54 protein-coding genes (2 of these 54 cut by a window edge) are annotated in these 56,021 nt (G+C 64.6%); 32 read left to right on the forward strand and 22 right to left on the reverse strand.

All coding sequences use genetic code 11. The features are described 5' to 3' along the window. From K2O51_RS06225 to K2O51_RS06240, 4 genes are all read left to right on the forward strand, one after another. Positions 1-56, forward strand: partial view of a maleate cis-trans isomerase family protein gene (locus K2O51_RS06225; RefSeq protein ID WP_280640414.1) — the end only. The gene continues 703 nt to the left of window position 1, outside the view; the window shows 56 of its 759 coding nt (coding positions 704-759); its start codon lies off the left edge, out of view; the stop codon is at positions 54-56. A gap of 10 nt (positions 57-66) precedes the next feature. Next, entirely contained in the window at positions 67-1,200 is a 1,134-nt protein-coding gene (locus K2O51_RS06230) for an FAD-dependent monooxygenase (protein WP_220630641.1), read from the forward strand. Between the two features lie 82 nt (positions 1,201-1,282). Beyond that, positions 1,283-2,689, forward strand: coding sequence for an MFS transporter (locus K2O51_RS06235; protein ID WP_220630642.1), 1,407 nt, complete (start codon positions 1,283-1,285; stop codon positions 2,687-2,689). A 206-nt stretch (positions 2,690-2,895) separates the two neighbouring features. After that, positions 2,896-3,753, forward strand: a complete 858-nt coding sequence (locus K2O51_RS06240; protein WP_220629951.1) for a GntR family transcriptional regulator — start codon at positions 2,896-2,898, stop codon at positions 3,751-3,753. A gap of 276 nt (positions 3,754-4,029) precedes the next feature. Here K2O51_RS06240 and K2O51_RS06245 read toward each other — a convergent pair whose 3' ends face one another. Beyond that, positions 4,030-4,311, reverse strand: coding sequence for a DUF6130 family protein (locus K2O51_RS06245; RefSeq protein WP_245001774.1), 282 nt, complete (start codon positions 4,309-4,311; stop codon positions 4,030-4,032). 231 nt (positions 4,312-4,542) lie between these two features. Here K2O51_RS06245 and K2O51_RS06250 point away from each other — a divergent pair, with 231 nt between their 5' ends. Both K2O51_RS06250 and K2O51_RS06255 read left to right on the forward strand, forming a co-directional pair. Further along, positions 4,543-5,550 (forward strand): alpha/beta fold hydrolase, encoded by a 1,008-nt coding sequence (locus tag K2O51_RS06250; RefSeq protein WP_220629952.1) that lies wholly within the window; start codon positions 4,543-4,545, stop codon positions 5,548-5,550. A 237-nt stretch (positions 5,551-5,787) separates the two neighbouring features. Continuing rightward, positions 5,788-6,876, forward strand: a complete 1,089-nt coding sequence (locus K2O51_RS06255) for a helix-turn-helix transcriptional regulator (protein ID WP_220629953.1) — start codon at positions 5,788-5,790, stop codon at positions 6,874-6,876. Here the strand turns inward: K2O51_RS06255 and K2O51_RS06260 are convergent. After that, complete coding sequence (locus K2O51_RS06260; RefSeq protein WP_011301584.1) at positions 6,861-7,691, reverse strand: avidin/streptavidin family protein; 831 nt, start codon at positions 7,689-7,691, stop codon at positions 6,861-6,863. The genes K2O51_RS06255 and K2O51_RS06260 overlap by 16 nt on opposite strands. 229 nt (positions 7,692-7,920) lie before the next feature. Between K2O51_RS06260 and K2O51_RS06265 the strand changes: the two genes are divergently transcribed. The 7 genes from K2O51_RS06265 (at position 7,921) to K2O51_RS06295 (ending at position 18,551) form a co-directional block, all read left to right on the forward strand. Further along, positions 7,921-10,596 (forward strand): winged helix-turn-helix domain-containing protein, encoded by a 2,676-nt coding sequence (locus K2O51_RS06265; protein ID WP_220629954.1) that lies wholly within the window; start codon positions 7,921-7,923, stop codon positions 10,594-10,596. Between the two features lie 224 nt (positions 10,597-10,820). After that, complete coding sequence (locus tag K2O51_RS06270) at positions 10,821-12,899, forward strand: hydantoinase/oxoprolinase family protein (protein WP_220629955.1); 2,079 nt, start codon at positions 10,821-10,823, stop codon at positions 12,897-12,899. A gap of 17 nt (positions 12,900-12,916) precedes the next feature. Next, entirely contained in the window at positions 12,917-14,575 is a 1,659-nt protein-coding gene (locus tag K2O51_RS06275; RefSeq protein ID WP_140951626.1) for a hydantoinase B/oxoprolinase family protein, read from the forward strand. A gap of 34 nt (positions 14,576-14,609) precedes the next feature. Then, positions 14,610-15,995, forward strand: a complete 1,386-nt coding sequence (locus K2O51_RS06280; protein WP_245001775.1) for an aminopeptidase P family protein — start codon at positions 14,610-14,612, stop codon at positions 15,993-15,995. A gap of 81 nt (positions 15,996-16,076) precedes the next feature. After that, on the forward strand, positions 16,077-16,964 hold the full coding sequence (locus K2O51_RS06285) for a hypothetical protein (protein ID WP_140951628.1): 888 nt from the start codon (positions 16,077-16,079) through the stop codon (positions 16,962-16,964). A 15-nt stretch (positions 16,965-16,979) separates the two neighbouring features. Continuing rightward, a complete protein-coding gene (locus K2O51_RS06290; protein ID WP_181184497.1) occupies positions 16,980-17,132 on the forward strand; it encodes a hypothetical protein in 153 nt (50 codons plus the stop codon). Positions 17,133-17,165: 33 nt separating this feature from the next. After that, complete coding sequence (locus K2O51_RS06295; RefSeq protein WP_011301578.1) at positions 17,166-18,551, forward strand: MFS transporter; 1,386 nt, start codon at positions 17,166-17,168, stop codon at positions 18,549-18,551. Positions 18,552-18,623: 72 nt separating this feature from the next. Here K2O51_RS06295 and K2O51_RS06300 read toward each other — a convergent pair whose 3' ends face one another. Further along, on the reverse strand, positions 18,624-19,793 hold the full coding sequence (locus tag K2O51_RS06300) for a GGDEF domain-containing protein (protein ID WP_220630665.1): 1,170 nt from the start codon (positions 19,791-19,793) through the stop codon (positions 18,624-18,626). 215 nt (positions 19,794-20,008) lie between these two features. Here K2O51_RS06300 and K2O51_RS06305 point away from each other — a divergent pair, with 215 nt between their 5' ends. Beyond that, a complete protein-coding gene (locus K2O51_RS06305; protein ID WP_220629956.1) occupies positions 20,009-20,479 on the forward strand; it encodes a carboxymuconolactone decarboxylase family protein in 471 nt (156 codons plus the stop codon). Then, complete coding sequence (locus tag K2O51_RS06310; protein WP_220629957.1) at positions 20,479-21,336, forward strand: sigma-70 family RNA polymerase sigma factor; 858 nt, start codon at positions 20,479-20,481, stop codon at positions 21,334-21,336. Before K2O51_RS06305 ends, K2O51_RS06310 begins: the two co-directional genes overlap by 1 nt. Before the next feature lie 38 nt (positions 21,337-21,374). Here the strand turns inward: K2O51_RS06310 and K2O51_RS06315 are convergent, their stop codons facing one another. The 6 genes from K2O51_RS06315 to K2O51_RS06340 all read right to left on the reverse strand — a co-directional run bounded on the left by K2O51_RS06315 (position 21,375) and on the right by K2O51_RS06340 (position 27,931). After that, complete coding sequence (locus K2O51_RS06315) at positions 21,375-22,406, reverse strand: DUF1254 domain-containing protein (RefSeq protein ID WP_245001776.1); 1,032 nt, start codon at positions 22,404-22,406, stop codon at positions 21,375-21,377. A 61-nt stretch (positions 22,407-22,467) separates the two neighbouring features. Then, the gene (locus K2O51_RS06320; protein WP_245001777.1) at positions 22,468-23,808 is read right to left on the reverse strand and encodes a DUF1214 domain-containing protein; all 1,341 of its coding nucleotides are present in this window, start codon (positions 23,806-23,808) and stop codon (positions 22,468-22,470) included. A gap of 11 nt (positions 23,809-23,819) precedes the next feature. Next, positions 23,820-24,581, reverse strand: coding sequence for an SDR family NAD(P)-dependent oxidoreductase (locus K2O51_RS06325; protein WP_220629960.1), 762 nt, complete (start codon positions 24,579-24,581; stop codon positions 23,820-23,822). 18 nt (positions 24,582-24,599) lie between these two features. Next, positions 24,600-25,355, reverse strand: a complete 756-nt coding sequence (locus tag K2O51_RS06330; RefSeq protein WP_011301571.1) for an SDR family NAD(P)-dependent oxidoreductase — start codon at positions 25,353-25,355, stop codon at positions 24,600-24,602. An 11-nt stretch (positions 25,356-25,366) separates the two neighbouring features. Then, the gene (locus K2O51_RS06335) at positions 25,367-26,302 is read right to left on the reverse strand and encodes an alpha/beta hydrolase (protein ID WP_220629961.1); all 936 of its coding nucleotides are present in this window, start codon (positions 26,300-26,302) and stop codon (positions 25,367-25,369) included. A gap of 36 nt (positions 26,303-26,338) precedes the next feature. Then, positions 26,339-27,931, reverse strand: coding sequence for a flavin-containing monooxygenase (locus tag K2O51_RS06340; protein ID WP_220629962.1), 1,593 nt, complete (start codon positions 27,929-27,931; stop codon positions 26,339-26,341). 47 nt (positions 27,932-27,978) lie between these two features. Here K2O51_RS06340 and K2O51_RS06345 point away from each other — a divergent pair, with 47 nt between their 5' ends. Next, positions 27,979-29,160 (forward strand): LysR family transcriptional regulator, encoded by a 1,182-nt coding sequence (locus K2O51_RS06345; protein WP_220629963.1) that lies wholly within the window; start codon positions 27,979-27,981, stop codon positions 29,158-29,160. Positions 29,161-29,242: 82 nt separating this feature from the next. Beyond that, on the forward strand, positions 29,243-29,986 hold the full coding sequence (locus K2O51_RS06350) for a hypothetical protein (RefSeq protein ID WP_245001778.1): 744 nt from the start codon (positions 29,243-29,245) through the stop codon (positions 29,984-29,986). Positions 29,987-30,050: 64 nt separating this feature from the next. Here K2O51_RS06350 and K2O51_RS06355 read toward each other — a convergent pair whose 3' ends face one another. Next, a complete protein-coding gene (locus K2O51_RS06355; RefSeq protein ID WP_220629964.1) occupies positions 30,051-30,599 on the reverse strand; it encodes a DUF2939 domain-containing protein in 549 nt (182 codons plus the stop codon). A gap of 96 nt (positions 30,600-30,695) precedes the next feature. Next, positions 30,696-31,046, reverse strand: coding sequence for a hypothetical protein (locus K2O51_RS06360; protein ID WP_011301565.1), 351 nt, complete (start codon positions 31,044-31,046; stop codon positions 30,696-30,698). A 246-nt stretch (positions 31,047-31,292) separates the two neighbouring features. Here K2O51_RS06360 and K2O51_RS06365 point away from each other — a divergent pair, with 246 nt between their 5' ends. The 3 genes from K2O51_RS06365 to K2O51_RS06375 all read left to right on the forward strand — a co-directional run bounded on the left by K2O51_RS06365 (position 31,293) and on the right by K2O51_RS06375 (position 32,741). Beyond that, positions 31,293-31,700: a PPC domain-containing DNA-binding protein gene (locus K2O51_RS06365; RefSeq protein ID WP_011301564.1), complete on the forward strand. Its 408-nt coding sequence runs from the start codon at positions 31,293-31,295 to the stop codon at positions 31,698-31,700. Between the two features lie 162 nt (positions 31,701-31,862). Continuing rightward, entirely contained in the window at positions 31,863-32,243 is a 381-nt protein-coding gene (locus K2O51_RS06370) for a hypothetical protein (protein ID WP_041680330.1), read from the forward strand. Positions 32,244-32,435: 192 nt separating this feature from the next. Beyond that, the gene (locus tag K2O51_RS06375) at positions 32,436-32,741 is read left to right on the forward strand and encodes a hypothetical protein (protein ID WP_084791980.1); all 306 of its coding nucleotides are present in this window, start codon (positions 32,436-32,438) and stop codon (positions 32,739-32,741) included. 190 nt (positions 32,742-32,931) lie between these two features. On the opposite strand, the gene K2O51_RS06380 is transcribed toward K2O51_RS06375, so the two are convergent. Next, positions 32,932-33,126, reverse strand: coding sequence for a hypothetical protein (locus K2O51_RS06380; RefSeq protein WP_041680329.1), 195 nt, complete (start codon positions 33,124-33,126; stop codon positions 32,932-32,934). A 428-nt stretch (positions 33,127-33,554) separates the two neighbouring features. Next, complete coding sequence (locus K2O51_RS06385; protein ID WP_011301561.1) at positions 33,555-33,806, reverse strand: hypothetical protein; 252 nt, start codon at positions 33,804-33,806, stop codon at positions 33,555-33,557. Between the two features lie 487 nt (positions 33,807-34,293). On the opposite strand from K2O51_RS06385, the gene K2O51_RS06390 reads away from it, so the two are divergent. The 3 genes from K2O51_RS06390 to K2O51_RS06400 all read left to right on the forward strand — a co-directional run bounded on the left by K2O51_RS06390 (position 34,294) and on the right by K2O51_RS06400 (position 37,808). Continuing rightward, positions 34,294-35,859 carry an MASE1 domain-containing protein gene (locus tag K2O51_RS06390; RefSeq protein ID WP_245001779.1) on the forward strand — a complete coding sequence of 522 codons (1,566 nt, stop codon included), beginning with the start codon at positions 34,294-34,296 and terminating at the stop codon, positions 35,857-35,859. A 34-nt stretch (positions 35,860-35,893) separates the two neighbouring features. After that, positions 35,894-36,511: a response regulator gene (locus K2O51_RS06395; protein WP_245001780.1), complete on the forward strand. Its 618-nt coding sequence runs from the start codon at positions 35,894-35,896 to the stop codon at positions 36,509-36,511. 262 nt (positions 36,512-36,773) lie between these two features. Then, the gene (locus K2O51_RS06400; protein WP_011301558.1) at positions 36,774-37,808 is read left to right on the forward strand and encodes an AI-2E family transporter; all 1,035 of its coding nucleotides are present in this window, start codon (positions 36,774-36,776) and stop codon (positions 37,806-37,808) included. 39 nt (positions 37,809-37,847) lie between these two features. Here K2O51_RS06400 and K2O51_RS06405 read toward each other — a convergent pair whose 3' ends face one another. Beyond that, a complete protein-coding gene (locus tag K2O51_RS06405; RefSeq protein WP_220629967.1) occupies positions 37,848-38,591 on the reverse strand; it encodes a FadR/GntR family transcriptional regulator in 744 nt (247 codons plus the stop codon). 132 nt (positions 38,592-38,723) lie between these two features. Here K2O51_RS06405 and K2O51_RS06410 point away from each other — a divergent pair, with 132 nt between their 5' ends. The 5 genes from K2O51_RS06410 (at position 38,724) to K2O51_RS06430 (ending at position 44,380) form a co-directional block, all read left to right on the forward strand. Continuing rightward, the gene (locus K2O51_RS06410; RefSeq protein ID WP_011301556.1) at positions 38,724-39,503 is read left to right on the forward strand and encodes a (Fe-S)-binding protein; all 780 of its coding nucleotides are present in this window, start codon (positions 38,724-38,726) and stop codon (positions 39,501-39,503) included. Continuing rightward, a complete protein-coding gene (locus K2O51_RS06415) occupies positions 39,500-40,207 on the forward strand; it encodes a LutC/YkgG family protein (RefSeq protein ID WP_140951763.1) in 708 nt (235 codons plus the stop codon). The genes K2O51_RS06410 and K2O51_RS06415 overlap by 4 nt, the downstream gene beginning before the upstream one ends. After that, positions 40,204-41,649, forward strand: a complete 1,446-nt coding sequence (locus K2O51_RS06420) for a LutB/LldF family L-lactate oxidation iron-sulfur protein (protein WP_140951765.1) — start codon at positions 40,204-40,206, stop codon at positions 41,647-41,649. Before K2O51_RS06415 ends, K2O51_RS06420 begins: the two co-directional genes overlap by 4 nt. A 126-nt stretch (positions 41,650-41,775) precedes the next feature. After that, positions 41,776-43,485 carry a lactate permease LctP family transporter gene (locus tag K2O51_RS06425; RefSeq protein ID WP_011301553.1) on the forward strand — a complete coding sequence of 570 codons (1,710 nt, stop codon included), beginning with the start codon at positions 41,776-41,778 and terminating at the stop codon, positions 43,483-43,485. Positions 43,486-43,609: 124 nt separating this feature from the next. Continuing rightward, positions 43,610-44,380, forward strand: coding sequence for an SDR family NAD(P)-dependent oxidoreductase (locus tag K2O51_RS06430; RefSeq protein WP_011301552.1), 771 nt, complete (start codon positions 43,610-43,612; stop codon positions 44,378-44,380). A gap of 156 nt (positions 44,381-44,536) precedes the next feature. Here K2O51_RS06430 and K2O51_RS06435 read toward each other — a convergent pair whose 3' ends face one another. After that, on the reverse strand, positions 44,537-45,436 hold the full coding sequence (locus K2O51_RS06435) for a LysR family transcriptional regulator (protein ID WP_235679846.1): 900 nt from the start codon (positions 45,434-45,436) through the stop codon (positions 44,537-44,539). A gap of 143 nt (positions 45,437-45,579) precedes the next feature. Here K2O51_RS06435 and K2O51_RS06440 point away from each other — a divergent pair, with 143 nt between their 5' ends. The 3 genes from K2O51_RS06440 to K2O51_RS06450 are packed head-to-tail and all read left to right on the forward strand — an operon-like array spanning position 45,580 to position 48,174. After that, the gene (locus K2O51_RS06440) at positions 45,580-46,125 is read left to right on the forward strand and encodes a cysteine dioxygenase family protein (RefSeq protein WP_011301550.1); all 546 of its coding nucleotides are present in this window, start codon (positions 45,580-45,582) and stop codon (positions 46,123-46,125) included. Positions 46,126-46,137: 12 nt separating this feature from the next. After that, the gene (locus K2O51_RS06445) at positions 46,138-47,142 is read left to right on the forward strand and encodes a uroporphyrinogen decarboxylase family protein (RefSeq protein WP_011301549.1); all 1,005 of its coding nucleotides are present in this window, start codon (positions 46,138-46,140) and stop codon (positions 47,140-47,142) included. 51 nt (positions 47,143-47,193) lie between these two features. Further along, on the forward strand, positions 47,194-48,174 hold the full coding sequence (locus tag K2O51_RS06450; protein WP_011301548.1) for a Bug family tripartite tricarboxylate transporter substrate binding protein: 981 nt from the start codon (positions 47,194-47,196) through the stop codon (positions 48,172-48,174). Positions 48,175-48,206: 32 nt separating this feature from the next. Here the strand turns inward: K2O51_RS06450 and K2O51_RS06455 are convergent, their stop codons facing one another. From K2O51_RS06455 to K2O51_RS06465, 3 genes are all read right to left on the reverse strand, one after another. Further along, a complete protein-coding gene (locus K2O51_RS06455; protein ID WP_011301547.1) occupies positions 48,207-49,337 on the reverse strand; it encodes a CaiB/BaiF CoA transferase family protein in 1,131 nt (376 codons plus the stop codon). Between the two features lie 20 nt (positions 49,338-49,357). Continuing rightward, a complete protein-coding gene (locus tag K2O51_RS06460; RefSeq protein ID WP_140951771.1) occupies positions 49,358-50,338 on the reverse strand; it encodes a Bug family tripartite tricarboxylate transporter substrate binding protein in 981 nt (326 codons plus the stop codon). 117 nt (positions 50,339-50,455) lie between these two features. Continuing rightward, positions 50,456-52,249, reverse strand: coding sequence for an acyl-CoA dehydrogenase family protein (locus K2O51_RS06465; protein WP_140951773.1), 1,794 nt, complete (start codon positions 52,247-52,249; stop codon positions 50,456-50,458). Between the two features lie 140 nt (positions 52,250-52,389). On the opposite strand from K2O51_RS06465, the gene K2O51_RS06470 reads away from it, so the two are divergent. Continuing rightward, a complete protein-coding gene (locus tag K2O51_RS06470; protein WP_011301544.1) occupies positions 52,390-53,289 on the forward strand; it encodes a LysR family transcriptional regulator in 900 nt (299 codons plus the stop codon). Between the two features lie 215 nt (positions 53,290-53,504). Here the strand turns inward: K2O51_RS06470 and K2O51_RS06475 are convergent, their stop codons facing one another. The 4 genes in view from K2O51_RS06475 to K2O51_RS06490 are tightly spaced (at most 49 nt apart) and all read right to left on the reverse strand, a layout consistent with a single transcriptional unit that may run on beyond the window. Continuing rightward, positions 53,505-54,557, reverse strand: coding sequence for a porin (locus tag K2O51_RS06475; protein WP_140953523.1), 1,053 nt, complete (start codon positions 54,555-54,557; stop codon positions 53,505-53,507). Between the two features lie 49 nt (positions 54,558-54,606). Next, positions 54,607-55,386, reverse strand: coding sequence for a cyclase family protein (locus tag K2O51_RS06480; protein WP_220629968.1), 780 nt, complete (start codon positions 55,384-55,386; stop codon positions 54,607-54,609). A 22-nt stretch (positions 55,387-55,408) separates the two neighbouring features. Further along, positions 55,409-55,948, reverse strand: a complete 540-nt coding sequence (locus tag K2O51_RS06485) for a flavin reductase family protein (protein WP_245001781.1) — start codon at positions 55,946-55,948, stop codon at positions 55,409-55,411. Next, positions 55,938-56,021, reverse strand: the end of a protein-coding gene (locus tag K2O51_RS06490) for an LLM class flavin-dependent oxidoreductase (protein ID WP_011301540.1). The gene runs 1,032 nt beyond the window's last position; only the last 84 of its 1,116 coding nucleotides appear in the window; its start codon lies beyond the right edge, outside the window; its stop codon occupies positions 55,938-55,940. The genes K2O51_RS06485 and K2O51_RS06490 overlap by 11 nt, the downstream gene beginning before the upstream one ends.

Consider the following 56,021-nt stretch of genomic DNA (forward strand, 5'->3'; position numbering starts at 1 on the left):
ACCTTGCCCCCATCGTCCCCAATGCTGGTGCGGTTCTGGCGCCGGCTAGCAAGTAAGAGGCTTACCATGAATGTCGTCGTCATCGGAGGCGGCCCCGCCGGCCTGTACTTCTCGCTGCTGCTCAAGCAGCGCCACCCGGAAGACCATATCGTCGTGCACGAGCGCAACGAAGCAGGCGCGACGTATGGATGGGGTGTCGTGTTCTCCGACATCGCGCTGTCGTTCCTGCAGGACGCCGATCCGGCGTTCTTCAAGAAGTTCACCGCACATCACCAGCGCTGCGACCATATGGAGGTGATCCACCGTGGCGTGGCGGTGCCGTTGCGCGGCAACCATTTCTCGCGTACCTCGCGCATCGACCTGCTGCGCGTGCTGCAGGACGCGTGTACCGAAGCTGGTGTCGAGATTCGCTACGGCAGCCGCGTGAACGATCCGGCGGAGTTGCCCGAGGCGGACCTGATCGTGGCGGCAGACGGCATCAACAGCGAGGTGCGCACGCGGCTCGCCGAACATTTCCAGCCGAGCTTCGAGGTTCGCCGCAACAAGTTCGCGTGGTATGGCACGCATCAGCTGTTCCATCCTGTTTCGCTGATCTTCCGCGAGACCGAGTACGGCGTGTTCATCGCGCACTCGTACCAGTACAGTGATAAACACTCGACGTTCCTGGTGGAGGTGGACCCGGATACCTGGCAGCGCGCCGGGCTGGACACGGCAACCGAGGAAGAAAGCCGCGCGTTCTGCGAGAACGTGTTTGCCGACGATCTCGGCGACCATGCACTGCTCGGCAATCGCTCGAACTGGTTCCAGGCCAGCGTGGTGCAGAACGCGCACTGGTCGCACGGCAAGGTGGTGCTGCTCGGCGACGCGCTGCGCAGCGTGCATTTTTCGCTGGGCTCAGGCACCCGCATGGCCATGCAAGATGCCATCGCGCTGTGCGATGCGGTCTGCTCGCATCGCGACGACGTGCCGGCTGCGTTCCGGGCATTCGAAGATTCCCGCCGGGACGCTTCGGCGAAGTTCCAGGACGCCGCCCGTCGCAGCCTGGACTGGTATGAGTCCGTCGACCGCAAGATGCATCTCGACCCCATCGCGTTCGCTTACGACTACATGCTGCGTACCGGCCGCGTGACGCACGAAGACCTGCGCGAGCGCGACCCCGAGTTCATCACCCGCGTGGAAGCCGCCGGCAACGCCGCGTAGTCCTTCACCGTCGCACAAACCCGTAGCACCCGCACAAGCCGCAGCATAGCGGCTGTGCGCTGACAACATCCCAGGAGACAACATGACCGCCCCATCCGCCCCCAACGGCGCGGCTCCCGCGCCTGCGCGCAACGCCGTCAACGTCCGCGAGTTCATCGACGCCGCGCGGCTTTCGCCCCTGCAGTTGCGCATCATGCTGCTGTGCTTTGCGATCGTCGCGCTCGATGGCTTCGACATCGCCATCATCGGCTTTCTCGCGCCCCATATCCGCAGCGAATGGTCGCTGTCCATGGTCGCATTGGGACCGCTGTTCTCGGCCGGCCTGCTCGGGCTGATGACCGGGGCCTTCCTCTGCGGCCCGCTGGCCGACCGCATCGGCAGGCGCCGCGTGCTGATCCTGTCGGTCGCCTGGTTCGGCGCGGCATGTGCTGCTTCCGCTGTGGCACCCGGCATCGGCTGGCTGATCGCGCTGCGCTTCCTGACCGGCCTTGGCCTTGGCGGTGCCATGCCCAATGCCATCACGCTGACGGCGGAGTTCAGCCCTTCACGTCGGCGGGGAACCTTGCTGACCGTGATGTTCTGCGGGTTCTCGCTTGGCTCGGCGATCGGTGGCGTGGTGACGGCCTACCTGATCGACCAGGTCGGCTGGCGTGGTGTGCTGGCGCTGGGCGGTGCGCTGCCGCTGGCGCTAGTGCCCGTACTCGCGCTGGCATTGCCGGAATCGGTGCGCTACCTCGCCACGCGTGAAGGCATGCAGGCGCGGATCGCCGCCATCCTGGCGCGCATCGACGCGCGCCGAATCACGGCCGACATGCACTACGTCGCCGACGAACCTGAAGGCCCTGGCTCGCCGGTCAGCCAGCTGTTCGCACCGCGCTACCGGATGGGGACGCTGTGGCTCTGGCTCGCATTCTTCTGCAGCCTGCTGTTGCTGTACCTGATGATCAACTGGCTGCCGATCCTGGTTCAGCGCAGCGGCCTTTCGCTGAAAGAGGCATCGATGCTTGCAGGCCTGCTGCAGGGCGGCGGCGTGCTCGGTGCCATCGTGCTGGGCATGCTGCTTGACCGGTTCAACCCGTATGCGGTGGTGGCCGGCGCCTACACGCTCGGCGCGATCTCGGTGGCATGCCTGGCTTCTGTGAGCGCACCGCTGGCGATGGCCGCGGCGATCTTCGTCACGGGCTTCTGCGTCAGCGGATCGCAAGTCTGCGCCAATGTGCTGGCGTCGGCGTTCTATCCGACGTCGAGCCGGGCAACCGGCGTGGCATGGGCGCTCGGCATCGGGCGCGTGGGCGCCATCGCAGGCTCCCTCGGCGGAGCCGTGCTGTTGTCGGCGGGATGGAGCAATGCCGCGCTCTATTTGCTGCTGGCGATCCCGGCCGTCGCCGCGGGGATCGGCATTTTCCGGGTCGGCCGCGTGCAGGTCGCCATAGGGGCCGAGGAGCGGGACACCACTTCGAACAATCCGCAGGACGTCGTGCAGGCCTGAACGCCCGGCAAATCGCTTCTTTTCAGGCGCGCCGGACATCACAGTCAGCGGCCACGCGTTTCCGGAAGTCCCACAGGGGCGCGATCCAGGCTTCACACCGGTCGCGGGTGAGTGCCCTGCCAAACACTGGGGCAAGCAGGTACTTGGGAGAACCAGCGCCCATCGACTAGCTTGAAAACCGTGGTTGCGTTTGCGGGGAGCCGGAAGTGAAGAGCATCATAGGGCGTCTGGCCACGATTGGGGCTGTGGCTTTCGCCGCGAGTCTTTGTGGTACAAGCGTCGCGCGCGCCTCGGACATCGACTGCAAATCGGCTGCCCAAGGTTCTTCGGTCCATTGTGAAGACCCGCATGGCGAAGGTATGCGTTGCAGCGTGGACACCAACGCGCCCCCATCGCGCGGGCGCCAAGCGCACCGGATCTGCGAGTCGGCCACGTTGGCGGCGCGCTACGAGCGCATCTACGCTGAACAGCAGAGGATGTTGCATAAAGGCACCATGCTGGACGCGGACGTTACAGCGTGGCGCGCCAAACGCGACGCCTGCGATTCGGTACGCTGCCTGGAAAGCCTGTTCGCCAGGTTCTGGCGGGAGCGAGATGCGATGCGAAACGCGCCGCGCCACCAGGTTTCACCACCCCCCGCTCCTACCGCTATGCCAGACTCGGTCAGGCATGAGCCGGTGCCGATGACTCCGCCGATACCGCAGGCGCAGGAAGCGCCAACGTCGACCCAGCCGCCTGCCACTCAGGCCACGCCAGAACCCACCGAGCTCACCCGCCCGAGCGCGCCGCCTATGGCAACACCGGCTGTCACACAAGCCCCTGCCAGCCCGCTCGCGAAGGACATGAACGACACTCCGGACCAACCTAAACCCGCCGCACTTGCTCTGGAGAGCCTGGCTTCCGGGCTTGCCATCCTGGGCGTGGGCGCGGGATTCCTATGGACTCGCCGTACCGCACGTGCACAGGATAGGCCGTGTGCCGCTGTCCCGGTGGCCATGGTTATCGCTTATGGCTTGCTCTTATTGAATGTACTGCTGCTGCCGTTCACGCTTGGATTGAAATAAGTGCGCGGGTCATGAGCGTGGCGCGGCCGCGTCTGAAACTGCCAAACGGTGCATGAACGGAAGGAAATCCAACGATCGCCTACGGGACCCGGGCGCGCGCGGAAGCCACCCGGCGCGCCATTCCGCTGTGCTTCGAGGGCGCCGAGCCCAATGTCTTCCACAAAACGGAGTGGGTGGATGCGGGACAGGTCCCGCAACTGTCTCCCACGATCTTCCTCGTCGAGCAGCCGCCGAACTCGGAGCATCCGCCTACATGCCTGCGTCCGTCGAGAATCGTCAATGCTGATGTGAAGACGGCGCACGCAGATCGGGAACCGTGACAGCCACCACTTCGGTCGCCAGGATCTTGTGATTGGGATCGGCAAGCTCCAGTCGGAGCTTGTGCGGTCCCGCCGGAAGGCCCACCACGATGACAGGATCCTCACTGGTATGCGCCCATGTGGCCGGGCCCTGATCGACAGTCACATGTAAGTGACCGACGCGCGGCGACACCTGCGCGGCAGCCTTGCCGAAGACGGGACATGGTGTGTTTCCAATGAGGGACAAAGGTGCATTCACGTGTGATTCGGCGTGAATCGCACCGCTGCGAAGAATAGGCTCATGGAAACGCGGGCGTTGGGGCTTTTTGTACGCCAATGTATCAAGCGGGATTGGGAAACATGACGATACGTTTGGTGCATGCCGCTGCTACAGCCGCGACACATCCTGTTCCTTTAATGCTCGTCAGGCAGCCGACACTGTTCCACCGGAAAGCGTCTGCTGCCATCGGCTCACGAAAAGGCGACAGGCATGACAACGCAATCCATTTCTCATCGATCGATCCGGCTGGCAGGAACCGCCGCCGCGGCACTGCTCATGGGCACCACGGCAGGCCACGCGGCAAATAGCACGGCAGACAGCACCACAGCTCGCACGACAGGCGCGCAGGACATCCGGCCGGCACTGGACATTGGCCGGCTCGATATCAGTCCAGACATCCAGCTGCGGCGGATGGTGGTGCGCAATGCCAGCGCCAAGGGAACCGTGCTGCTCCTGCACGGCTTTCCGGAGACCGCGCTTGCGTGGCATGACATCGCGCTGAAGCTGGGCACCGACTATGAAGTCCATGCTTTCGACTGGCCGGGCTACGGCGAATCATCGCGTCCTTCCGCGGGCAGGTTTTCCTATGCGCCACGCGACTACGCCAACATCCTGAAAAGCTATGTCGACGCCGCTGGCATCGACAAGCGCAATCTCGTGATCTATGCGACGGATATCGGCGCCCTGCCTGCGCTTCTTGCAGCGATCGACGACCCGGCCATAGCCAGGCGCATCATCGTTGGCGACTTCGCGCCGTTCAACCGGCCCCAATACATGCAGGAGCGCCTGCAGGGATTGAAAGACCCGAACACGGCGCCAGCCGTGCGGGCGGCCTTCAACCAATCACGCGACGAGATTCTGGAGAACGCCTTCACGCGAGGCCTCCCTGCCACCTCGCAATACAAGCTGAGCGCGGAGTACAAGGCCGATCTGGCCCGCGGCTGGCAGAACGGAACGCTGACATCGGCCGACGCGTTCTACCACTACTACGCTCACTTCACGCGTGACCAGAACGCCTTCGAGGCAACCCTTGCCAGGCTCCAGACACCAGTCAAGGTGGTGTGGGGTGAACAGGACATCTACATCCGAAAGGAAATGGGCGCGGAGCTTGCACAGAGGCTGAACGCGCCGTTGCACGTTTTGTCCGGCGTGGGGCATTACCCGCATCTGCAGCAGCCGGAACACACCATCGACGAAGTGCGCGCATCGTTCGAGTGAGCACCCGACGCCGCATTCGCCCGGCCTGCTTCGAGAACAAGCCGGGCGCTCGTCCACGCCCGATTGTTGCGCGGGCGCCATCCCCACAAGAGTAGGGAGCCCGGAATCGGGGCTCAGAATACGTCGGTCTGCTACGCTACCCCCAACTGCGAGAGCCCGCAGTCACGCCGTACCAAAAGCCTGGCGACCATGATCAGGCAAGGATATGAATCATCAGGCATAAGGGGGAGCCTAACCGTGCATGCGTCTGTCCAGTTCCACAGAGCCATGGAGGCAGTCGCGTGCATTGCCGACGAGACGCCGCCCTGGTCCGATATCCTGACCGTCACACGCGACCTGATCGGGGCCGATTCGGGCTCGCTGATCATGCTCGACGGTGACGGCGACCTGCTTCATGTCAGCCACATCGGGCTGGCCGACTCCACATTGCAAGCGTACGAGCAGCATTTTCACAAGGTGGATTTGCTCGCGCATGCCGCGGCAAGGCAGGACGCCGGCCAATGGATCGACACCGACGAAGCCATCGCGCGCCAGACGCTGCTGCGCTCGGAGTTCTATAACGACTACTTGCGCAAACACGGCCAGAACCAGATTGTCGGGCTGCTGCTGGAGCGCAGCAGCACGCGCATGACCGCGATGAGCTTCCAGCGCGCGACGATCGAGCCTGGCATTCGTGAGCGGCTGGGCAGCGGTCACATCGGCGAATATGTCCGTGCATTCCAGACAGCGCTGGCGCGAAAGCAGCAATTGATCGCCGAGGACGTCGGGCTTCTGGCGGAAACCTTCGATGCGTTCGGAGACGCAATCTGCCTGGTGTCACGCGGCGGCGCTGTCATTCGCATGTCGCCGCTGTGCGAAACGCTGCTCGACAACCGTCAGGGCCTGACTGTCAGGCGGGGCCGACTGTTCCATCCGAACGGTGCGGTGTACGCGCATCTGCTCGACAAGCTCGGCCTTGCGATTCAGGGCAAGATCCGCACGAAAGCAGTAGTCGGCCTGTCATCGGGAGATACGATTGTCGTCGATATCTCCCCGGCACCGAAGAAGCTGCAGATGGTTGGCGAACCGCTGGGGCTGGTACGCTTGCGCCGGAACACGGAAGGCCGGAACATCGATTTGTCCGCTCTGATCGCAACCTTCGGCATTACGCCGGCCGAAGCGCGCGTGCTGGCCGCACTGGTGAGTGGCCGTACGCCGCTCGAGTACGCAGCGGAACATGCGGTGTCCGAGAACACTGTTCGCAAGCAGATCGCCAGCCTGAAAATCAAGATGCACTGCAGCCGTGTTGTCGACCTGGTGCGAATGGCGATTCAGTCAGCGACCTGAGCAGGCATCTTGGCGTGGGCCCAGGCCTTTGGCAGCAGAAAGTACTCCACATGCGATGCGGAAGTCTGCGCGTAACGGTCGCCTGAAGTGGTGGATCGGCTTGACAGGCTGAACAGCTGGAGCGTGCCGCGCGCCGCATCGAGCGTGCCGGACATCGCCGCCACCGTGCCCGCGCCCGGATCGGCGACCGCCAGCGAGACGGCATGCCGCGAAACAGCGGTCCCGCTTCCACTGGTGATGAAACCCGTCACTGGCACTTCATGCCCTTTGCACGACAGCACGCCCGATACCTCGGCAAACCCCGCGTCAGGCAACAGGCCCGCAACCAGCTTCAACACCGTGCCGTCGCCACCGCACCATTCGCCAGCAAGAGGATGGTTCATGGTGGCAGCGGCAGGCCGCACGATCGCGGGCGCAGATGGCGGGTTGGCGCACCGCCGGTAACTCAGCTTGTCTATGTAGTGGCCCGCAGGCATCAGCCCGGGAAAATCGCCCGACGCCATCAGCAGATGGGACAAGGTCAGGACTTCCTCGCCATCCACCACGCTGAGCTGCCCGCTCAGGCCGGACGTCCACTGCCAGCTCGGATCGGCCTGCTCGCCGCCAAGCGAATGCCAGCAGATCGACAGCGCGACCGGCTGGCCGTGGTCCAAGCTGACTGCCTGCGCAGCGGCGAACCCCGCGACGAGATAGCTGCCGACAGAGCCGGTCGATGACCGGTAGAGGCCCCGCAAGGCTCCCGGGGCGACGCCGTCCCCGACCGAAAGGGTCATCAGCGACCCGTATTCGTTGCGCCATGTTCCAGCGATCGACATCCCGTTGTCTCCTCATGATCGGGGTGCGGACGGCGAGCACGTCGGCAACCGCATTCCCTGGCGAGCGCCGAGCATAGGCGAAGGAAGGGCAGCACGTCTTAGCACAGGCGGGTAGTCCGGGACCGGAAGGTTCGGGTGCCTACCCGAACGGGTAGTATCGTCAGGGAAGATGCTGAGGCAGGCGCTGCGCTGCCATGCCAAGCTCGCGGCACGACTCCCCCTCAGAATCATGCATACCGAAGACCGCGACGACGACAACCATGCCTGGATGTGGTTCGGAAAACTCGCGCCGCCGCATACGCAGCTCGAAACCGTACCGCGAGATGCCTTGCTGGCAGACATGCGCGGGCACGCCACATGTGCGCTTGCGCTACTGGTTTCCGCACCCGGTTTCGGCAAGACCACGCTGCTCTCGCAGTGGCGCAGGTGCCTGCTGCAGGCCTCGGACGGCGCGTGCGTCGCCTGGCTTTCGCTTGATGAAGCGGATGCCGAGGTCAACCGCTTTCTTGCCTACATGCTGCTCGCGCTGGAAGAGGCGGGGCTCGATATCGACGGCCTGTCCCCGCTGGCGCGTTCGCAGCGGCTTGACGAGCAGCCCCAGCGCACCGTGGCCGCGCTGCTGCAGGCACTGGCGCGGCACGGACGAGCTGTGACGCTGATTCTCGACGACTACCATCGCGCGGAATGCGCCGCCGTTGACGAAGCGCTGCTGACGCTGCTCGAACGCGGTGGCCGCTGGCTGCGGCTCGTGGTGTCTTCGCGCAACCGGCCGTCGTGGCCCCTGGCGGCCCTGCGCGCGCGCGGACTGGTGCATGAACTCGATGCAGCGAGCCTGACGCTGTCGATGGCGGAAGCCAGCCAGATCTTCGGGGCTGCGCTGGAGGGACCGGCACTGGCCACGCTGCACGCCAAGACCGAAGGCTGGGCCGTGGCGCTGCAGCTTGCGCGGTTGTGGCTGGCACGCGGCAGCGGCTCGGCCTTCGGGTTGCCATCGTTCTCGGGCCGCGTGTCGGAGGTTGCCGAGTACCTTGCCGAGCAGATCGTCGACAACCTGCCGGCGGACTGCCGCGAGTTCCTGCTGGAAACGTCGCTGCTGGAACGCTTCAACGCCGACCTGGCCGACGTGGCGCGCGGACGCGACGACAGTGCCAGGATGCTGACCCGGCTCTCTCAGTTCGACGCGTTGCTGGTCCCGCTCGATCCCGGCCGCAGCTGGTTTCGCTATCACCTGCTGCTGGCCGACTTCCTGCGCGCGCGACTGCCTGCCGCGCGTGCCAGGGAAATCCATCGCGCCGCAGCGGGTTGGCTCGCGCGCAACGACGATCTGGTGCAAGCCGTCTCCCACGCGCGCGCCGGGGACGATACGGCCCTCGCACTGCGGCTCGTGGTCGACGCGGGCGGCTGGGAACTGGTGTTGCGCAAGGGCATCCGCTACACCGAGAACCTGCTGAGCCAGTTCGACGAACTGGCCACGCGCGCCGAGCCCGAGCTGACTCTGATGCATGCGTACCTTCAGGCCAAGCTCGGCAAGGAAGCGCTCGCGCTGGAACTGCTGCGGCTGGCGCATGTGGCAGCGCAGGATACGCCTGCGCTCAAGCGCGACTACGGCGCCATCGAAGCGGTGGTCCATGTCTACTTCGACATCTTTGACGATTACGAGCGCTGGCCCGTCAGCGGCAATGCCGCCCAGCAACGCATTCCGGACGACCCGCTGGCGCAGGGCATCCAGCTTTGCGCAAGGGCCGTGGGCTCGCTTGCATGGGGCCGCATGGACGATGTCATGCAGGCCGTTCGCGCGGCGCGCGTGCAGATGCAACTGATAGCAAGCCCACTCGGGGAAAACTACTGTCTGATGCACGAAGCGCTGGCGCTTGCCATGACGGGAGAGATGGCGTGCTCGCGCCAGCTCCTGAGCGACGCGCTCCGACAGGCCGAGGCGAACTTCGGCACGGACAGCTCGCTGAAGGGCATCGTCGGCTGCTTCTGGGCGCAGCACCTGTACTGGCAGGGCGAATGGAAAGAGACGCCGCCATGGATCCGCGACGGCAACGCGACGCTGGAACGGACCGATGGCTGGCTCGATGTGTTTGCATCCCATGCGGAGGTCGCGTGGCGCACCGCATTGCGCCTCGAAGGTCTGCAGCCGGCACTGTCCGTACTCGATGACGCCGCGCGCACCGGTCGCGAGCGCCACCTCGACCGGCTCGTGCATCTGGTGCAAGCGTGGCGCGTGGACCTGCTGTCGCAATGCGGACTCGCGGCACAGGCATTGCAGGAGGCCCGAGCCGCGGACCTCGAATCGGCTGCGGCGCACTCGCCCGTACCGGGCCTCGGGTGGCGGCGCCTGGAGGCAGTCACGCTGGCGCTCGCGCGGCTCGCGCTGGCAAACGGCGCCTCCGCGGCGGCGCAGGCACGCCTGGAAGCGGCAGCCGGCGTGTTCGAGCCGGCCGGCCTGATGCTGCCCGCGTGGCGGTTGCGGCTGCTCGCGCTGGTCGCGCGCCGCAAGGCGCAGGACGGCAACGTGGCACCCGCGCTCGTGGAGGCCGCCATGGCGCCCGTCGTCCGCTTCGGCTTGTCGGGGCTGCTGCTGGAGACAGGACCCGCGATCCTGCCGATCCTACCGGATGCCAACAGCGAGGCGGGCCAGTCTCTTGGCGCTGCGGTATCGCAGCTGCGCGGCTGGCAGGCGCATCCGGTACGCCGGCGTGCGCAGTTCAGTGCCAAGGAGATGCAGGTACTCGCGCTGCTCGCGAGTGGCCAGTCCAACAAGGCGATCGCGCGCGGGCTCGATGTCTCCGAGAACACTGTGAAGTTCCACCTGAAGCAGATCTTCCAGAAGTTCGGTGTAGACAATCGAGCGGGGGCCGTGAGCCAGGCCATGCAGCAGGGACTGCTTTCGCCGTAGCAGGGCCCGAACGGACCGTCGCCCCGTTTCAGGGGTTGCCCTCACCAACCTACCCGGGCGGGTAGCCATCCGCCACCCTGCCGCAACTCCCACCTGCCGCCGTTGTTGAGCGGCTCCCCAGCTCTTCCTAGAGTGCCTGCCAACGGCCGGAACCGAAAGAGTTCCGCCTGTCAGGCAACCGGCGCGGCAACGCCGCCGCGCCCGAATTCTGCTAGGAGAAGCAATTGACGCAACAGCGCAATACCGTCCGCGTAGCCACCGACGTGGGCGGCACCTTCACTGACCTCGTCTACTTCGAGTTCGATCCTGCCACGGGCACGCAACGCATCCGCACGGCAAAGTCCGACACCACGCCGCCCAACTTCGAGCAAGGCATCCTCAACGTCCTGCGCAAGGCCGACGTCGATCTCGAAGAGGTCAGCTTCCTCGCACATGGCACCACCGTCGTGATCAATGCGCTGACCGAGCGCCGCGGCGTGCGCACCGGCCTCATCACGACCGAAGGCTTTCGCGATGTGCTGGAGATCGGGCGCGCCAACCGTCCCGACTTCTTCAACCTGAGCTGGGTCAAGCCATCGCCGTTCGTGCCGCGCTATCTGCGCCGCGAAGTGCCGGGCCGCATCCATTTCGATGGCGCAGAGCGCCAGCCGCTCGACCTGTCAGGCGTCGCGCAGATCATCCATGACTTCCGCAGCGAAGGCGTGGAAGCCGTCGCCATCTGCCTGATGCACGCATACGCCAACCCCACGCACGAGCAGGCCGTGCTGGCCGAGGTTCGCAAGCTGTGGCCCGAGGCCTCGGTCGTCGCGTCGCACCAGATCACGCGCGAATGGCGCGAATACGAGCGCACCAGCACGGCCGTGCTCTCCGCTTACGTGCAGCCAATTGCAGCGCGCTATCTCAGCAACCTCGAAGACGGCCTGCGCGCCAATGGCTATCGCGCACCGCTGTATGTGATGCAGTCCAACTGCGGCGTCGACACCGTGGCGCGCGCACGCGAAATCCCCATCACGATGGTCGAGTCCGGTCCCGCCAGCGGCTTCTGGGGCGCGGCGGAACTCGGGCGCCTGATCGGCGAGCCGAACGTGCTCGCGCTCGATATCGGCGGCACCACCGCCAAGTGCTCGCTGATCGAGAACGGACAGGTCGCCATCAAGACGGACTACTGGATCGAACGGGACCGCACCAGCGCGGGCTATCCGATCATGGTGCCAGTGGTCGATCTGGTCGAAATCGGCAACGGCGGCGGCTCCATCGCCTGGACCGACGACTTCGGCAAGCTGCATGTCGGCCCACAATCCGCCGGCGCATCGCCGGGGCCCGCCGCGTACGGCAACGGCGGCACCCGTGCCACGACGACCGATGCCAACCTCGTGCTCGGCCGCATCAACCGCGACTACTTCTGCGGCGGCGAAATCCAGGCCGACATGGGCGCCGTCGATCGCGCGCTGCAGCCGCTGGCCGAGCGTCTGGGCCTGTCAGGCGAGGACGTGGCCCGCGGCATCGTGCGCATCGCCAACGACAACATGGTCAATGCGCTCAAGCTGGTCTCGCTCAATCGCGGTCACGACCCGCGCGAGTTCACGCTGGTGGCATTCGGCGGCGGCGGTGCCATGCACGCGGTTGCACTGGGACAGGAGCTTGGCGTGAAGAAGGTGGTGATTCCGCGCGGCGCATCGGTGTTCTCGGCGTGGGGCATGACCATGTCGGATCTGCGCCGCGACATGTTCGCCAACCGCTTCTTCGAAGCGAGCCGCGACGGCGCGACAAGCTCGGCACAGGCTCTGCTCGAAGAACTCGCGCAGTCAGCACGGCAGCAGTACGCACAGGAGGATATCGACCCGTCCCAGGTACGCGTGGCCCTGCATTGCAGGCTGCGCTACCAGAACCAGGAGCATGCGGTGGAGGTGCAGTTGCTGCCCGGAGAGCGAGTCGATGCCGAGTGGGCGGCCATTGCCGAGCGCTTCCATGCGCTGTACGAGCAGCAGTACACGTACCGGCTCGATGCCCCGCTTGAGATCGTCGGCTTCCATGTGGTCGCGGTCGCCGAGATCGGCAAGCTCGACCTGGATGAACTGCCGCTCAGCGGCGCAACGCTCGACGCAGCCATCAAAGGCAAGCGGCTCGTCGACTACGCGCTCGAAGGCATCCACGAAGCCACCATCTACGACAGCGTGCACCTGGAACCAGGCATGGCCTTCGACGGCCCGGCGATTGTCGAAGACCCCGGCACGACCATCGTCGTGCATCCGGGCAACCGCGCCAGCGTCGACCGCCTCGGCAACCTCCACATCATCCTCTGAGGGCGAGGAAAACCATCATGAGCCGTACCGATATCTTCACGCTGGAAATCATCCAGAACTCGCTCCAGGCCATTGCCGACGAAATGTTCGCCGCCATGCGCAAGACCGCGATGAGCCCGATCATCTACGAGGTGCTCGACATGGGCACGGGCATCACTGATGCGCAGGGACAGATGGCGAGCTCGGGCTCCGGCATTCCGGCCTTCGTCGGCGTGCTGGACAAGGCCGTGCGCTGCGTGCTGGCGCAGTATTCGCAACCCGGTGACATCGAGCCGGGCGACATCTTCATCACGAACGATCCGCACACCGGCGGTGTCACGCACCTGAACGACGTGGTGCTGACCATGCCGGTGTTCGCCGGTGACCGGCTGGTCGCATGGACCGCCAATATCGCGCACTGGAACGACGTGGGCGGCATGGTGCCCGGATCGCTGAGCACCGATGCGACCGACATCTTCCAGGAAGGGCTGCGCCTGACCGGCGTCAAGCTGATCTCCGGCGGCAAGCCAGTGCGTCCGGTCATGCAGATCCTGCGCGCCAACACGCGCATGCCTGACTTCATGGAAGGCGACCTTTGGGCCGGCATTGCGGCGGTGCGCGGCGGCGCGGGACGGATCGTCGAGCTGACGCGCAAGTACGGTGTCGATGCCTTCGTCGCGGCGATTGGCGACTTCATGGACCACGGCGAGCGCGTCTCGCTCCATGCGCTTGCCGACGCGCCGCGCGGACGCTTCACGATGGAAGAACTGCAAGACGACGGCCAGACGTTCCGCGTGACGGTCGAACTCTCCGGCAACGAGATGATCATCGATCTGTGCGACAACCCCGCCCAGGCGTGCGGCCCTACGAACCTGAGCCGCGACGGCACCATCGTGGCGACGCAGATGGCGTTCAAGGCCGTCACTGCGCCGCAGGCCGCGACCAATGGTGGCACGTTCCGTCCGCTGAAGGTGCTGACGAAGCCCGGCACGCTGTTCGACGCGAGCATGCCGGCCGCGGAGGGCTTCTACTTCGAGAACCTGATCCGCGTCTATGACCTGATCCTGCGCTGCCTTGCCGCGCACATGCCGGAACGCCTGCCCGCAGGCAATTTTGCATCGGTCTGCGCGACCATCATCGGTGGCGTGCATCCGGACACCGGCCGCGCCTTTACGCTGGTCGAGCCCGAGATCGGCGGCTGGGGCGGCGAGGCCGGCCGCGACGGCAACAGCGCGATGTACTCGGGCCTCCATGGCGAGACCTACAACTGCCCCGCTGAAATCTGCGAGGCCCGCTACGGGTTGTATGTCGATGGCATGGCCCTCAACGATGAGCCGGGCGGCTACGGCCAGTACCGCGGCGGACTCGGCATCCGCATCGACTACCGCGTGCGCGCCGACGACACCTTCCTGACCTGCGGCTACACGCGCTCGCAAGTCCCGCCGTGGGGCCTTGCAGGCGGCCGCGACGGCACGCCGAACTATATCGAGGTGCTGCGCAAGGATGGCCGCAGCGAGCGGCACGCCATGGTCAGCGGCCTGATGCTGCAACAGGGCGACGTCATCCGCGTGCGTACCGGTGCGGGCGGCGGCTACGGCGCCCCTGCCAGTCGTTCGCCCGAGGCCGTGCGCGACGACGTGCGCAACGGCTACCTGAGCGCGGCGCAGGCCCGTGAAATCTACGGCGTCACGGTCTGACATGGGCTGCGCCATCGAACCTATCGGCGTTCCCATGTTTGACAAGGGCGTCTACCAGGCACGCCGTCGCCAGCTGCGCGAGCGCGTCGGCACGGGTCTGCTGCTATTTCCCGGCAATGACCACTGCGCCATCAACTTCGCGCATAACCCGTATCCGTTCAGGCAAGACTCGACCTTCACCTACCTGTTCGGCATTCGCCGCCCCGGCCTGGCCGCATTGATCGATGCCGATAGCGGTGCGGAAACGCTGTTCGGCGACGACGCCACCGCTGACGATGAGCTGTGGCTCGGTGCACAGCCTCGCCTCCATGCGCAGGCCGAACGTGCGGGCATTGCCAGTGTACGGCCGTTGTCGGAGATCGAAGCCGTGATCAGCACTGCCCGCAGTCAGGGGCGCACCGTGCACTACCTGCCTTCTTACCGGCACCAAACGACGCTCGATCTCGCCCGATGGCTTGAGCTGCCGGCGGCATCCGTCGCGGCAAAGTCGTCCGTCGCACTGATCCGCGCAGTGGTCGCACTGCGCGAGATCAAGAGCGCGGGCGAGGTATCCGAAGTCGAGAAGGCACTCACCGTGACGCACGCCATGCACCTTGCCGCCATGCGCATGAGCCGCCCCGGCGTGGTCGAGCGCGAGGTGGTCGCGGAGATGCGCCGCATTGCGCAATGCCACGACGTGCAGGAAGCCTATGCACCCATCTTCACGCGGCGCAAGGAAGGGCTGCATGCGCAGGTCTATGACATGCAGCTTGCGGCGGGCGACCTCGTCATCAACGACGCGGGCGCCTGCAGCGCCATGGACTACGCCAGCGATGTCACGCGCACGCTGCCTGTTGGCGGCCGCTTCAGCGCCAGGCAGCGCGAACTGTACGAACTGCTGCTGGCGGCCCAGCTTGCCGGTATCGCCGCCATGCGTCCCGGCTTGCGCTATCTCGACCTGCACAAGGCGGTCAGCGCGGCGATCGTGCGCGGCATGTGCGAGATGGGCTTCTTTCGCGGCGATCCGGAGGAGATCGTCGCGGCCGGCGCCCATGCCATTTGCTTTCCGCATGGGCTGGGTCACCAGCTCGGCCTTGATGTCCATGACATGGAGGCGCTGGGCGAAGACCACGTCGGCTACGACGACGAAGTATCGCGCAGCGGCCAGTTCGGGCTGCGCTACCTGCGCATGGGCAAGCGCCTGCGCGAAGGCATGGTCATGACGATCGAGCCGGGCATCTATTTCATGCCGGCCCTGATCGACTGCTGGCGCGCCGAGCAACGGCACGCCGCACACATCTGTTACGCGCGCTTCGACGCCTACCGCGATTTCGGCGGCATGCGCGTCGAGGATGTGGTGCATGTCGGCGGAAAGAGCGCGCGCGTGCTCGGCCCGCACATCCCGAAGACGGTGGCCGAGGTCGAGGCGGCCATGCCGTAGTCATTCCGTTCGTCGCAGCATCCTGCGGCCGCCCGGCCAATCCGCATGCCGCAGCGCTTTCCTACCACTGAGAGAGAGATCTTGAAGGCATCTTATTTGCCGCGCATTTGCGCGTCGGCCGCGCTCGTCCTGACGTCGGGCATTTCGGCCACTGCCCATGCCGACCAGTTCATCGGCTTCGGCCAGCCCGGCACCCCGGGATCGTGGGCCGTCGAGGCGTTTCCCGTCATCAACCGCAGTGCCGGCGGCAATGTCCGCGCCGGCGCCAATACCGTCCTTGCGTACTTCTCCAAGACCGGTTTCACCGGAACTACGCGCGACCAGATCGAAGTCTGGGCAGGCGCCATTCCGGGCTATGCCACGCCCGTCGGCGGCTCCGATACCGCAGCGGGCATTGCATCGCCGAACATCGGCCTCGAGTACTACTACAACGTCGTGGAACCGAAGGGGGAGTATGGCTCGCCCAACTACACCACGTTCTGGACCAGCCCGACGCTGATGATCGAGTTCCCCAACGGGAACAAGGACGTATCGGGATTCGGGGCGGGTGGCAACCGCTATGCATACAGTTTCAGCATCGCGAACTATGTGCAGGTCGGCAAGTGGGGCATGACATTCACGCCGGTGGGGCTGTACTACGCGGACCGTGCACGCAACGCAACAGACATGGGCAATGGCGACTTGCGCAGACTGCGCGGAGGCCTGAGCCTGTGGTTCGCGGATATCGCCGCCGGTTACCAGGTCACGCCGTCGCTGTGGCTGGGTGTCCACCACATCTACAGCATCTTCAACCACAGCGCGACTGATTTTGCCGAATCGCGCGAAGGCAAGATCGGTCCGTCTCTGACGTACACGGGGCTGTCGAAGTATGGCGTGGTGATCGCGGCCAACGTGAATTTCGGCTACTACCACTCGGCGAACCTGCCGCACGCGAATTCCCTGACCATGGCGCTCGTAAAGAGCTTCTGACCGAGGCACCAACGCATGAAGACAAACCAACCTGCACAGGCCGTTGATGTACCGGTCTCGGTGCGCAGTCTCAATCCCACCGGGTCACCCGCGTGCGAACAGCCAATTGCCGGGGCGTTCTGGCTGTTCAAGGGACCGGTGCCGGTCGCCCATGTCGTGCGAGCCTGATCCCACAAGCAAAGAGAAAGAGGAGACATCCCCATGAGCGATCTATCGCCAAGCGTGGCGGACGCGGTGCGCAATGCGCCGTCGCACCGCACAGTTCCAGCTACACACACAACGGACTCCATTGCCGTCGGCAAGCTGTTCGAACAATTTCCACTGACCCGCGAACACCTGAAGAGTTGCCTCGCGCTGTTCATGGTCTTTGCCATCGAGGCGTGGGAGATGATGATCATCGTCTACACCGCGCAGCTGATCGGCAAGGAGTTCCAGCTCGACGCCGCGGCGCTTGGCAACCTGATCGGCGCGATCTTTGTCGGCATGCTGATCGGCTCGCTGTGGTGGGGCAAGATCTCGGATCGGATTGGCCGCAAACGCGCCATCATTCTGAGCCTCGTGCTCTACGGGCTGATTTCCGTTGCCAGCGCCATGGCCACGAGCTACGGCATGCTGTACGCGCTGCGCCTGCTCTCAGGCATCGCGGCCGTCGGCATGATGGTGGTGACGTTTGCCCATTTCGAGGAACTACTGCCGGTGAAGGTACGGGGTACCTGTACCGTGTACCTGGCATCGGGCTGGCCCGTCGGGATGCTGATGGCGCTGGGCGTATCGATGTGGCTGCTGCCGTGGGGCTGGCGCGGCATCATCGCGGTGAGTTCGCTTGCAGCGGTATGGGCGTTCGTCGTGGCGCGGTGGGTGGAGGAATCTCCGTACTGGCTGGCCGCGGTTGGCCGCGACGACGAGGCAAAGGCCGTGATCGGCAGGCTGAGCCGCGGCGCCGTGATCGTGCCGCCCTCGACGCGGCTGCACGTGGAAAAAGGCGCTCACGGTGGCACGCACCGCGAGTTGTTCTCCGGGTCGGCGCTGCGCATCACGCTGCTGCAAATCGCAGTCAACTTCACGTTCTCGTGGGGCTACTGGGGCCTGCAGACCTGGCTGCCAACGCTGTTGCAGCAGCGCGGCCTGAACCTGCCGCAGAGCTACGGCTTCATCGCGATCTCGGCAATCTGCATGATCCCCGGCTACATTGCAGCGTCCTTCCTGACCGGAAAATTCGGCCGCAAGCGCGTGATTGTCGGCTTCGTCGGCATGTCCGTGATTGCCGGCTACGTGTTCGCGAATGCGCAAACCATGGAAATGCTGTACGCGGGCAACTTCGCGCTGGCCTTCTTCAGCATGGGCGCGTGGGGCGTGTGGGATACGTGGATCGGTGAACTGTATTCCACTCGGTTGCGCACGCTCGGCTACAGCTGGGCGGTGTTCGCGCAGCGCGTCGCCAATATTGCGGCACCCAGCCTGATCGGCATGCTGCTGGTCCGTGGATGGTCCTTCAACACGACGACGACGATGATCAACGCATTCATGCTGGCGACGGTGCTGCTGGCGCTGTTCATGCCTGAAACTGAGGGCAAGGAATTGGACTAGCGTTGCCAGCGCAGCGGCCGCCGGCAGATAGTTGGCGCGCCGCTGTCGGCAGTCATCATCGCGCTGCGTCCTTCAGGAAAAGGGATGGAGCTTCGGCTGCGCCAGCTCAAGTCGATTGCCGCCCAGCGACTTCGCGCGATACAGCGCCTGATCCGCCGCAGCCAATCCTTCCACCAGCGCGGGCACCTCGTCCTCGAAATGCGCCAGCCCAATGCTGACCGTCGCCGGCACGCCAAGACTGTCGGTACGGCTCGAAGTCGTCTCGGCAAAAAGCCTGGCGACGCTCTCGCCCAGTGACTGGGCGCGCGCTGCGTCATGGCCAGACAGCACCGCGGCAAACTCTTCGCCGCCGATACGGGCGAGAATCGCGTCGGCGCCGACTACGCTGCGGGCAGTCTCGGCGAATGACTTCAGCACCTTGTCGCCGGTCTGGTGGCCGTACAGGTCGTTGATGGCCTTGAAATGGTCGAGATCGAACGCGAGCACGGAAACCGGGCCGCTTGCGCCACCGTCGAGGATGCGGCTGCCCTGTTCGAAGAACCACCGCCGATTGCCGAGACGGGTCAGGTAGTCGGTCTGCGATTCGAGCAGGAGCTGGCTGTGGGTTTCCTCGCGAATCAGCCTGATCAGGGCCATCGGCAGCAGCACCGAGTACAGCACGCCCTCGTAGAGCGTGACATTGCTCGCGATCGCGCTGACGGAAGGCCCGTACGCCCCCACAAGCCAGGGCAACACGAACGACCGGCCCGTGTAAAGCACGGCGTGCACGCCGGTCACCGCCACGACAACATACCGCGCATGCAGCGACTTCATCGCCTCACAGCGCAGCATTTCCCACGCCGTCGCGGCGCTCACGACCGCCAGCGGGAATGCGCTGATGTAGCTCCAGATGATGTCCTTCCAACGCGCACCCGCAACGATCCACACGAGTGCCATGGCCACCAGCAAGCCGGATGAGGCGGCACGGTAGCGCCGCCCGCGCAACGAGGCGACGCCACCGAGGACAAGCAGGTAGCCGCTGAGCATGACGAGATTGGCGACGGCTAAACCGAGCACCTCGGGCAAACTGCGGCGAACCAGCACCACCGCGCACCCTGCGGCGAGCGTCGTGAACCCCGTTGCAAGGATCCGCAATGACCTGCTGCGCCCGGGATTGGCCCTGCGCTCCCAGAACATCATTCCGGCGCTAGCGAGGAGTGTTCCGATTGCCAGAAAGTAAAGGGTGAGAAGATCGACGTGCATCCCAAATGTAAAGACATTGCGCCGCCGGTACATGGGCGGCGGCAGGGAGATTCTACGTGGGAAATATGGCAGGCCTCGCGGGCGGGGCATCTTGGGCGACAGCCCCCGTCGGAGCGGGTTCTGCGGAATCTCCAAAAAAATCTCCCGCCGATGTCACATGCAGGGGGCCCTGACTCGTCATGTCGTCGTAACCCTGACCAAACGGAGATACCACCATGACCGCCAGTTTCGACCCGTTCACCGCCGCCCCCGCCCAGATGAAATCCTGGATGGGCACGTCACTCGCCGTAGCGGGCAGCCTTGAACCGAGCCTCGTGTCGCTCGTTGAAGTCCGCGCTTCCCAGATAAACGGGTGCGCGAACTGCATTAACATGCACACTGTCGACGCCCGCGCGAAAGGCGAGACCGAGCAGCGTCTCTATCTGCTGTCCGCGTGGCGCGAAGCACCGTGCTATACCGAGCGCGAACGCGCAGCACTTGGCTGGACCGATGCGCTGACGCGGCTGTCGGAAGGCCATGCGCTCGACCGCGCCCGCGCCGCACTCGACGAACATTTCTCGAAGGAGGAGCAGGTGAAGCTCACGCTCATGATCAACGTCATCAACGGGTGGAACCGCCTTGCGGTCGGCTTCGGCATGTGGGTCGACCCGGCAGCGGCCAAATCGGCAGCCAAGGCAGTCGCCTGATGACCGACGCCAATCTCGCCGACGCCGCGGCAAGTTTCGAGCCGCTGCGGCGCACGCTGATCCGGGTCGGGTACCGCATGCTCGGCTCGGTCGCCGATGCCGAGGATATCGTGCAGGACGCGTTCATCCGCTGGGTGAACGCCGAGCGCACCGAGGTGCGCGTGCCCGAAGCGTTCCTGCGCCGCATGGTCATGCGGATGTGCCTGGACCAGCTGAAGTCCGCGCGCCACCAGCGCGAAACCTACATCGGCCCGTGGCTGCCCGACCCTGTCGTCGAGGAAGACGAGCAGGAGGACGTCACGCTGCCACTGATGCTCGCGCTCGAACGCCTGTCGCCGCTCGAACGTGCGGCGTTCCTGCTGCATGACGTATTCGGTTTGGAGTTCGACGAGATCGCGGCGACGATCCAGCGCGAGCCGGCCGCGTGCCGGCAGTTAGCAGCGCGCGCGCGTACCCATGTGCGCGAATCACGTCCGCGCTTCCAGGTCGAAAAGCAGCGCGGCATCGAACTGGCAAAGGCGTTCTTCGACGCGTCGCGCAGCGGCGACATGAGCGCGCTAGGCGCCATGCTGGCCGCTGATGTGAGCCTGCATGCCGACGGCGGCGGCAAGCGGTCGGCAGTCGGACAGCCGGTGTTCGGCTTCGACGATGTGATGAAGCTGCATGAAACCCTGTCGGCGTACTTCCTCAAGAACGGCTCCACGTTCGTGCGCGCGGGATTTATCAACGGGCTGCCCGGCATCGTCACGCTCGAGGCCGATGGCGAACTCCAGACGACCGCGCTCGACATCGAGGACGGCAAGATCACGGCCATCTATGTCATGCGCAATCCGGACAAGCTGCGGCATCTGCATTAGCGTGTGCTAACTGGTGGTGTGCGCACGCTGCCGCCAGTTCAGAACGCGGCTTGTGCCTGCGGAAACTTCCAGCGGCCGTCGAGGATCTCCGCATGCGGCAAGTAGAAGCGCACCATGTAGTTCCATCCCGGCATCGTGGGCAAACAGTTCGGAGTATCCGGTGCGCAATTGCCGAAGCGGATCGACACCGCGCCGTCTGGCCCTGCCTTCGCCGTCAGGTTGTTGATGGTGTACGCCTGCTGCGCATTGGGCTCGAAGTACCCTGCCGCGTTGTAAACGCTGATTGACCAGAACCCGTCCACCGGTACGCGGGGGACGTCCAGGCGATAACCGGTCTTGCCGTCGTTGCGCGCGGGATTGACGATCAGGTAGAACGCGTCGCGTTCCGGTATGCCGCCCCAGGCAATCGCGCTGCCCACCAGATGGCGCACGGGATCCACCTTGCCGGGCGCGCCGAACATGCCGCGAGAATCGGGTACGGTGGCGCCGAGCGTCACCAGCGCATGTCGAAGGGCATCCTGGCTGGCCATGTTCCACGCGGGGATCTCGAAGCGGCCAGGGCCACCGGGCTGGCTGACGGCAATGGCGTCCTGCATCGCGTGCGCAAGCCGTACATCGTCGGCGCTGCGGGGATCCACCATCGTGCGCACACCAACCAGCGCATAGCGCGTGCCGACGTTTTCCTTCGTCAGCACGTAGCGCCCGGCACCGTAGTGCACTGCCGCAACGTAGTGATCTTCGTTGAACACCGACATGGACATGTAGCGGTGCCCTGCATCGGGCATCGACACCGTGACAGGTCCGGCATCCAGATCGAATACCGCGCTGGAGTAAAGCGTGTCACGATTCCCGCGCACCACGGTCTGCGCCTCGACCGGCATCACGGTTCGCGCGTGCATGAAGCGGCCGAGGGCACCGCGCTTCACCACGCGATCGAAGTAGCGGTCCGATTCGGCACGCGCGAAGTTGTCGACCGTGACCGCCACTGGCGCCGCGGACTGTGCGTGGGCCGTCAATGCGGCCGCACCGATCAGCGTGGAAGCGACCACGCCGCGGAATCGTTGCTTCATCTTTTCTCCTTTCGGACGGTTTATCCGATGCGCCGCAAGCGCCCTTCTTCCTCTGCCCTGGCTAGTCAATCCGGACAAGCGCCGGTGGATAGGCATTGCCGTTCGCGACCTCGGCATCCGGGCCGTAGTACCGGAACGTCAGGTTGTAGCGGCTCCCGGCGGGAGTCGGCAGCCAGTTCGATCGCGGCGTACCTGACGGCAGCGTGGGGGCGTAGACGATCGTCAGCGAACCGTCCGCGTTGTACTTCAGCGCCGACTCCTTGTTGAGCAGGAAGCGGCTGATCGGATTCGGAATGACCTTGAAGTCCTGCGCATCGACCGCTATGACCGACCAGAAGTACCGTGCATGCTTTGACGGCAGCGCTGCGGCCGGGAACGTCTGGGAATACGCCTGCCCGCCATCGAGCCCGCGGTTGCCGAAGTAGGTCACCTCGGCACTGTTGTTCGCCCAGATGCCGACCAGGTTCACGGCCGTCCGTGTCTTGTAGTCGTCGCCGTAGTTGCCGACAATCGACGGCCGCACCCAGCCGTTGCGGATGGTGCCGAAGTCTCGGATTTGAGCCTGGAGCGCCTGCCAGGCCTGCTCGCGGACCGTGCGTTCGACGCGTGCCCGTCCCTCAGCACCAGATCTTGCCAGGGCGGCAACGGAGGCAACCTGCGCGCGGATCGGCGCCATGCCCGGATTGATATCGGGCTCGCCGCGCAGGATTGCGTCGGTCCAGTCGAATACCTCGGCACCGGGCAGGCTCTTGTTAGTGAAGACCGGCACCTCGGTCGGCGGATCGGTCTTCGGCTGTCCCAGTGGCGTCAGCGTGAACTGCCGCTGAAGGCGCGCAGCAGCGGCTGGGTCCGCGCCCAGCTCGATACGCGCCAGCACGCGGAACGTCTTTCCCGGCAGGTCGATACGCTGCAGGCCCGCCGGCACGCTGACGGCAGCGCCCTTGAGACAAAAGGCATAGCTGCCGTCGGGATGCGTGGGATACGTGCGCTCGTTGATATTGACGGCGGTCTCGCCCCAGCCATTGAGCATCTGCCACGTGTAATAGCGCCCGCTTACCTTCGGCATATCGAGCCGCACGCACGTCTTTTCGTCAACCGCCACCCATGCTTCCGAATACGCGACGTCCAGGTTCGGATTCGCCCACGTCACGCCACCCGGCTCGCGGTAAACAAGGTGATTCCACTGAAATCCCTCGCGCTCGAAGTCGAGCCGCTGCTGGCGCAGGACCAGCACGCGGCCCAGCAGGTAAAGGTAGGCGTCGCTGATCTGCTGATCCGTCAGCGCGGCGGCCTGTTGGACGGACGGCTCGCCTGCATTGCCCTGCGGCACGGAGGACGCCGTACAGGCCCCAAGCACGATCAGTGCCGCACTCGAAATTGCCGTCGTACGCAAGGTCTTCATCGATAGGCTTCTCATTGCGCGCAATACCCTCCATCGACCATCAGGCTCGTACCGACGATGAACGATGCATCGTCGCTCGCGAGAAACAGCACGGCCTTCGCGACCTCACCGGCGTGACCCAGGCGGCCAATCGGATGCGCCGCCACCAGGCGCGCACGGGCTTCCTCAGTGGCACGTTCGATCAGCGGTGTTGCCACGAAACCCGGACATACCGCGTTGACGCGTATGCCGTCCTGTGCATGCGAGACGCCGAGAGAGCGCGTGAGGTTGACCACGCCGCCCTTTGCCGCGTTGTAGGACGCCGCGCCCGGCATCCCGACATGCCCGAGTATCGATGCCATGTTGACGATCGCGCCGCCGGTGCCCTGCTTCTTCATCTGCACAATGGCAAGCTTGTTGCTCAGGAAGACGCCGGTCAGGTTGACGTCGATCATCTGCTGCCATTGCTCGACACTGACATCCTCGACTGGTGCAGACGGATGCGCAATGCCGGCATTGGCGACCATGATGTCGAGCCGCCCGAAGCGGCTCACGGTGTCATCGATGAGCCTGCGCGTGTCGTCCTCGCGCGACACATCGACTTCGCTGTAGTGCGCGGCCAAGCCGCTTTCGCTCAGTTCACGCGCGAGCTTCTCGCCGAGTGCCGAGCGGTCGGCAATGACGACGCTGGCACCTTGGGAAGCGAACAGCCGAACCGTTGCCTCGCCAATACCGCTGGCACCGCCCGTTACGATGGCGACCTTGTCCTTGAGCTTCATGTCGATGTACTCCATTCAGTCTGTGGTTGCCGACTAGGCCGCCGTGAATCCGCCGTCCAGCACCAACTCCGCGCCGTTCATGTAGGACGACTCGTCCGAAGCGAGGAACAGAGCGAGGCCGCCGACTTCATCGGCCGTGCCCAGTCGGCCCATCGGCGACATGACCTGGCCCAGATCCTGCTTGCTGCGTCCCGCCGTGCCCGAAGCGTAGTCGGCCATGGCCGTATCGATAAGGCCGGGATGGATCGAATTGACCCTCACGCCCTTCGCCGCATACTCCAGTGCTGCGCCCTTCGTCATGGCACGCACGGCACCCTTGCTGGCGCTGTACATCGTGGACCGCGGCGAGCCGACCAGGCCGGCGACCGAAGACACGTTGATGACCGAGCCCTTCCCGGCGCGCGCCATCAGCGGCATCACGTGCTTCATGCCAAGGAACACGCCCGTGACGTTGATCGCCATGAGGCGGTTCCACTCGTCCAGCGTCGTTTCGGCAAGCGGCTTGAGCACGAAGATGCCCGCATTGTTGAAAAGAACGTCGACCGTGCCGAATGCCTCGACCGCAGCGTCGACAACTCGCGTCCACTGCGTTTCGCAGCCCACGTCGTGCGCCAGTGCCATGGCACGCCCGCCGGCTGCGTTGATCGTGTCGGCGACTTCCTGCGCGCCGTCGCGGTTGATGTCGGTCACCACAATGCTCGCGCCTTCGCGCGCGAAACCAAGCGCGGTAGCGCGGCCGATACCGCCCGCAGCACCGGTGAGAATCGCAACCTTGCCTTGCAGTCGCATGTCAGTACCTCTTATCGGTTGTCGCTCTGGAACGCCGCCGCGAGTGCGGCTGCCGTGTCGTCGAGTGCCTGCCGGCCCTTGTCGAGTACGCCCGGCATCCAGCAGAAGCCGTGGATGGTGCCGTCGTACCGCTTGCATTCCACCGGCGTGCCGGCCTCTGCAAGCCGGCGCGCGTAGGCCTCGCCCTCGTCGCGCAGCGGATCGAACTCCGCCGTGACCACGAAGGCCGGCGGCAGGCCGCGATGATGATCGGCGCGCAATGGCGAGGCGTAGGGATGCGTGCGGTCGGCATCGCCCACGTAGTGGTTCCAGAACCAGACCATGCTGTCGCGCGTGAGCAGGTAGCCCTCGGCGTTCTCGCGGTACGACGGCGTGTCGAGCGTGCCGTCGGTCACCGGGTAGAGCAGCACCTGGAAGCACGGCTGCGGCGCGGCGCGGTCGCGCGCCATCAACGCGACGACTGCAGCGAGGTTGCCACCGGCGCTGTCGCCACCCACGGCGATACGTGTGGCGTCGACCTGCAGCGCGCGCGCATTGCTCACCAGCCACTGGAACGCGGCGTAGGCGTCCTCAGTGGCGGCGGGAAACCGGTGTTCGGGTGCCAGCCGGTAGTCGACCGACACGACCACGCAAGACGCGCGGGTAGCGAGGCGACGGCATGGCACATCTACCGTGTCGAGGTCACCGACGACCCAGCCACCACCGTGGCAATACACCAGCGCCGGAAACGGGCCTTCACCGTCGGGGGTATAGATGCGGACGCGGATATCGCCGGCGGGGCCGGGAATCGTGACTTCCTCGATCTGAGCGACGGCGTCCGGCACGCCGGCCAGTGGCCGGAAATCGAACGACTGCCGCGCCTGCTCCGGCGTGCAGGTATGCAATGGCGGCCGTCCTGCCGACGCAATCATGTCAAGGATGTAGCGGGCCTGCTCGTCGAGCGCCATGGTCTCTTGTCTCCGTCGTAGTTGTTGTGGCCCGGTTCAGGCCTGCAGGAAGCCGTCGTACCCGTTCGCCGCCACGCGATCGCACAGCTCGCGATAGACGCTGATGCCGGCCAGGTAGATCGGGAAGCTCATCTTCTTGCCTTCGACGTTCGAGCCGTTGTACCAGGACTCGCCCTTTGGGAAGAGTGTGGCATCGGCGACTTCATGGCAGTGCCGGCTCCATGCCTCTTCGGCCTGCGGCTTCGCTTCGATGACAGCGGTACCGTTCTGCTCCATCTGGCGAATGCAGGCATCGATCCACTCGACGTGCTGCTCGATCGACCACACCATGTTGGACAGCACCGACGGGCTTTCCGGGCCGGTGATCATGAACATGTTCGGGAAGCCGGCGGTCGCCAGGCCCAGATAGGTCCGGATGCGCTCGCCTTCCGCCCACTTCTCGCGCAGCGTCATGCCGTCCTTGCCGCGGATGTCGATCCGGAACAGTGCGCCCGTCATGGCGTCGTAGCCGGTGGCGAAGACGATGACGTCGAGCGGATACTCGGCGTCGGCGGTACGCAGGCCCGTCGGCGTGAATTCGACGATGGGCGCGGCCTTCACGTCGACCAGCGTCACGTTGTCGCGGTTGTAGGTTTCGAAGTAGCCGGTATCCATGACCGGGCGCTTCACGCCGTACAGATAGGTCGGCGTGAGCTTTGCGGCGATTTCCGGATCCTTCACGACCGTGCGGATCTTGTCGCGGATGAATTCGCACACGGTCTCGTTGGCGCTCGCGTCGGTGACGAGATCCTTGTACAGGCCATGCATCCAGCCGCCTTCGGTCCAGGCCGCCTCATAGCGCTGCTGGCGCTGGGCTTCGGTATCCTCGAACGTCGATCGATCCGGGCGCGGCCGCGTCGTCGTGCCGCCCCAGGACTTCAGGACCTGCTGCCTGAGCGCGGGATAGTTCGCTTTGACCTGCGACACGTATTCGCTGTCATGGGGCCGGTTGGCCGCTGGCGTGCTGTATTGCGCGGTACGCTGAAACACGAACAGTTGCGTGGCCTGCGCGGCGATTTGCGGGATGGCCTGAATGCCGCTCGATCCGGTGCCGATCACGCCGACCCGCTTGCCGGCGAAGCTGACCGGCTCATGCGGCCACGTTCCCGTGTGGTACTGCTCGCCACGGAAGCTGTCCAGGCCCTTGAAGCGCGGTGTGCTCGATGTGGACAGGCAACCCACGCCCGAGATGAAATACTTGGCCGTGGCCACGCGGCCATCGTCAGTCTGCACCCGCCACTTGCCGGCGCTGGCGTCGAAGTGTGCCGAGACGACGCGCGTGCTGAACTCGATATCGCGGCGCAGATCGAAACGGTCCGCCACGTGGTTCAGGTAGGCAAGGATCTCGGGCTGTTCGGCATACCGGCTCGTCCAGGTCCACTCGGCGAGCAACTCCTTCGAGAACGTAAAGTTGTAGTAGATGCTCTCGACATCGCACCTGGCGCCCGGATAGCGGTTCCAGTACCAGACGCCGCCGACGTTGTCACCGGCCTCGTAGACCCGTGCCGACAGGCCTGCTTCACGCAGGCGATGCAGCATATACAGGCCGGAGAATCCGGCTCCCACCACAATGGCGTCGTAGTTGTCCATCTTGTTGTCTCCTTCTTTCTGCGCGACTGGCTCCCAGTGCGGGGACCATGCGTGTCGTTTGGTTTTTTATGCTCGCATCCTCGCGTCGGCACTGTCCAATTCAACTTTTTCCGCCGTATTCCTCAAAGTCATACCTCGCCGGAACGGGCGGCGGCGCGCCGGCCCTGCCCCGCACGGATCCGGTTGACAGGGCTGTTCACCGCGTCCGTGGCAAAATCACAATCATTGAAATCCGGCCGGCATGGGAGAGGTTGCAAATGGATGCTCGTCTGAAGCAGGCCGTCGCCGTTGGCAGGTTCGGCTCCTTCTCGAAGGCAGCGGAAGCGGTCAATGTGACCCAGTCGGCCGTCACCAAGAGCGTCGCCGAGCTGGAGCGGCGCCTCGGCTTTCCGATCTTCATCCGGACCTCGCGCGGCGTGGTGCCGACCAGCGAAGGGCGCGCGTTCCTGGAGCGCGCCTCACGGCTGATTGCGGATACCGATGAACTGCTGAGCGGGGCGCTGCGCACCGACCCGTTCAGCGGGAGCCTGCGCATCGGGATCTTTCCGACGACGTTCGAGTGGATGTTGGCAAAGCCGCTCGAGGTACTGGTGCAGCGTCATCCGCGGCTGCTGCTCGACATTACGTCAGGAACGAAAGAACGCGGCGTGCAACTTCTTGACCAGGGCGACGTCGATGTTGCCATCGGACTCGAGTCGGCGTTCGGGGACAAGGCCCGCTTCAAGCTCGAATACATCGCTACGATCTCGGCATCGATATTCGTGCGGCGCGGCCATCCGCTGCTGGAGCTGGAAGCGCCGGTGGCGTCCGATATCGCCCGGTACGACATGGTGCTGCCGGGCCAGCTCTGGGATCTGTCGCTGTACCCCATTCTCAGCCAGATCTACGGTCAGGCCGAGGCAGTCCGGTTCCACAGGATCGAAAACTTCTCACTGCAATGCAAAGTCATCGAAAACACGGATGCGATGGGCTTTGTCGACCAGGCCATCACGAGGACAGATTACTTCCAGTCGCGCTTTGCGGTTCTGCAGGGCCTTGAAACCGCCACCGCGGCCGGCATTGTCTGTGCCGTTCGCGAACAATGGACGCCCAAAGCCGGTGTCGGGGCACTGGTCGACATCTTGCAGCGTGTGCATGCGGAGGGAATGCTGAACAGCGACATCCAGAACCGGCTGTTCGGACATGAATGCGCGGCGCTGGCGGCCGAAGCGGTGCCGCACCGGGGTTGATCCCGAGTTCTTTTTCCGACAAGCGGTGCAGATTGCATTAAAGTGGCACCCTTTCCGCGATGCGACTCCCGACCGCCAGCCGATGTTCACGTGGCTCCAAACGCTGGTACGCCAGTCCTGCCGCAGGACGCTGTCGCCCACCGATATGTCGAACGCCTTTACTCGCCGCCATCCACGCCTGCTGCGCGCGCTGGCCACCGTTTTACTTAGCCTGACAGCAGCCTGCACCACGCGACCCTTCCAGCCGTCCCCGCCGGCATACAAGCTTTGGGCCAAGGCAGGCGTCAGCGAGCAAGGCGTACGCAGTGCCATGCTCGATTGCGGCTTTGTCGATTCGGCCTATGTCGACGGTACCGTGATGACGAACAATGATTACGCTCGTGCGCAGTTGTGCATGGTCGACAAGGGCTTCCTTTATCAGGACCGCCGGATCCTCTGCGCCGACATGCCGGAGTTGCCGGCCTGCGCCAATGTGCCGCGAGGCAAGACGTTCGGCTCCGACCCTGACATCGACCCTGCACGGCTCCATCGCCGCCCGCCGCGCGCGCCCGCGTACACCTACTGGCGCCGTCCTGGCACCGATACCGAAGGCGTCAAGCACGCCATGCTGGCATGCGGCTACACCACGGTGATCGAGCCCATCCACACCATGCTGCTCAACGACATTGCCGCGGCCCAGCTATGCATGATCGACCAGCAGTTCAGGTATGCGCGCCCTGCCAACGCGCTGTTGTGCAAGAATCCGCCGGGGTTGCCCGCCTGCCGGAATCGCAAGATCGATGCGCAGCAGTGCTGTGCGCCGCCGACGCCGGCGCCGGCCCGCTGATGAGGTAAGGCCTGCGCGCTTTCAGGGCCTCGCTGGCTTGCGCCGCGATGGAGGATTCGACCTGCTATGGCTTCGCCAGATCGGGAATCTTGATGCCGGCCCACTTCCACGACCAGAGCCCGTCGCGCCGCAGATCGGCAATGATCTGGTCGCCGCTGTCCTTCGTGGCCGTGGCCTGAACCAGCGTCCAGCTTCGATACGACACGTCGTACTTCAAGGCGTCCTTTGCTGCTTGCTTGCGGGGCGCTTCCGGTGCGGGCGCCGGCGATTGCGGTGCCGGGCTCCCGGTTGCCGGCTTCTCGCCGGCCATCAGCGCCATGACACCGGCCGGCGACACCATGGTATCCACGATCGTGTTCACCATGGCGAGGCCGATCATCTGCCCGAGTCCGGCAAACGGGTTGTCCTTCAACGCCGGCGATTGCATCTGGCCCTTGAGCGAAGACTGGAGCTGGCCCTTCAGGTTTTCGCGCAGCGCGGGATAGTCAGCGTATCGCGAGAACTTCTCCGCGTCATGCGTTTCGATGGCGGAGCGCATCTGGTAGATGGTCCAATAGGGGCTCGCGTAGCTTGTGGCTGCACCAATCGCGATCACGGCGATCGCTGCGGCCATCCATTTCCTGTTCAATATCTCCTCCGGCAGTGCGCATGGGCACGTTGTCCATGCGCGGATCAAGTCTTGAAGACGACTCGAAATTGTAGCCGTGCATCACTGGCACTGGCTGATCGCACCCGCGGCACCACTGTCAGCCCCACGGAACCCCAGCCATGAGCCGGCTCCCGTGGGCGACTTGCGCACGACGGCAGCGGAGCCGCTTGGCGGCTGTTGCCCCGGAACATAAACATCGAAGGCCTGGTCATTGGCCAGCATGTATTGCATCCACACTTGCTGCTGGGTACTTTGCGCCCACTTCTGGCCGATACACTGGGCGGCGTCCTTGGGCGCCAGCTTGCTTTCGCCGATGGCGCGCGTGTCTTGCGTTGGGGGTGGGGTGTAGGGAGATGTGACGCAGCCGGCGAGCGCGGCAGTGGTGATAGCGACGATGAACGGATATTTCATGTTATTGGCTCCATATCGAATCGCGAAAGCACCGACGATGCCGCATGAGTCGATTCGTCACCTTCCGGTGCCGCTTACGTGACCTAAGATGGGTGAGGCGACCCGGTCCGTACAAGCTCCAGTCTAGGCGCCAGACGCCGGATGCGGCAAAGGCGCCAGACAGCACTCGGCGCTGCCCGCAACAGGAGCGCGGCCTGCACTTTTCCGTCATGTTCCGGTCATCGAACCTTCCACCTGGAAACCACAATGCGAGCACATCCGTTGCGCCTCTGTCCCGGCGATGATCTGCGTGGCGCACTGGAAGACATGGTGCGCCAGCGCCAAGTATCGGCGGCATTCGTGATGCAGGGTATCGGCAGTCTCAGCGTCGCCCGGTTGCGATTCGCCGGAAACGAGAGTCCCGCCGAACTGCGCGACGATCTGGAAATACTGACGCTCGCGGGGACACTGTCGGCGGATGGCGCGCACCTTCACATGTCGGTCGCCGATTCACGCGGTCGGGTGTTCGGTGGCCACGTGGCACATGGTTGCCTGGTCCGCACGACCGCCGAGATACTGCTGGCGATTCTTCCTGAACATCGTTTCTCGCGCGAGTACGACGCTCGCTCCGGCTTTGCGGAACTCGCAATACGAAAGGAACTGCCACTGGAGTAAGGGGCGGCTGAGGCGTACGAGAAATGCAGGGGACGACAAAGATTGAACTGAGCCGTCAGGATGATGGTCGGCGGCTAAACGTTATATCCTTGATAAACGGGGCCGACAGGCGTCATGGCCCTTGTTTCTCCGTCACGGCACGGAAAGTGTGGCATTGACAACATGTGGCCCAGACACGCACCGATCGTGCTTTGCATCATGTTGGCCGCCTGCGCATCGACCGGCGTCGACGTCAGACCCGAGCAGATGTCTAACTTCCTGCCCGGTTTCTCCACCATCGACGATGTCACCACACAGCTCGGGACACCAACCTCCCAGGTCACGATGAAGAGCGGATCCACCGTCCTGATCTATTCATTCGCGACTTCCAGGCCGCACCCTGAAAGCTTCATCCCGTTCATTGGTCCGCTCTTTGCCGGTGGCGAAGTCCGGTCGTCGACCGTGCTGTTCGAGTTTGACGAGAACGGCGTCCTCAGCAGCCTGCGCAGAACGACGTCGAGCGGTGCGTCTGGCTGGAGTGTGTTGCCTGCGGAGGCGATGTAGCCGCGTACGCGTGCGGCAGAAGTCATGCGCTCGAACGGGTGAGTGGGCAAAGTGAGCGCCGCGCACCAGCAGCACCACTGGCTACTTCCGATGTGGGACAAGAACGGACAAGCCTTTCAGCCTGCGCAGCAGCCACCGCGCATGTTCGCCGCAGTAGATTGAAGGTATCTGGTACGACTTTCAAAGAGGTAAATCATGTCCCTACGCTACGCAACTTGCCTCGCCGTTGGCCTGCTCGCCACAGCGGCCTCGACAGCCACGCTGGCGCGTGACTATGTCGAAGGTGGCCCTGTCTACGTCCAGCCCGCCCCGCAGCCCGCACCCGTGGTCGTGGCCGAGCCGCGCGTAGTCGTCGGCTGGCATGGCGACCGCTATTGGGATGGTCGCCGCTGGTGGGCCCGCGACGAGTGGAATCGTCATCATCACCACCATAATCATCATTACGATAATCAGCACTACGATCACCACGACGAGCACCACGACGAGCACCACGGTTAAGGCGTTCGATGAAGGCGCGAGGCTAATGCAACTTCCGGCATCGAATGTCGCGCGCCCCGCGCCCACCCGGAACACGGCCGCCCCCGAAAAGGGGCGGCGTCATTTGCTTGCGGCCGATGACTGCGCGCTTGCCGAGGCGGAGTTCAGTCCATCGTTGCAGTTACTGGGGCATGTCTGACGCCGTCGCGCCTCAGCATTGGCCTTTCTTGGCCTTGCCTGGCGGACAGAACGATTCATTACCGTACTGGTCGACGCGGCAGTTCCCTTTCTTTGCCTGCCCTGGCGGACAGCCAGGGCCGCCGCCGTGCTCTTCGTAAGGCGGCGCCACCACGCAGCCGCTTAACAGTAGCGAGCAGCCGGCCAGGATCATCAGAATCGCTCTCATGAGGTCTCCTTCCATTGTCGATGCTCGCGATTATGAAGCAAGGACACGTGGCCGACCAGCGATAATCTCACGGCCCCTGGTGACTACGCCAAAGCATGCCTTGCCTGGCTATCCTGTTGCCGGCATCCGGCAACGTTTTGGCAGGATATTTATTTAATATATATTCTGGCTCCAGCCATGCATTCGCGTAAATCCGAGCGCGCCGGAATGTGAGTTTTTAATATAACTGAGGTCGCTCGATTGATCAGTGAGGATCTGTCGAATTCGGCATCATTTCGTGTGCAATGGTGGACCCGGCTCTTCGCCCGGCGTCCAAAATAAACGACCCCGAGGCGCTGCTCGGGGTCGTTGCTGGTTTTAAGCCTTGATGGCCTCGTCTGTAGGACCCTTGCACAGGGCGCTCCAGAATTGCCATCGTGGCGGCTGATTCAAGCGCCGTCGGTGAAAGTATCCCGCTTGTCCACCACACGCGATCCGTCGGTGAAGACGTCTCGCCTGTCCACGACTCTCGTTCCATCCACGTAGACATCAAATTTCTTGCTTCCGTCGCCATATGGGTCCCGTGGCCCCATGACAGTGCTGCCGTCCGTGTAGATGTCTCGTGGCCCGGTACCGGCCTGCGCCACCCCGGCGCCAAGCGCCGCGCTCGTTCCAATGAGCAGCAAGAGTGCTTTCAACATCGCTTCACCCCCTATTTCCTTCGGTTGAGAATTCCGGGCCGAATGAGTTTCGTTCCGGTTTGACGAAGCCGCTTTCTGTTTTCTGGATTGAAATGTATGTCGCCCCAGGTAGTGGGTGAATCAGGCGCGCGTCCGAAAAGTAGCTAGTGGATTTCCCTATTCGAACTGTGACGCAAAAGCATTAAAGCAATCCAGTCGCTCGGACCACGCAGCGCAACTGCATGCGCGTTGAATGTCCGGCAGCACATTTTCGAACATGTTCGGAATATAAGCGCATAAGTGCCATAAAAATTTTGGACTTTGACACTTCCAGTAGTATTGTCATTTTGGCTAGCAAAAAAAGTGACGTGCCAAAGCCTGTCCCAAGAATTCGGGGTGAAAAATGGTCAGCTTTCCGCACAAGTCGAGGCTCAGCATCCTCGTGCAGACCGGAGCTGTCGGACTGACGTATTTCGCCGGTGCAAAGCTGGGGCTCACGTACGCCGTCGTGGGCGGCGCAGTGTCGCTGGTGTGGCCTTCCAGCGGAATCGCACTCGCGGCGCTGCTCACAATGGGCTACGTTGTCGCGCCGGGCATTGCCATCGGTTCCGTGCTGGCCAATGTGTCGGTGGGCGTACCTCTGCATATCGCGGTGGTGATCGGTCTTGGCGCAACGGCTGCGGCTTTGGCAGCCACATGGTTGTTGACGCGCGCGGCCCGGTTCCATATCGCCTTGGACCGCATCAGGGATGTGCTGGCTTTCCTGATCGTGGCTGCGATATTCAGCACGGCAGTAAGCGCCCTGGTCGGTGCGACCGTACTGAGAGGCGGTGGGCTGCTGGCAGGCAGCCAGTACGGACGCGCGATGCTCGAATGGTGGCTCGGTGACATGATGGGAGTGCTGGTAGTGGCGCCGCCATTGCTCACCCTGTTCACGTATCGCAGCGCTCTCGGCTCCGCACCGCAAGCCGTGGAAGCATGCGCACTGGCGGTGGCAACCCTTTCGGCAAGTTATCTGATTTTCGGCGCGCCCCAGCTTGCCGGGCATGGCTACTATCCTGCGGCCCTGGCGATTTTTCCCTTTGTCGTCTGGGCAGCGCTGCGCTTCGATCATCCGGGCGCCAGCCTCTCGACCCTGATGGTCTCGATCATGGCCATCTGGGGTACCACTCAGGGTACCGGGCCGTTTGCTTCCGACCATCCTGTGGACAGCCTCGTGAGATGGTGTGCTTTCGCCAATGTCGTCGCAATCACCGGCTTGCTGCTTGCGGCTGCGCGTGCGCAGGAAAGGCGCATCCACGGGATCCTGCTGGCATCCCAGGCCGAACTGGAGCGCCGCGTGCAAGAGCGAACCCAGGATCTGCAGCAGGCGAATACCGAGCTGAAGCAAGAGATGGCGAGGCGTCGCCAACTGGAAGCGGAACTGATCCGGATCGGCGATCGTCAGCAGAGGCTTATCGGCCGGGAACTCCATGATGGCCTTGGGCAACACCTTACCAGCCTGGGCTTCTATTGCGCCTCGCTGAGTCAGGAACTGCAGAAGCATCGCCACCCGGCTGCCGCTGACGCGGCAACGATCGTCGAGCTGGTCAGGCAGGCGTCCCTGATGGCTCGCAAGATCGCCCATGGCCTGGATCCGATCGCCCTGGAATCTGGCGGTCTTTCCGCCGCCCTGGAAACCCTGGCGCAGACTACCGGCACGCTGAACGGCATAGACTGCCGGCTTCGCATCGGGTCAGAGGTGGGACAGATGGATTCGCCAGTGCAGATCAACCTTTACCGGGCCGCACAGGAAGCCGTCAATAACGCGCTGAAATACAGTCATGGCCAGCACATCTGGATCGATCTGGAGTTCGAAGCCGGCGTGCAGAGGCTTTCCATCAGCGACGACGGCGTGGGGATGGATCCGGCACAGATGGGGCATACGTCGGGACTCGGATTTTACAACCTGCGTCACCGTGCGAGCCTGCTCGGTGGTGCATGCGCGGTGACCCGCAACGCCACGGGCGGAACCACGGTTATCATCAGCTATCCAGTCGCGCAAGGTCCCGGCCATGCCAGGGAAATCATGTAGCAGCAGCCCGGGCCGCCCGGCCAGGGTCCTGATCGTGGATGACCACCCCATCGTCCGCGAGGGCCTGGCCCACCTGCTGAATATGCACGAGGAACTTCAGGTTTGTTGTACGGCCAGCAGTGCTGAAGAAGCGTTGCAGGAGATGGTCTGCGAGCCTGACATGGCAATCGTGGATCTCAGCCTGCATAAGGACTCAGGCCTGGATCTTGTCAGAACACTTCGGCAACACCACCCGGGACTCGCGATCCTTGTCCTCAGCATGCATGACGAATCCTTGTTTGCCGAACGCGCACTGCGTGCCGGAGCAAACGGATATCTGATGAAGCTCGAGGCCACGGAACATATCATGAGCGCCATCCAGGAGGTACTCGCAGGGAATATCTATCTGAGCGCTGCCATGCATGGCAGACTCGCCCGGGCCCTGACGGCTTCCAGGAACGTCACGGCCGGTTCGGTGGCGAGCCTCTCCGAACGGGAATTCGAGGTCCTCCACCTGATCGGACTCGGTTTTGGCACCCGCGAGATCGCGAGGAAACTGAACCGGAGTATCAAGACCGTCGAGGCGCACCAGGCGAACATCAAAGAGAAGCTGGACATTCATAGCGGAAAGGCGTTGATCCGTTTCGCTATTCAGTGGATCGAGAACCAGTAGGCGGTCAGCCCGATGGCCGCTGTCACAATGGCCTCTTGCCGGGCGGGCTTCCGGCGCGAAGTTCCCGAACTTGCCGAGGACGTGGCAGCCTTTGCCGACGACTGGGCGGGCAATGCGATCACAAATGCCTGTTCGCACGTTTCGAAGTGCTTGCCTGGCCGCACCTCAACCCCGAAAATCGACCTCCAGCACGCTCGCAGCCTTTGGCGCATTCATCCTGCCCACAAAGCTGCCGAGGCACTCATCCACGCCGGAGCCCCAGATGCCCCATCAACCCCCGCCACCCACCCCCCGCCTGCTCCCGGCAGCCTGGTTCACCGTGGTCGGCGCCTCCTACCTTCTCACTGTTCTCGCGCTGTGGACGGTGCTCCAGGCCAATCTCGTCGCCGCCTTTTTGTCCGGCCTGCTGCTGTATTCGCTCGTAGACGTCCTGGCCCCGCGCCTGAAGGGCCTGAACCATCGGCACGATGCCGTCGCGGTCGCCATCCTCTCCTTCGTGATCCTGCTGGCGCTGTCGCTGGGAATTTGGGCACTGGTCCGATTCGTCAGCGGCGAGGGCACGCTGGACGCCCTGCTCAACCATATCGCCGACATCATCGACCAGTCCCGCGGCCAGTTGCCCGACTGGGTCAGCGGCGCCTTGCCGACCACGGTGGAAGAACTTGCCAACACCCTGATCCACTGGCTTCGTGAACACGCGCAGATGGCGCAGAAGCTGGGCGCCGAGGTTCTGCGCACGCTGCTGCATATCATCATCGGCATGGTCATCGGCGCCATGGTGGCGCTCTACCGCGCCGTGTCCCGCCCCAACCGCCGGCCGCTGGCGACCGCGCTGGTGATGCGCGCGCGCGCACTGCAACAGGCCTTTGCGCAGTTCATCTTCGCGCAGATCCAGATTTCGACCATCAATACGATGCTGACGGCGATCTACCTGCTGGTGGTGATGCCGCTGTTTGGCGTTCACCTGCCGTTGTCGAAGACGCTGGTGGTCATCACTTTCGTGGCCGGGCTGCTGCCGGTACTGGGCAACCTGATCTCCAACGCGGCCATCGTGGTGTCGTCACTGGCGGTGTCGCTGCCGATTGCGGTGGCGTCGCTGTTCTATCTCGTGGTGATCCACAAGCTCGAGTATTTCCTGAACGCGCGCATCATCGGCGCGCGCATCCAGGCGGCAGCCTGGGAGTTGCTGATCGTGATGCTGCTGATGGAAACGCTATACGGCATTCCGGGCGTGATTGCGGGGCCGATCTTCTATGCGTATCTCAAGCGAGAGTTGTCTACTGCCGGGCTGGTTTGATCCAAGACGGAGCCGCGTGACCCCTGCCATGGCCGCGCGCTAGTCCACGCTCCTGTCCGCCCCGCCCCCGTTCTCCACCCACGTCCGCACGAAATCGATATGCGTCTGCATCGCCGTGCGCGCTTCTTCCGGGCGGCGCGCGCAGATAGCGTCGCACACGGTACGGTGCTGCAGCAGCAAGAGCGCCGACGTGGCCTCGCCCTCTTCGCGCAGGCCGGTGCCGCTGATGGTGATGTGTTCGCGCAGCATGCTGATGACGCTGGTATGCAGGTGCAGGAACATGGTGTTGTGCGAGGCCTGCGCGATGGCGTCGTGCAGGCGCGTGTCGGCCTCTGCCTCGGCCTGTTTGTCGTCAACCATGCGCGCACGTTCAAGTTCAGCCATCAGGCCGCGGATGCGCTTGCGGTCTTCATCGTCGCCACGCAGTGCGGCGAAGTAGGCCGTGGCGCCTTCCAGCACGCGGCGGAATTCGAGGATGTCGTCACGCAGCGCCGGATGGTCGGCCACGAGCTGGCCCCATGGCGAGGCGATGCCTGATCTCAACTGGTCGGTCACGTAGACCCCGGCGCCGCGCCGGCTTTGCAGCAACCCGCGTGCGGCCAGACGCTGAATGGCTTCGCGCACGGTATTGCGGGCCACGTCGTATTGCTCTGCCAAATCGCGCTCGGCCGGCAAGCGCGCGCCCGCGGGCCAGGTGCCATCCAGCAAGGCGGTTTCGATTTGCCGCATTACCGCTTCGACGCGTCCCCTGCCCCGTCCGTGCGATGGCGTCTGCGTTGCCATTCCTCTCCCCTTGCCGATCCCCGTCATGCCAATGTGATGTCCGCTTGAATTGGTCCAACCAATTTGTACTGTAGCGCGGAAGCGGGAATTATGCGCCCGAACGTGCGATTCCAGCGCGATGCGGAGCGAGACATGAAGGACAGGCAATACCCCACCACTGCCCCGACGCAGGTCTACCTGTTTGCGACCTGCCTGGTCGACCTGTTCGTGCCCCAGGCCGGGTTCGACGCCGTGCGGCTGCTCGAGCGCGAAGGCCTGACCGTGCACTTTCCGCGCGCGCAAAGCTGCTGCGGACAACCGGCGTACAGCAGCGGCAATCCGGAGCAGGCACGCGACGTTGCGCGCGCGCAGCTCGACCTGTTCAGCGAACCGTGGCCGGTCATCGTTCCGTCCGGCTCCTGCGCCGGCATGATGCGGCACCACTGGCCGCAGCTGTTTGCCGATGACCCTGTCTCCGGCCCCAAGGCGCGCGAACTGGCAGAACGCATCTACGAACTGGGCGAGTTTCTGCTGAACGTGCTCAGACTGGACTTCAGCGAGGCACTGTCGGGCCGTCAGGCTGACGAGCGCATCGTGCTGCATACCTCGTGCGGGGCGCGTCGAGAAATGGGTACGCGCCAGCATGGCGTGGCGCTGGTCGACGCGCTGCCCGGCGTGACACGCGTGGAACATGAACGCGAATCCGAGTGCTGCGGCTTTGGCGGCACGTTCTCGCTCAAGCACCCAGACATCTCCGGCGCGATGGTGCGCGACAAGGTCGCCTCGGCCTGCGCCACGGGCTGCGATCGCCTGGTTTCCGCCGATTGCGGCTGTCTGCTCAATATCGGCCACACCGCCGCGCATGACGGCGCGCCGCTGCAGGTCGAACACCTTGCCAGTTTCCTGTGGCGCCGTACGGGAGGTGCAGCATGAACGCCCTCACTGCACGCGAACGCATGCTGGGCCGGCTGCGTGCTGCCGCGCCGGCCACGGTGGCTACGACCACGGCGGAAATCGATAACCGCATCGACGCGCACTACGCTGGCCGGCAATCCACCGCACCCACACTGGACGAACGTGTTGCATCGATGCAGGCCGCGCTCGAAGCCTCGCACGCCGAGGTTTGGCGCACCACCACCTCGGCATGGCCTGCCCTGCTCGCGGACAAGCTCGCACAGGCCGGCGTACGGCGGCTGTTGCTGGCCCCCTCGCAAGCCGCAGGTGCAGCACTGAAGCAAGCGTTGCCGCAGCACATCGAAGCCATCGGCTTCGACCGCCCTATCGAGCAATGGAAGGCGGAACTGTTCGACACCGTCGATGCCGGCTTCACCGTCGCGCGCTCCGGCATTGCAGCCACAGGCACGCTGATCCTGGCGCCGGATACGTCCTCGCCGCGCACGGTGTCGCTGGTGCCGCCGCTGCATGTGGCGCTGGTCTACGCATCCACGCTGCATCCGGACCTGCATTCAGCAGCGCACACCGAGCGCTGGCGCGACGGCATGCCAACCAATCTCGTGATGGTCTCGGGCCCGTCGAAGACCTCCGATATCCAGCAAACCCTGGCTTACGGCGCGCACGGTCCGCGCCAGCTTTGGGTCGTGATCGTCGATGACAGCCACGCAGGGAGCCCGGCATGAGCGAGACCACGCTGCACTTCGTCCCGACACAGGACTTCAAGGCGCGCGCCCGCGAGGCGCTCGACGATCCCAAGCTGCGCCAGAGCTTCCGCGGCGCGATGGATTTTCTGCAGGGCAAGCGCCGGTCGCAGTTTCCGGATACCGATGAGCTGGAGCATCTGCGCGATATTGGCGAGGCGATCCGCCAGCACGCGCTGGCCAATTTGCCCGACCTCCTGGTGCAGCTCGAAAGCAACTTGACCGCTGCCGGCGTGCAGGTGCACTGGGCCGAGACCGCCGAGGAGGCCAACGCGATCATCCATCGCATCGCCGAATCGAAGCAGGCGAAGCGAGTGATCAAGGGCAAGTCGATGGCCAGCGAGGAAATCGAGCTGAACCATTACCTCGCCGAGCGCGGCGTGGATTGCATCGAGTCGGACATGGGCGAGTACATCGTCCAGCTTGCCGGCGAGAAGCCCTCGCACATCGTCATGCCGGCGATCCACAAGACCAAGGGCGACATCGCCACGCTGTTCGAGCAGCATATCCCCGACACGCCCTATACCGAGGACGTCGACGCGCTGATCCAGACCGGCCGCCGCGCGTTGCGCCAGGCGTTCGTCGAGGCCGATATCGGGCTGTCCGGCGTGAACTTCGCCGCGGCGGACACGGGCACGCTGTGGCTCGTGGAGAACGAGGGCAACGGACGGCTGTCGACGACGGTGCCGGACGTGCATATCGCCATCATGGGGATGGAGAAGGTGGTGGCGCGGCTGGAGCATATCGTGCCGCTGTCGAGCCTTCTGACGCGCTCGGCCACGGGGCAGCCCATCACGACCTACTTCAACCTGATCTCGGGCCCGCGCCGTGAGGGCGAGCGCGATGGGCCGCGCGAGGTGCATCTGGTGCTGCTCGACAACGGGCGCACGCAGGCCTATGCCGATGCGCAGTTGCGCGCGACGCTGCAGTGCATCCGTTGCGGAGCCTGCATGAACCATTGCCCGGTTTATACCCGGATCGGCGGCCACGCTTATGGCACGACGTATCCGGGGCCCATCGGCAAGATCATCTCGCCGCATCTGCTGGGGCTGGAGGCGACGGCCGATCTCGCTACGGCGTCGAGTCTGTGCGGTGCGTGCGGGGAAGTGTGCCCCGTGCGCATTCCGATTCCGCAATTGCTGGTGCGTCTGCGTACCGAAGCCAACCGCAATCCCGACGAGCAGGTCGAGCATCCGCTGCGTGGCCAGGGGGCCAAGTACAGCCGTGGCGAGCATCTGATCTGGCGCTTCTGGAGCGGCGCGTTCTCGCATCCGAAGGCTTATCGCATGTTCCGCTGGGCGGCTACGCGGATGCGTGCGCTGACGCCGGCGAAGCAGATGGGATGGACGCAGCACCGGACGCCACTGACGCCGGCGAAGCGGAGCTTGTCGGATTTGCTCAAGGATAAAGGCCAGCCGGAGTAGGAGTCCGCCTGGTTCCCCCGTCTCCCGCTCGCGGGAGAAAAAAAGAACATCGTCGCGACGGACACGGCCGCGTGGCGCCAACAACAACAAGGATTTCCCGAAACACCATTGAAGTAGGAGACGAGCGTGCAACCCTGGACCCAAATCTATATGCCGCTGGGCAGCCTCTGGCTGTCCTCACTGGCGGCAGCCATCCCCATCCTGTTCTTCTTCATCGCGCTGGCCGTGTTGCGCCTGAAAGGCCATGTCGCGGCGGCGGGAACGCTGTTGCTTTCGCTGGCCGTGGCGGTCTTTGCGTACGGCATGCCGGCGCAGCAGGCGCTTGCTGCAGCGGGTTTCGGCTTTGCCTACGGGCTGTGGCCGATCGCATGGATCATCGTGACAGCGGTGTTCCTCTACAAGATCGTGGTCAAGACCGGCCAGTTCGACGTCATCCGCGCGTCGGTGCTGTCGATCACCGATGACCAGCGCCTGCAGATGCTGCTGATCGGCTTCGCCTTTGGCGCGTTCCTGGAAGGTGCGGCGGGCTTCGGTGCGCCGGTGGCCATTACCGCTGCGCTGCTGGTGGGCCTTGGCTTCAATCCGCTCTACGCGGCAGGCCTTTGCCTGATCGCCAACACCGCGCCGGTGGCCTTCGGTGCGATGGGCATTCCCATCATCGTCGCCGGGCAGGTGACGGGCATCGACGCCATGCACATCGGCGCGATGGCCGGGCGCCAGCTTCCGCTGCTGTCGCTGATGGTGCCGTTCTGGCTCGTGTTCATGATGGACGGCGCCAAGGGCGTGCGCGAGACGTGGCCAGCCGCGCTGGTGACGGGCGGCAGCTTTGCCGTGACGCAGTACTTCACGTCGAACCATATCGGGCCCGAGTTGCCGGACATTACCTCGGCCCTGGTCAGCCTGGTGTCGCTGGCGGCCTTCCTGAAGGTGTGGCAGCCGCGCAGCGCGTCGCAACGCGCTGGCGGCAGCGTTGGGGGCGGCGCCATGGCGATGTCGGCATTCGGCGGCGGCGGCTTCAGCAACGGCGTGCAGAACGGCGGCAATCGCAAGTCGCCGTACACCACGGCGCAGACAATCCGTGCGTGGGCGCCGTTCGGCATCCTGACGGCTATCGTCACGGTATGGAGCCTGCAGCCGTTCAAGGCGCTGTTCGCCGGTAACGGTGCGCTGGCCGGTACGGTGCTGAAGTTCAAGGTGCCGGGGCTGGACCAGCTGGTCCTCAAGGCCGCGCCGATCGTCGCTTCGCCCAAGCCGTACGAAGCTGTGCTCAAGCTCGACCTGCTGTCCGCCGTTGGCACCGCCATCCTGCTGACTGCGCTGATCTCGGCCGTGCTGCTGCGCATGAAGCCGCGCGACCTGGTGACCACGTTCGGCGAAACGCTGGTGGAATTGGGCCGCCCGATCCTGTCGATCGGACTGGTGCTGGCGTTTGCGTTCGTGGCCAACTACTCGGGCATGTCGTCCACGCTGGCGCTGCTGCTGGCCGGTACGGGCGCCGCATTCCCGTTCTTCTCGCCGTTCCTCGGCTGGCTCGGCGTCTTCCTGACGGGTTCGGACACGTCGTCGAACGCGCTGTTCTGTTCGCTGCAGAACACTACGGCGCATCAGATCGGCGTGTCGGACACGCTGCTGGTCGCCGCCAACACCACGGGCGGCGTGACGGCCAAGATGATCTCGCCGCAATCGATCGCGGTGGCCTGCGCGGCGACGGGGCTCGTCGGCAAGGAGTCCGAACTGTTCCGCTTCACCGTCAAGCACAGCCTGCTGTTCGCGGTGATCGTCGGCATCATCACCGTGGTACAGGCGTATCTGCTGCCGGGAATGATCCCCGGTTAAGCCTCTCCGGCCCAGGGCGGGTTTCGTCGCATCCGACGATGCCCGCCGACTATGCGGCCTCTTAGCATGATCTGATCCGCCCGAGCACAAGGGCCGGCTCATCCATCCTCAAAGGAGACAGATCATGCCTTTCACCCCCTTCGACCTTACCGGCAAAGTGGCGCTGATTACCGGCGGCAACGGCGGCATCGGCCTTGGCATGGCCGAAGGCCTGGCCCAGGCCGGCGCCGATATCGCGATCTGGGGCACCAATACGCAGAAAAACGCAGCCGCCGCCGAGCGGCTCGCGCAATATGGGCGCAAGGTGCATACCGCGATCTGCGATGTGAGCAACGAGTCTTCCGTGGCTGCGGCCATGGATGGGACGCTTGCGGCGCTGGGTCGCCTGGATGGCTGCTTCGCCAATGCCGGTGTCTCGGCGCGTGGTACGCGCTTCGAAGAAATGGGTACGGACGATTGGCATCGGGTGATGCGGGTCAATCTGGATGGGGCATTTTTTACGCTGCGCGCGGCGGCGCGGCAGTTGCTGGCGCAGGGCGATGGGGGTGTGCTGGTCGGGACGGCTTCTGTCGCCGCTATCGAGGGCGCTGCACGCAACGAGCACTACGCGGCCACCAAGGGTGGATTGATTTCCATGATGCGCGCGCTGTCGGTCGAGTATGCGCGGCATGGGATCCGCGCGCACTCCGTGCTGCCTGGGTGGATCAAGACGGAGATGACCAGCAATGCGCAGGCCAATGCCACGTTCCAGGAAATGGTTGGGAAGCGGGTGCCTATGCGCAGGTGGGGGGAGGGGGCTGACTTTGCCGGGATTGCGGTGTATCTGATGAGTTCGGCATCGGGGTATCACACGGGGGATACGTTTGTGATTGATGGGGGGTATACGTTGTTTTGAGGGTTTTGGGGTAGTTGGTTCTTGGCATGCGCTGCTGTTTCGCCGGCGTAGCCGGCGACCTCCTTTTGTCCGAGCGACAAAAGGGCAAAAGCGCGTGGGTCGCGGTTCCGAACTTTGCTCGGCGATGCACAACGCGCATGCCATGTGGGAACACCTTCAGGCGGAATCAGCCACCCCGGCTTGATCGCCGCTTTGCCTCAGGACATCTACAAGAGCGGTGACATAGTTTCTCGATCCCAGCACATCTCGCCGCACACACAGGCTGAGCGTCCGCCTGGCCCAGGCGTCGCTGAGCGCCACGACGCGCAGGCCTTCCACATTGATCGCCGCCAGGGCCGAGCGCGGCACGATCGCTACCCCGACTCCCGATCGCACCATGGAGGCCACCGCGGCGAATCCGGCTACCTGGATCCGCACGTCGACGCGTCTGCCCTGCTCGCTGGCCTTGGCTAGCAGGAAGGAGTGAATAGCGGAGCCGTTCTGCTGGCTGACGAAGGGGAAGGACAGGCAGTCCAGGAATGCGACGGGCTCGGTTTTGGTCCACGGCTGCGTTTCCGCCAGGAGCAGGACGATTTCGTCTTCGTGGTACGGGAAGTAAACCAGGTCCGGGTGCGGCTCGTCCTTGGTCAGGATGCCGATATCCGCGCGCCCTTCCACGACGGCGACCAGCACGTCGCGGCTCAGGTGTTCTTCCAGCGTGATTCTTGCCTTCGGATGGGACTGCAGGAAGCCCTGCAGGTCGCCGGGCAGGAACGATGCAATGGCGCTGCTGTTGGCATAGAGAACCAGCTGCGCATGCACGTCTTCCGAGAATGGGGTCAGGCTTGCCTGCATCTGCTCGATCTCGGTCAGGCAGCGCCGGCTGTGGTCCACCATGATCTGTCCCGCCCGGGTCAGGGACACGCCGCGCGCCTCGCGCCGGAACAGCCGCGTGCCCACGATCGCCTCCAGATGCTTGATGCGCAGGCTCGCGGTCGATGGCGCGAGAAAGCAGACGGCGCCGCCTTTCGACATGTTCCCCGCGTCGGCCACGGCAACGAGAAGCCTCAGATCCATGATGCTGCAATGCATCAGCTTTTGCATTTCTCAAACCCTGGTATTGGAACAACTCGTTTGTCAGAACCCCGTGATAACGCCAAAGTTCGCTCAGGCGCCATTCTGCTCGAGCCTTTGCAAAACACAAATACGGGAAGACAAGTATGAAGAAAGCCATCGAAGACCCCTCATCGCGAATCGCCACCCTCGCCAGCGCTATCGACGCGCTTCTGGCTTCCGAGGCGTGCTTTGATCCTCGCGTTATCCAGCGGATGATTCGCGACGCATTCCCGTCGGGAAACTGGTTGCCGGAGGCCATGTGCAAGCCGAACGAACAGGGCTATGTGCGCCATGTCCTGCACAGCGATGCGGCGGACCGGTACACCATCGCGGCGCTGGTCTGGAGGCAGGGACAACACAGTCCGGTCCACGCACATCACACGTGGTGCGCGCTCTCCGTCGTCGAAGGGGCATTGCTGGAGGAGTACTTCGACTACGACGCGCAAGGCGCGGCAGCGGTGCCTGCTGGCAGTGCTTGCCGGAACGTTGGCGAGGGAAGCTCCGGCACGGCTGGCCTGCATCTGATCCATCGGGTCGGAAACAGTGAGGCCCGCACCGCCATCTCCGTGCACGTCTATGGCGTCGCCACGTCACGGATGTCCAACGGGATCAACCACGTGTTGCCGGTCGCCGAGACGACAATCGCATAAGGGAGACACGCAATGAAACCGATGGACCATTGGCGTCGCCTTGAGGCGACCTTGCGTGGAGAGCCTGCCGACCGCGTGCCGGTTGCGCTCTGGCGCCATTTTCCGGTGGACGATATGGACGCCGGCAAGCTGACAGCCCTGACGCTGGCGTGGCAACGGAAATGGCAGTTCGACCTGCTCAAATTCATGCCGCCCGGCACGTATGGCGTGGAAGACTGGGGCGCGAAGACCGCCTATGCCGGCGCAGCAAATGGCGCACGCGTCGTGACCGATCCCGTGGTCAGGCGAACCGAAGACTGGGAAAGGATCCGCTGGATCGATCAGCGACTCGGCGCTTACGGGCAACAGAACATCGCGCTCGGGCAGACGGCACGCAGTCTTGGCGGGACGGTGCCAATCCTTCAGACGGTTTTCAGCCCGCTCACTACCGCGCGCAAGCTTGCGACCGAGCGCCTGTTTACGGACATCCGGTGCCATCCGGCGGCACTCCACGCAGCCTTGCGGATCATTACGGACGTCACCATCGATTTCTGTATCGAGGCGCTGAGCGTGGGCGCACACGGCATCTTCTTTGCCACGCAATTGGCATCGCATCGCCTGTTGACGACGGCCGAGTACGAGCAGTTCGGCAAGCAGTATGACCTGGAGATCCTCGATGCCATTCGCGGCCGTTGCCGCGTAAACATGCTGCACGCCCACGGCGACGACATCATGTTCGGCCTGCTATCGGACTACCCTGTCGAGCTGTTCAACTGGCATGACCGGCTGACCGACCCCGATCTGAGCCGCGCGCGGCGCCATTTTCCCGGTGTGCTTGTAGGCGGGCTCAATGAACACCACACGCTGCTGCATGGGGGACGTAATGCGATCGCCGATGAAGTGCAGGATGCCGTGGCTCAGACCGATGGACGCAAACTCATCATCGGACCCGGCTGCGTGCTGCCGGTGGAGACTTCCGATGCAGCCATTCAGGCGGTACTGGACGCTGCGCGGAATACGGAAGCGCAAGCGGCTTAAGCAATCGATGCATTGACGCCTGCACCGCCAGGCTATTTCACGGAGAAGAAGATGCTGAAGCACATCATCAGGATGAGCGCTGTAGCGGCCCTGCTCCCCGCCAGTCAGGTCAGTGCTGCCGACACGTGGCCGGAGCCATCCAAACCCATCATGCTGATCGTCCCGGCGCCCGGTGGAAGCGGGACCGGCGACACGATTGCACGCGTCCTGGCGCAGCGCCTCAAGAAAGAATTGGGTACGGCGGTGATCGTGGACAACCGCGGCGGCGCCAACGGCAATATCGGCGCCGGCGTGGCGGCGGCGTCGGCTCCGAACGGATACACGTTCCTGCTCTCCTGGGCCGGCACGCTCGCAGTCAATCCCAGCCTGTACCGGAGTCTTCCGTTCAATCCGCAAACGAGCTTCGAGCCAGTGGCCCTGATTGCGGACGTGCCCAATATTCTGGTCGTGAACAGCACGCTGCCCGTGAAGTCGCTGCAGGACTTCATCGCCTACGCCAAATCACACAAGGGGGAATTGAACTACGGTAGCTCCGGCAACGGCAGTTCCATGCACCTTGCCGGTGAGCTGTTCGATCGCGAGACCGGGGTGGAGATGACGCACGTTCCGTACAGTGCGCCGGGTACCGCGACTACGAACCTGCTAGCCAATGATATCCAGGCCATGTTTCAGCTGGTCCCCGGCATCGTCAGCCAGGTGAAGTCGAACAAGGTCAGGGCGCTGGCGATCATGTCCAGCCGACGATCGCCAGCGCTGCCCGAGGTACCGACCACGACCGAACTTGGCTTTCCTTCGTTGCTGTCGTCCACGTGGTTCGCGGTCCTGGCGCCGAAAGGAACGCCGAACGACATCGTGCGCAAGATGAATGTCGCGATCAACAACGTCGTGGCGGACCCGGAAACCGTGAAGGTCTTCACGGAGATGGGTGCCAGCCCGCTCGGAGGTACGCCGGAGCGGTTGGCGTCCGTACTGTCAGCGGATCTGCTCAAGTGGCGTGCGGTCGTGAAGCGCGGCAACATCCAGATGCAATGAGCCAGCAGCACCGCATCGCAACAGGGGCGTTATCAGTCTTCCTTCGGCAGGAACTGGTCGCCTTCCGTCAACGGCGCGAACCGGTACGTCGCGGGCGTGCGGCTCAGCTTCACGGGGGCGCCCAGCCCCTTGTAGCCCCCTTCCATCTCGACCACCATTTCACGATGCACGGTATGCGGATGCTGCAGGGCATCCGGCACCGATAGCACCGGCGCGCATGGCACGCCGGCCGCGACCAGCGTATCGGCCAGCACCTTGCCGTCCAGCTCGCGCATGCGCGCTTCCAGTTCGGCCTTCAGCGCCACGCGGTTGACCGAGCGTCCGCCTGCCGTGGCATAGCGTTCGTCGTCGGCCAATGCAGGAATCCGCAGATGCTCGCAGAGGATGCGGAACTGCCGGTCATTGCCCACGGCGAGGAAAATCGGATCCGTGCCGGTGGCTACCGTGTCATACGGATAGATGTTCGGATGCGCATTGCCCGTCCGCACCGGCGTCTTGCCATTCATGAACCAGTTCGCCGCGTGCGGATGCAGCAGCGACAGGCCCGAGTCATACAGCGCGGCTTCGACGAACTGTCCGCGCCCGCTGCGCTCGCGTTCCTGCAGCGCCAGCAGCACGCCGAGCGCGGCGTTCATGCCCGTGACCATATCGACGACCGGCAGGCCGACACGCAGGGCATTGCCATCGGGCTCGCCGTTGATGCTCATGAGGCCAGCCATGGCCTGTACAGCGGCGTCATAGCCGGGCAGGCCGCCGAGCGGGCCATCCGCACCGAAACCGGAAACCCGGCAGTGAATCAGACGCGGAAAGCGAGCCGACAGCGTGTCGAAGCCAAGCCCCCACTTCTCCATGGTGCCGGTCTTGAAGTTCTCGACCAGCACATCAGCATCTTCCAGCAGCGCGAGCAGCACGCTGCGGTCCGACTCGGCCGTGAGATCGAGCTTCATCACGCGCTTGTTGCGGTTCAGCCCGAAGTAATAGGACGCGACGCCATCCTTGAACGGAGGGCCCCAGGTACGCGTGTCATCGCCCTGCGGCGGTTCGATCTTCAGCACGTCGGCGCCGTGGTCGCCGAGAATCTGCCCGCAGTACGGGCCGCCCAGGATGCGCGACAGGTCGACCACGCGGATGCCGGCCAGCGCGCCCGTCTTGGATTGCGTCATGACATCGCTCCTTGTCAGTCTCAGTCGAGTTGCGCGCCAGACTTCTGCACGACGGTACGCCACTTGCTGACTTCGGACTTCACGAAGCCGCCGAGCTGATCGGGCGTGGTGGACGGCGCGAACTCGAGCCCCTGGGCCAGCAGCGTCTTGCGGACTTCGGGCTTCTGCAGCGCTTCGGCGAACGCATGGTTCAGCTTGGCGATGACCGGTGCGGGCGTGCCGGCCGGGGCGACCACGCCGAAGAACACCGACACGTCGAAGCCATTCACGCCCTGCTCTGCCACCGTCGGCACATCCGGCAGCGCCTGCGAGCGGGCCTTGGTGGTCACGCCCAGCGCGCGTACCTTGCCGCTCTTGATAAATGGCAGCGCGGTCAGCACGTCGGTGAAGGTCATGCTGACCTGTCCGCCGAGCAGGTCATTGAGCGCCGGGCCGGTGCCCTTGTACGGCACGTGCTGGAAATCGGTGCCGGCGAGGTTGTTGAACAGCACGCCGGCCAGGTGCGACGACGCGCCATTGCCCGACGATGCGTAGCTAAGCTTGCCCGGGTGCGCTTTGCCATAGGCGATCAGTTCGCTCACGTTCTTGGCCGGCACGCTCGGGTTGACCACGAGCACATTGGGCAGCTGGCCGATCTGGATCACCGGTGCGAAGCTCTTGACCGGGTCGTAGTTGATCTTGCGGTACAGGCTCACGTTGATGGCAAGCGGCGCCGAGGTGCCGAACATCAGCGTGTAGCCGTCCGGCTCGGCGCGTGCGACCGCTTCTGCGCCGATGTTGCCGCCGGCACCGGCGCGGTTCTCGACCACCACGGGCTGGCCAAGGCTGGTCTTGAGCGCAGCGGCGAGCGTGCGCGCCATGGCATCGGTCGGACCGCCCGGCGGGTAGGTCACGACCATCATGATCGGCTTCGAGGGATAGTCCTTCTGCGCGAAGGCGGGAGTGGCGCTCACGCAAAGCGAGCAGACGGCGATGGCCGCGAGGCGGTGCCAGAGTTTCATGGCTTGTCTCCTGGTATGGGTCGTCTCGCATTGCCCCGGGGGATGTCGGGCGATGCGGTGGGCGGCACCGGGTTGCGGTGCCACCGGGGGCTGATGTCGGGTGAAGCTGCAGAAGGGTCAGAACACGTTGACCTGATCGACCGCACCGGCTGCGCGCACGGTACCGTCGGCAGGCGGTGCCACGGTCTCGGCGAGCCAATCCGGCTCGGCCTGGCCGGACAGCGGGTCTTGCGGCAGCACGCGGTGGCGCAGCACGAGCTGCGCGAGCCGCATGCGGCGCACCGAGCCGATGCGCCCGGCTTCCCAGGCCATCGCCACGGCGGTCGTGACGTTGTACAGGCCGGAGGCGGCCTGGCGGGCCAGCAAGTCGCCTTCGGCACCGGCTTCGGCCGCGCCGGCGGCGAAGGCCGATGCTCGTTCGATGGCGGCTTCGAAGGTGGTGCGGGCGGTCGGATGCAGCGGCGTATCGGCCAGCAAGCCGGACAGGTGCGCGCGCAGCGCGGGTAGCGAGCCCTCGCGGCGGATCGCACGCAGGACGTCGAGTGCGACGATGTTGCTGGTGCCTTCCCAGATCGAGCCGAGGTGGGCGTCGCGCACGAGGCGCGGATCGCTCCATTCTTCGATGTAGCCGCAGCCGCCGCGGATTTCCATGGCATCGCCGGTGACCTTGCGTGCGTCACGGCACGCGCGGAACTTGATCAGTGGCGTGAGGATGCGCATCAGCGGATAGGCGCCGTCCTCGCCGGCGTCGGCGCGGCGCAGTGCTTCGGCGGTCTGGAACACCATGGTGCGCGCCTGCTCGGTCGGCAGCGTGAGCTTCAGGAGCTGGCGGCGCATCAGCGGCATGTCTTCGAGGCGCTTGCCGAAGGCCTTGCGCTCGTGGGCGATGAACAGGCCCTCGGTCAATGCGCGGCGCATCAGGCCGGCGGCGCGCACGCCGTTGGACAGGCGCGAGTTGTTGATCATGTCGGCCATCTGCACGAAGCCGCGGCCGAGTTCGCCGACCAGGTAGGCGCTTGCGCCTTCCAGCCGGATTTCACCACTGGCCATCGAGCGCGTGCCGAGCTTGTCCTTCAGGCGGATGATGCGGTACTGGTTGGCGCTGCCGTCGGACAGCGTGCGCGGCAGCAGGAACAGCGACACGCCCTTGTGGCCGGGCACAGCGTTGCCGGCTTCGTCTTCCACACGCGCCAGCACCATCGCCAGCGCGGCGTCGGGATTCGAGCAGAACCACTTGTCGCCACTCAGACGCCAGCCGCCTTCGGCCTGCGGATCGCGCATGGCGCGGGTCGCGGTCGCGGCCACGTCGGAGCCCGCGCCCTGCTCTGTCATGAACATCGCGCCCTGGTACAGGTCTTCGAACACCTGCGTGGTCAGGTTCGGCAAGAACTTCTCGACCAGTGCCGGATCGCCGAACTTGCGCAGCGTGCGCGTCAGCGAATCGGTCATCGACAGCGGGCAGCACAGGCCGAACTCGGCCTGCACCAGCATATACGTGAGTGCGTACTTGGCTGCCGGCGGCATCGGCTTGTCCCAGCCGAACACACCGCCGCGGTGCGAGACCGCAGCGAGCCCGAACTCGGAGAACGCCACGCGCTCCAGTTCGACGTAGGCGGGATGCTTGTGCACGCGTTGCTGGTCGATGCCGCTGCGGGTACGGTGGGTCAGCGTCGGCGGGTTCTGGTCGGCGGTCAGGGCCAGTTCGTCCAGCACGCCGCCAGCCAGTTCGCCCATGCGCTCCAGATGCGGCTGCAGCAGGTTCAGCAAGTCCGCCGGCAGGTAAAGCGGCAGCAGCGCGCGCAGATCCGGATCGGCGGTGTACAGGCTGCCGCCCTTGCGGTCGGGCACGGGGTGCTCCGCCGGCGATACAACGGGGGCATGAGGGGCAGCATGGCGCACAGCACTGGTCATCTGGGTCTCCTGGATTGGGCTGGCCCGCCATTCGCCGGGCTGGCTTGCCGGCGCGCGGACCTGTTTGCACCATTATTGGATTCCCATGGATTCGCGTCTAATTCTAAAATTGGCTTGATCCATATAATTTTTGTATCGCCATGGAATTCCGACACCTGCGCTATTTCCTGGTCCTCGCCGAGGAACTGCACTTCGGCCGTGCCGCGAAGCGGCTGTCGATCTCCCAGCCGCCGCTGTCGCTCAATATCCAGCAGCTGGAGGCTTCGGTCGGGGCAAAGCTGTTCGAGCGTGACAGCCGCGGGGTGCGGCTGACAGCAGCCGGCCGGGCATTCCGCGAATCGGCCAACGCGCTGCTGGCGCAGGCCGAAGCGGCGCGCGTGCTGGCGCGCGAGATCGAAGCCGGGGCGGTCGGGCGGCTGCGCGTGGGCTTTGTCGGGTCGATGCTGTACCGGGGGCTGCCACAGCACCTGCGCGACTTCCAGGCGGGCTATCCGGGCATCCACGTGGCGCTGACCGAACTCAACTCGCAGGAGCAGATCGACGCGCTGCTGCACAACGAACTGGACGCCGGGTTCGTCCATACGGGCCGCCTGCCCGATGAACTGAGCGCCGTACTGATCCATAGCGAGCCCTTCGTCTGCTGCGTGCCGCAGGACCATGCGCTGGCAGCACAGGCTGAGGTCGCGCTGGTGGACCTGCGCGCCGAGCCGTTCGTGCTGTTCTCGCGCAAGGCGTCGCCCGATTACTACAGCCGGATCTTCGATATGTGCGCGGCGCAGGGCTTCTATCCGCAGATCCGGCACGAGGTGCGGCACTGGCTGTCGGTGGTGTCGCTGGTGTCGCAGGGGATGGGGGTGGCGGTGGTACCGGCGGCCCTTGCGCGCTCGGGCATGGCTGGAGCGGCGTTCCGGCCACTGGCCGATGCCACGGTGCCGTCCGAGGTTTACTGCGCGTGGAAAGCCGCGCCCGACCATCCGGCGCGCGATCATTTCGTGGCGATGGTCCGGGCAGCCACGGCAGCACAACCGGCCGACGCCTGAACGGATTCCGGACCCCAAAGAAAAAGCCACCGGCCCAAAGGCTGGTGGCTTATGAAGTACGCGTGGAACGGGGTGTTCAGCGTGAGTGCAGCTTAACTCCGCAGCCTTTGTCCTACCAATAACACAAATGTAGTAATCGGAGGCGGCCCTTCCACGGGGGTAATGACTCCCCGCGAATACAGGTAAGCCTGCCCCACCGCATAGCAGGCCATCGCTCAGAACTTGTGGCGCAGCCCCAGGCCGAAGGTGTTGCCCGGGTTCAGCGTGCTCACCTTGTCATACCGCCAGGCGGCATACATGTCGGTGCGCTTGGAGAACGGATAGTCGTACGCCAGCGTCGTAGTGTCGCGACGCGCCGAGCCGATGATCTCGTTGCCGCCCTGCCACGTGCGAACCCAGGTGGCCATCAGCGAACCGGGACCCAGAGGAGCGCTGGCGCCGACCTGCACGGTCTTGTCGCGCTGGCGGCTCTGCGCGTTGAAGTCGTTGTCCGACTGCGCATACTGGCCGAACAGCTTCACCACCTTGAAGTCGTACGAAGCGCCGGCCAGGTAAGCCATCTGGTAGCTGGCGCCGGACGCGGCGAACTCGGGCGCGTTCACGGCCACGCGCTGCACGGCCAGCGTCGCACCGAAGTTGCCGTTGAAGTACGTGGCATTGCCGCCGTAGTTCTGCTTGCCCTGGTGGCCGGTGGTCTCGCCGGTCGAGTAGATGGCATTGAAGCGCAGGCCGCCGAAGCCCGGGCTCTGGTACAGCACCGAGTTGTCCCAGGCGGTGTCGCCGGCCACCGAGTTACCCACGGGCGAACCCGGCGGCGTGGTGTAGGTGTGCAGGAACATCGGCGAGAACGTGGCCGAATCCGCGAGCGGGTTGAACAGCAGCATCGACACGAACCACGGCGTGGTGTTGCGGCCGAGCTTGATGGCGCCGAAGCCGCCGTTCAGGCCGACGTAGGCATTACGGCCGAACATGGCATCGCCGTCGAAGCGGCCGACCTTGCCGTTGTCGGTGCGGAAGAAGCTTTCCAGCGCGAACTCCGCGTTGAGGCCATTGCCGAGCGCTTCCTGGCCGCCGATGCCCCAGTAGGACGTGGTCAGGCCGGAGCTTTCCACGGCGGCAGTGCTGTGGGCGTCGCCACTCGCGCGTACCGAGCCGACGAAGGCGTCGACGGTGCCGTACAACTGCACATTGCTCTGGGCGCTTGCCGCGCCCGCGGCAAGGCTGCCGGCGGCCGCCATGACGGCCAGCAACTTACGTTGAGACTTCATTGTTTCCTCTTTCTCTCTTTTGGTGGATGGGGTCTGACGGGTCTGACAATCAGCCACCAATCAGCGCGAGCACGCGCAGCGGGCTACCGGAGCCGTTCTGGATCTTCAGCGGTGCGGCAACGATCACGGCCCCTGTGGCGGGCAGCTGGTCCAGGTTCTTCAGGCACTGCAGGCCGTATTTGTTGGCGCCGTGCATCAGCGTGTGGCACGGGTACGGCACCGGCCATGCGTACGACTGGCCTGCGTCGGTGTTGATGGTCTCGACGCCGAAACCGTGGACATTGCGCTCCCGGATCAGCCACTCGACCGCTTCCTGCGTCGGGCCCGGCGTGTGAGCACCGTCTTCGTGCAGACCGAGGAATTCCTGCGGGTCGGTCTTCTTGCTCCAGTCCGTGCGCAGCAGGACCCAGGCGCCAGCGGGGATCTGGCCGTGCTTCGCTTCCCAGGCCTGCAGGTACGGAACCGTCAGCGTCCAGTCCGGGTCTTCGGCGACCGGGCCGCTGGCGTCGATCACGACTGCCGGAGCGATGAAGTTCTTCGCATCGATCGTGTCGACCGAGTTCTGCGCGTGATCTTTGCCGCTGATCCAGTGCACAGGCGCGTCGAAGTGCGTGCCGGTGTGTTCGCCGCAGGAGAAGTTGTTCCAGTACCAGCCGGGACCCTTCTCGTCATACTGGCTGATGCGTTCCATCTTGAACGCCCAGACCTGGCCGAACTCGGGTGGCAGGACGAGGGCCGGGAAGTCCGGCGACAGCGTTTGCGTCAGGTCGACGACTTTGACCGCACCGTTGGCCATCTCAGTGGCCAGTTGCATGAGGCTGTTGCTCATGGATGTACTCCTCGTTCGTAGCTCAGTTGGCGTGTTGCGCCAGTCGCGTGTAGCGGCCTTGCCAGTACAGCAGCGGGGCTGGCGCTTCTTGCGCGACGCGGATCTCGCGGACACGGCCGATGATCAGGTAGTGGCCGTGGCGCTCCAGCAGTTCGTCGACTTCGCAGTCCATGGCCACAACTGCATCGGCCAGCACCGGTGCACCGTCGGCCAGCAGTTGCGTCCACGCATCGCTGCCGTAGCGCTCTATCCCGGCTTCACCACCGAAGCCCGTGAAGCGCTGCGCGATCGCCTGCTGCTCTTCCCGCAGCAGGTTCACGCCGAAGCGGCGCGTGCGCTGCAGCAGCTCCGCCGACGAACTCGTTGCCTTCATCGACGCCACCACCATCGGCGGCGTGGCCGAGAACGACGAGACCGACGTCGCCGTGAAGCCGCTGCGCTCGGACTCGTTCAGCGGATCGGCCACCGTCACCACGCTCACCGCGCCGGCGAAGCCGCGCATCGCCTGCTTGAACGATTGCTGCAGCACTTCCAGCGCCGCCGGCATCTTGTCAGTTCCCATGCTTCGAGCCACCGGGCTTGCGCAGCCCGCGTGCCTCCAGGATCGGCAGCACCGTGTCGCGGAAGTACGGGAA

This window comes from Cupriavidus pinatubonensis, assembly GCF_019602855.1.
Taxonomy (GTDB): Bacteria; Pseudomonadota; Gammaproteobacteria; order Burkholderiales; family Burkholderiaceae; genus Cupriavidus; species Cupriavidus pinatubonensis.

What these genes read in the sequence shown, in the direction of transcription:
- K2O51_RS06230 (WP_220630641.1), top strand. Translation starts at nt 67, where the DNA reads ATGAATGTCGTCGTCATCGGAGGCGGCCCCGCCGGCCTGTACTTCTCG.
- K2O51_RS06235 (WP_220630642.1), top strand. Translation starts at nt 1,283, where the DNA reads ATGACCGCCCCATCCGCCCCCAACGGCGCGGCTCCCGCGCCTGCGCGC.
- K2O51_RS06250 (WP_220629952.1), top strand. Translation starts at nt 4,543, where the DNA reads ATGACAACGCAATCCATTTCTCATCGATCGATCCGGCTGGCAGGAACC.
- K2O51_RS06260 (WP_011301584.1), bottom strand. Translation starts at nt 7,691, where the DNA reads ATGTCGATCGCTGGAACATGGCGCAACGAATACGGGTCGCTGATGACC.
- K2O51_RS06265 (WP_220629954.1), top strand. Translation starts at nt 7,921, where the DNA reads ATGCATACCGAAGACCGCGACGACGACAACCATGCCTGGATGTGGTTC.
- K2O51_RS06275 (WP_140951626.1), top strand. Translation starts at nt 12,917, where the DNA reads ATGAGCCGTACCGATATCTTCACGCTGGAAATCATCCAGAACTCGCTC.
- K2O51_RS06280 (WP_245001775.1), top strand. Translation starts at nt 14,610, where the DNA reads ATGTTTGACAAGGGCGTCTACCAGGCACGCCGTCGCCAGCTGCGCGAG.
- K2O51_RS06290 (WP_181184497.1), top strand. Translation starts at nt 16,980, where the DNA reads ATGAAGACAAACCAACCTGCACAGGCCGTTGATGTACCGGTCTCGGTG.
- K2O51_RS06295 (WP_011301578.1), top strand. Translation starts at nt 17,166, where the DNA reads ATGAGCGATCTATCGCCAAGCGTGGCGGACGCGGTGCGCAATGCGCCG.
- K2O51_RS06300 (WP_220630665.1), bottom strand. Translation starts at nt 19,793, where the DNA reads ATGCACGTCGATCTTCTCACCCTTTACTTTCTGGCAATCGGAACACTC.
- K2O51_RS06305 (WP_220629956.1), top strand. Translation starts at nt 20,009, where the DNA reads ATGACCGCCAGTTTCGACCCGTTCACCGCCGCCCCCGCCCAGATGAAA.
- K2O51_RS06310 (WP_220629957.1), top strand. Translation starts at nt 20,479, where the DNA reads ATGACCGACGCCAATCTCGCCGACGCCGCGGCAAGTTTCGAGCCGCTG.
- K2O51_RS06315 (WP_245001776.1), bottom strand. Translation starts at nt 22,406, where the DNA reads ATGAAGCAACGATTCCGCGGCGTGGTCGCTTCCACGCTGATCGGTGCG.
- K2O51_RS06320 (WP_245001777.1), bottom strand. Translation starts at nt 23,808, where the DNA reads ATGAAGACCTTGCGTACGACGGCAATTTCGAGTGCGGCACTGATCGTG.
- K2O51_RS06325 (WP_220629960.1), bottom strand. Translation starts at nt 24,581, where the DNA reads ATGGAGTACATCGACATGAAGCTCAAGGACAAGGTCGCCATCGTAACG.
- K2O51_RS06330 (WP_011301571.1), bottom strand. Translation starts at nt 25,355, where the DNA reads ATGCGACTGCAAGGCAAGGTTGCGATTCTCACCGGTGCTGCGGGCGGT.
- K2O51_RS06335 (WP_220629961.1), bottom strand. Translation starts at nt 26,302, where the DNA reads ATGGCGCTCGACGAGCAGGCCCGCTACATCCTTGACATGATTGCGTCG.
- K2O51_RS06340 (WP_220629962.1), bottom strand. Translation starts at nt 27,931, where the DNA reads ATGGACAACTACGACGCCATTGTGGTGGGAGCCGGATTCTCCGGCCTG.
- K2O51_RS06345 (WP_220629963.1), top strand. Translation starts at nt 27,979, where the DNA reads ATGCGTGTCGTTTGGTTTTTTATGCTCGCATCCTCGCGTCGGCACTGT.
- K2O51_RS06350 (WP_245001778.1), top strand. Translation starts at nt 29,243, where the DNA reads ATGTTCACGTGGCTCCAAACGCTGGTACGCCAGTCCTGCCGCAGGACG.
- K2O51_RS06355 (WP_220629964.1), bottom strand. Translation starts at nt 30,599, where the DNA reads ATGGCCGCAGCGATCGCCGTGATCGCGATTGGTGCAGCCACAAGCTAC.
- K2O51_RS06360 (WP_011301565.1), bottom strand. Translation starts at nt 31,046, where the DNA reads ATGAAATATCCGTTCATCGTCGCTATCACCACTGCCGCGCTCGCCGGC.
- K2O51_RS06365 (WP_011301564.1), top strand. Translation starts at nt 31,293, where the DNA reads ATGCGAGCACATCCGTTGCGCCTCTGTCCCGGCGATGATCTGCGTGGC.
- K2O51_RS06370 (WP_041680330.1), top strand. Translation starts at nt 31,863, where the DNA reads ATGTGGCCCAGACACGCACCGATCGTGCTTTGCATCATGTTGGCCGCC.
- K2O51_RS06380 (WP_041680329.1), bottom strand. Translation starts at nt 33,126, where the DNA reads ATGAGAGCGATTCTGATGATCCTGGCCGGCTGCTCGCTACTGTTAAGC.
- K2O51_RS06385 (WP_011301561.1), bottom strand. Translation starts at nt 33,806, where the DNA reads ATGTTGAAAGCACTCTTGCTGCTCATTGGAACGAGCGCGGCGCTTGGC.
- K2O51_RS06400 (WP_011301558.1), top strand. Translation starts at nt 36,774, where the DNA reads ATGCCCCATCAACCCCCGCCACCCACCCCCCGCCTGCTCCCGGCAGCC.
- K2O51_RS06405 (WP_220629967.1), bottom strand. Translation starts at nt 38,591, where the DNA reads ATGGCAACGCAGACGCCATCGCACGGACGGGGCAGGGGACGCGTCGAA.
- K2O51_RS06410 (WP_011301556.1), top strand. Translation starts at nt 38,724, where the DNA reads ATGAAGGACAGGCAATACCCCACCACTGCCCCGACGCAGGTCTACCTG.
- K2O51_RS06415 (WP_140951763.1), top strand. Translation starts at nt 39,500, where the DNA reads ATGAACGCCCTCACTGCACGCGAACGCATGCTGGGCCGGCTGCGTGCT.
- K2O51_RS06420 (WP_140951765.1), top strand. Translation starts at nt 40,204, where the DNA reads ATGAGCGAGACCACGCTGCACTTCGTCCCGACACAGGACTTCAAGGCG.
- K2O51_RS06430 (WP_011301552.1), top strand. Translation starts at nt 43,610, where the DNA reads ATGCCTTTCACCCCCTTCGACCTTACCGGCAAAGTGGCGCTGATTACC.
- K2O51_RS06435 (WP_235679846.1), bottom strand. Translation starts at nt 45,436, where the DNA reads ATGGATCTGAGGCTTCTCGTTGCCGTGGCCGACGCGGGGAACATGTCG.
- K2O51_RS06440 (WP_011301550.1), top strand. Translation starts at nt 45,580, where the DNA reads ATGAAGAAAGCCATCGAAGACCCCTCATCGCGAATCGCCACCCTCGCC.
- K2O51_RS06445 (WP_011301549.1), top strand. Translation starts at nt 46,138, where the DNA reads ATGAAACCGATGGACCATTGGCGTCGCCTTGAGGCGACCTTGCGTGGA.
- K2O51_RS06450 (WP_011301548.1), top strand. Translation starts at nt 47,194, where the DNA reads ATGCTGAAGCACATCATCAGGATGAGCGCTGTAGCGGCCCTGCTCCCC.
- K2O51_RS06455 (WP_011301547.1), bottom strand. Translation starts at nt 49,337, where the DNA reads ATGACGCAATCCAAGACGGGCGCGCTGGCCGGCATCCGCGTGGTCGAC.
- K2O51_RS06460 (WP_140951771.1), bottom strand. Translation starts at nt 50,338, where the DNA reads ATGAAACTCTGGCACCGCCTCGCGGCCATCGCCGTCTGCTCGCTTTGC.
- K2O51_RS06465 (WP_140951773.1), bottom strand. Translation starts at nt 52,249, where the DNA reads ATGACCAGTGCTGTGCGCCATGCTGCCCCTCATGCCCCCGTTGTATCG.
- K2O51_RS06470 (WP_011301544.1), top strand. Translation starts at nt 52,390, where the DNA reads ATGGAATTCCGACACCTGCGCTATTTCCTGGTCCTCGCCGAGGAACTG.
- K2O51_RS06475 (WP_140953523.1), bottom strand. Translation starts at nt 54,557, where the DNA reads ATGAAGTCTCAACGTAAGTTGCTGGCCGTCATGGCGGCCGCCGGCAGC.
- K2O51_RS06480 (WP_220629968.1), bottom strand. Translation starts at nt 55,386, where the DNA reads ATGAGCAACAGCCTCATGCAACTGGCCACTGAGATGGCCAACGGTGCG.
- K2O51_RS06485 (WP_245001781.1), bottom strand. Translation starts at nt 55,948, where the DNA reads ATGGGAACTGACAAGATGCCGGCGGCGCTGGAAGTGCTGCAGCAATCG.